The sequence below is a fragment of the Nakamurella lactea DSM 19367 genome, assembly GCF_000426645.1.
Classification (GTDB): Bacteria; Actinomycetota; Actinomycetes; order Mycobacteriales; family Nakamurellaceae; genus Nakamurella; species Nakamurella lactea.
Window position 1 is genome coordinate 169377 of record NZ_AUFT01000001.1, and the last position, 57061, is coordinate 226437.

A 57061-nucleotide genomic window follows, 5' to 3' on the forward strand; every position below is an offset into this window, starting at 1 on the left:
CGTTGGCTCAGAAGGTATTCGCAGCCAAGGGTGCTCCGATGTCGGTGCTGCCGATCATGATGGAGCAGATGAAGCATGAGTCCGGGGGTAATCCTCGGGCCATCAACCTCTACGACATCAACGCCCAGCGCGGCACGCCTTCCAAGGGTCTGTTGCAGTTCATCGATCCGACGTTCCGTGCATATGCGGATCCTGGCTACAACACGAACATTTGGGATCCGGAGTCGCAGATCCGTGCGTTCCTGAACTATGTGCCGGCGCGCTACGGATCGTTCGACTACCTGACGCGCATCGGCAACGGTGCATATGCCGAGGGTGGCCCTGTCGCCGCTCCCGGAACCGGCACGTCTGACTCCGGGTTGGCTCGGGTGTCTAACGGCGAGTTCATCGTCAATGCCCGGTCAGCGTCGAAGAACTACGGCCTGCTGCATGCGATCAACTCCGGGATGCCTGGGTTCGCGTCCGGTGGTCTGGTTGGCGCTTCGGCGTTGGCGGGTATCGGTGCCCGGAACTTCGGCGAGCGCGAGAGCGTCACTGTTCAGGCGTTGCAGGATCTCGCGGCTTCGGTGCGGGATCTCCGGGCGTCGGCGAACACGCTGGCGGCGAGTGCGCGGGAGTCGGCTACGGCTGCTCGTCGTGTCGCTGCGGATCAGGCGTCGAAGGTTCGGGAGACGGCCAAGTCAGGTGCGGGCAAGGTGTCTGCGGCCGAGAACAAGCTGGACGAAGCCCGGAAGCGTTCGGCGAAGACGGCGGGTCAGCAGGCGGCGAAGGCTACGGCAATCGCTCGGGCTGAGGCTGCGTTGGCGAAGGCGCGGACTGCTGCGGCTGATGCGAACACGAAGGCCGAGGCGTCGTCGAAGAAGGCCACTGCTAGCGCGAATGCGAAGGCGGCGGCTGATGCGAAGGCTGCTACCACGGCCAAGCAACGCGCGGATGCCGAGTCGCAGAACGTCAAGGCGACGGCGAAGTTGCAGGGCGCGTTGCGGTCTAGCGCGCTGCACTACGACCAGGTGACGGCGGCGCTGTCGAAGGCCAACGAGAAGTTGGTGGACCTGCGGGCCAAGGTGTCCGACGTCGTGTCTGACGCCCGGTCGAAGGCGCTCGGGCTGAACGGCGGCATCCTCGGGGATTCGTCGTCCACGGCGAAGATCACGGCGGACGCGATCCAGAAGGCGTTGCGGGGCGACATTGCCCAGCAGAACGCTTTCACGAAGACGCAGCAGAAGGCTCTGAAGTTGGGGCTGTCTGCGTCGCTGGTCGACTCCCTGTCGGACGTCGGTGGGCGTGGTGGCGATGTGCTGTCGGCGATCGTTGCCGGTGGCTCAGGCAAGGCCAAGTCCATCCAGGCGCTCTACTCGCAGCTGTCGGCTGCGGGTGCTCGTTCGGGCAACGTCCGGGCGAACGCACTGTTCGGCGGCCAGATCAGCCAGACGTCGGCGCAGATCCGTTCGTTGCAGATCGACAAGGCGGGGACGGAGGCGGCGTTGAGGTACGGCGCTCAGGTCACGGCCAAGGCGATCCGCGATGGGCTGCACGGCACGGAGATGACACTCCGGGCCGGAACCCATGCGTTCGATGTGGTGGTTGATATGCGGATGAAGGCAGCAGCAGCAGCCACGAAGGCGGCTGCGACAGGGAGGCGACGATGATCCTGTCAGCTGCTCAGTCCGCCACCGATTACCCGTCGGTGGATCTGTTGGTGGATGCGCTCCCCGCCGGCACAGCAACGGTCACGATCTACCGGTCTTATCAGGGCACTCGCTCTGTGATCCGGCAGGCCAATGCTGCGCCGACGATGGGCGCTTCTTCTCGTCCGTACATCGATGCGGAGCCGCCGTTGTCGCAGGCGATCACGTATAGCGCGTATGCGACTTCGGCGGCTGGTGCGCAGTTGGATGTTGCGCAGGCTGCTCCGGTGACGGTGGTGTCGGATCAGGCGTGGATCTCGGATCCGTTGGCGCCGGGTCGGGCTACTCCGGTCATTCCGATCAACGAATCGATGGAAGAGATCGAGCATGTCACGCCGGGGACGATCTCGGATGTGATCGATTCGGCGCTTCCGATCGCAAGTATGGGCACGACGCAGACCGGCAATTTCCAGTTGGTGTTGATGGCTCCGACGGCGATGATCTCGGGGAAGTACCGGCTGGTGTTGCAGTACGCGAACCCGTTCCTGTTGCGGATTCCGCCGAGTTGGAACTACGACCTTCCGTCGTTGGCGTACCTGGCACACACCGGGTACGTCACGAAGAAGGCGTCGGCGGTGCTGGGTGAGCGCGACTATCTCTCCCTGTCCGTGACCGCAGTGCAGCCTCCCCCGTCGCCGGTTGTGTTGCCTGCCAGGACGTACGGCGACGTGCGCGATGAGGCCACGACCTACGGCGGGCTGGCGTCCCTGTGGCCGTCGTACCTTGATCTCCTGAGGGGCTGACGGTGCAGACTTCGCGGCCGGACCTGCTACAGGGTTCGGGCCGGCCAGTGGTTACCGCCAACGCGTGGCGTGGTGGTCGGTGTGTGGCTCGGGGTTTGCAGATCACTGACGGCTCGTTGAAGATCACGGCAGGCCAGTCGGTCCGCTCGGCTCTATCGCTGACGATCGTTGATCCGACGGGGAATCTGCGGCCGACGGCTGATGGTCCGCTGTCTCCGTACGGCTCGGAGATCGAGCTGCGGGGCGGATCTGCCCAGGGCACGGTTCCGCTCGGCTGGTATCGGATCGGTTCGGCTGATCCGACCGAGGGTTACCGGGTGTACGAGTCGCCTATCGACGGCGCGGTCACGTACGTATCGACGGGCGTCACGGTCACACTGTCCGGTTCGGATCGCGCCGAGAAGGTGCGGCTTGATCTGCTGGTGAACGGCGAGCAGCCGTCGAAGCCAACGGTTCTCGCTGAGATTGCCCGCCTGTTGCAGGGTGTCGTTCCGTGGCAGGCGCCGTCGATCGCTGACAAGTCGCTGACGGCAACAGCTGTCACGTACGACTCGGACCGGTTGAAGGCGTGCACGGATCTCGCGGCGCTGTTGGCGTGTGACTTGATCTTCACGCCGACGGGTGCCGCGACGTTGGTTCGTAAGGTGCCGCCGCTGGTGTCGGTGTGGGATCTGCCGCGCGGGTCGTCGTCGGTGATCGGTTCGATCCAGACGTCGATGTCGTCGGACGATGTGCACAACGCAGTGTTTGCGAAGGCCACGTCAACCGACTTCGCGGGGAACGTCACGCCGCTGATCGGCAAGGCGTACGACCGGACGGCGGGCATTGCGTGGGGCGGCCCGTTCGGTCGGGTGCCTTTGGTCATCGACGCGGATCTTGCCACCACTCAGGCGGACGTCGACAAGGCCGCCGCTGACGAGTTGGCGATGGAGCAGCGGTCTCGGTGGCTGATCGTCACCGTCCAGTGTGTCTGCAACTTCGCGCTGGAGGTCGGCGATGTGGTGTCGATTCCGATGCCGAAGCGTCGCGTGCTGGGTCAGGTCACGTCGGCTGACTGGCCACTCACTCAGGGTCCGATGACGATCACCGTCGCGGTGGATCCGTTCGTCTGGGAGAACGCGCAATGAGCAACCCCCTGGCCGATCTCCTGGCCGCTGGTCGTCAGGACGAGCGGAACACCGCCGCGGGTCCGCAACAGATCGATCTCGGCGTTGTCACTCAGGCGTCGCCGCTGCTGGTCCGTTGCGCTGGCTTCGATGAGCAGGTCATCGCGTTGGACGGCAAGACGTTCGCGCTGGGCGATTCGGTTCTGCTGGCACGGTTCCGCGGCGTCGCGTACGTGCTGGGCAAGGCTGGTGTCGGTTCTGCTCCGTCCGCGCCGTCGCCCGATCCGTTGTCGGGTTCGGATCAGTTCGCGGCTGTCGAGACGTTCTCGTGGCGGTCGGGTTACCCGTTCGCGTATCAGCAGGACGTGCGGCAGGGCGAGGGCGGCGTCTCGGGCGCGTGGACTGGCGCGTGGTTCTACCAGGGCGGGCCGGGTGCATCGCTTGCTGGGGTGACTGTTTCCTCGGCGTCTGTCCGTGTTGCTCGCGGCTCGGGTGGCACGCCGGGACCACAAGCGGCGCACCTGTTCCTGTCGTCGTCTGGGATCTGGCCGACTCCTGGTCAGTCCGCTCCGACAACTGTCGGCACATCGGTTGACGTGATCCTGCTGCCGGGTGAGTTCAAGGACGCTGCAATTCCGTCGGCGTGGGCTCAGTCGATCGTCGACACAAACGCCGGACTGATGGTGTCCGGTACTTCACCGCAAGTGTTTCTCGCCGGTCGGGACTCTGATCCTGAGTCCGGCCTACTCCAAATCAACTGGGAGCGCGCATGAGTCAGACCACTGGCACCGGTAAGCGGGTGCCGACGATCTCCGATGACCCGGACGTTCCCCGCGACATGCTGGCTTTGGCAACGGACATTGACCCGGACCTGGTGCAGCAGTTCGCTACCACCACGGAGCGGGATGCAGCGTTCTCGCTGGTCGCATTCAAGCTGTGTTTCGTCGGCGACGTGCTCTACCGCCGCCGCGGATCGTCCTGGTACGAGGTCCGCGACGCCGGACAGGAAGCAACATATCTGCACCAGGCGGCCAACGGAGTGAGCATCGGCAGTGGCGGCGGGACATTGGGCTACATCACAACACTCGCGGTCCCGGCCGTGTCCTGGCGTCGGGTGGTGACGGTGACCGCGCGAGCCTACTTCTCCAGTGTGGCAACGAATGCCGATCTCGTGCTCCGGACCGAGACGACGGAGTTGTACCGGGCAAAGGCCGACACCGGCAACTCGGCCATCATCACGTACAGCGCCTATCACGAGGCAGGCGAACTCACCCGGTACAACGCGGTGATCACCAGCCCCGGCACCTGCGTCGCCACCAGTGATGGCCGGTATGCGGGCATGGACATCGTCGCTGTTCCCGCGGCGACATGAACGCCGGCGAGTGGATCGCTGCGGTTCTCCTGATCCTGGGAGCAATCGGCGGCGCAGTGAAATACCTGAGCACCCGACGCGACGCCCGCTACGACCAACTCCAAGAGGACGTCGGGATCCTGCGCTCCGAGATCAAAGACCTACGCACGGAAGTCAAAGACCTCCGCGCCGACCGAGGTGCGCTCTACAACTACGCATCCGAGTTGCGCGGTCACATCTTCGACCAGAAGCCGCCACCCCCACCCCCTTGGCCACACGGCCTCGGCTGACCCATCCAGCGCAGTAACACCCGGGCCGAACGGTCCTAACTGAAAGCTGAGTAAGTCAATGAACTTGCAGGAACTCGCAGCACGCGGACCGATCGCAGTCGGCAGCAAGATCGATCAGTACCTCGCACGGATGGATGCCGACACCCGCGCGCTCGCATCGAAGTTACTGATGGACAAGGCATACAGCGCACCGGAAGTTGCCGAAGCATTGACCGGTTCCGACTATCCCGTCGGCCGATCGGCCGTCGGGGACTGGCGCAGGGCACACAAGGTCGGCCAGTGAATCTCGAAGACCTCGCACGCCGGGGTCCGACAGTTGCAACTGGGATGCCGCGCAAGGAGTTCGCGCCAAGCTTCCAAGCCGTCGGCCCGGACTCCTACGAACTACTCACGCTGACCGAGGACGCCACGGCGGCGATCGAAGAACTGCGGCTGCTGGGCGTCACCGTGCCCGAGGGATTCGTCCCCAGGCTCGTTGAAGCTAAGCACGACCCGGCGGCGTGGCACCGTGACGAAGCGTTCACCAACGGCAAGAGGACTCCGGCCGTTACGCGCGGGATCGTTCGGCGACGGTGGCTGTTCGACTTCGCAGCGATGCCCGCACAGGACGTGAAGCGCCTTGTCGACTGGGTAATGGAACGCAAGCCTGCCGCGACAATCAAGGACCCCGACGTCGACTCTGCCGTGGCTGTCCCGTCCGACTGGCAGCTCGGCAAGGTCGACTCTCGCGGCGGCACCAAAGAAACGATCAACCGCGTCATGGACGGCATCGATCAGGCCGTCGACCTCTTCCGATCCATGAAGCCCAAGCGAATCCGCGTGTTCGATCCAGGCGACATCCTGGAGAACTTCGACAACACGCCAGGCCAGTCGTTCACCAACGATCTGTCGCTACCCGAACAGGTAGACCTGGCTGCCACGCTGACCACGCGCATGCTGAAGTCGTTCGCGGAAGTGGCGCCCACCGATTACTACGCGGTGCCCTCGAATCACTGCCAATGGCGGCGCGGTGGCAAGGCCGCGGGTAAGCCTGCGGACGACTGGGGTATCAACAACGCCCGGCAGCTCGCTCGCGTGTTTGGTGAGGCAGGACGTGATGACATCACGATCACGATCCCCGAGCCATTCCGAGAGTCGCTGGTTGTTGACATCGACGGTCTGCCAATCGGTATGGCTCACGGGCACCAGGCCAACAACCCGGACAAGCTAGTCGACTGGTGGCGCGGTCAGACGTTCGGCAATCAGCCGATGGCGGCTGCACGGCTGGCGATCTTCGGGCACTACCACTCCTGGCGATTGCAGGAGGTCGGCGACTCGAAACATCTGCTGGTTGCGAAGACCAGCGATAGTGGATCGTCGTGGTTCACCAACCTGAAGGGCGAGGATTCATCCCCCGGCATGGTGACGTTCACCGTTACCGATGGCCGATGGAACCACCTGCAAGTTGTGGGGGGCGTGTGATGAAGACCTGTTCAATCGAGGATTGCGAGCGGTCGGCATGGGCGCGCGGATGGTGCGCGAAGCACTACCAACGTTGGCGCTCGAACGGAGATCCGACCGTGGCTCAAGTGCGCACCCGGGCCATATGTGATCAGCCCGACTGTGACGATCCGACCATCGGCCGACAGATGTGCCGCAAGCACTACCTTCGGTGGTACAAGTACGGCGACCCAACCGCTCTGCATAAGGGTGGTGCATCCGGCCAGGACCACTACCTTTGGGCTGGCGCGGCTGTCGGATACCGCGCACTACATAATCGACTCGCCGTCGCCCGGGGCAAGGCGTCGAGCTATCAATGCGCCCACTGCGCCGCGCCGGCAGTCGAGTGGGCGTACGACCACCGCGATCCGAACGTATTGACTAGCGACCGCGGCCTGCCGTACAGCACTGATCTTGATCACTATCACCCATTGTGTCATGGCTGCCATGTCCGACTGGACAAGTCTGGCGCTCACCTGATCGGAGCCTCCTGATGCGTGTCTACATCTCCGGCCCGATGACCGGAATACCTGGTCTCAACTTCACGGCATTCAATGACGCAGAAGTCAGGCTCAAAGCTGCTGGCTACGGCGTATCGAACCCTGCAGCCAAGGGCGAGATCGACGGCTTCACGTGGTCAGACTATCTGCGGGTTGACCTCCGCGAACTGACCACGTGCGGCGGCATCTACCTGTTGCCCGGCTGGGAGAACTCCAAGGGTGCGTGCCTGGAATACCACGTCGCCAAGGAACTTGGACTGACGGAGGTTCGCCTGTGACCGCAAAGGAAGTGCGGGTCACATCCGAGACGGGCGGCCAGAAGGGGACCAAGCTCGCACGCTACGACCTGATCCCCAGCGAGGCATTGCGCACTGTAGCCGAGTTGTACGGCAAGGGCGCCGAGAAGTACGACGATCACAACTGGGCCAAGGGCTATGACTGGTCACTCTCCTTCGCCGCACTCCAACGCCACGCCTGGCAATTCTGGGCCGGCGAGAACAACGACGAAGAGACTGGCCTGCCACACATGGCATCCGTCGCCTTCCATGCCCTCGCACTGATCACGTTCATGACCGAGCACCCCGAGTACGACAACCGGCCCGGCACTGGCTGAACCGTACCGATTCCGGTACGGAGTCGGCGTACGGCGACATTCCACATTGCCGCCGTACGGCGCATTGCATACCTGCGACCTGACGGAATGCATACCTCCCACACAAGCGAGGCACCGATGACTCACCCAATCCCCGGCGGATTACCAGCAACTCCGATCCCTTCGACGCTGGCGAAACCTCAGCCGCCCGTACTCAATCCGCCGCCGAACCTAGCGATCATCACGCTCATGGTTGAGCTGAATCGCCTGGAGGCCAAGCACAACGAGGCCCTGCGACTCATGCACTGGCACGACAAGTTGCGCCACTACCAGTGCTCCATCATGGATCAGCTGTCCGGTGAGCGGCGAGAGATCGAGCAGGCAATCAACGCGATCAAGAGGGCGATATGAGTGAGCAACGAACCGAGATGACACGCGATCAGATCACGTTCGACTGGGCGATCTTGCGGGCCGCCACCATGTTCCGCACCGCTGAGACCGAGACGGACCGCGAGCTGATGCGCCTGTTCATGGAGCTGGGCGGCTACTTCGTTGGCCTCGCTGACACTTTGAAGGAGAGCTAGATGACCGAACCCCGCCCCGATTCCGAAGAGCCGCAGGACGGCCACGCCCAGTACCTCCCGCAGGCCGACTGGGACGCAGTCAACGCGACTGCCGACGCCCTCGACAACCCCGAGGTCGACACCGACCAGGACGACCCGGATGCGCCGGAGGTCGATGTGGAGGTGATCCCCGATGGCGGGTGATCTGGACGCCTACACCAGTTGGTCTCCGTCGCCGAACTTCTCCAGCCGCACCAGGTCTGACGATGCGGCGATCGTGCACACCGTGGAATCCGACCTGCGGGACTCGTTGGCCGTGTCGCTCGCCGGCCCGGACTGGTTCGGTTCGACCAAGGCCGGGACGTCGCCACACGCGATCGTCGGTCCGGTGTCCCGGGTCGGCACCGTGCTCCGGAAGTTCAAGTCGTGGGCTGTCGGCTCCCCCGGCAACAACATCACCTACAACATCGAGCAGACCGGGCGTGCTGCGTTCACCCGCGCACAGTGGTTGACCACCGAAGGTCTCGCGCAGATCAGCAACGTCGCGCTAGTCATCGCCGACTGGGCGAAGGCCAAGGGCGCCACCAAGCCTCCAACCCGCGGCACCCGCGACGAACTCCGCCGGTACGCGAACGGGGAGAACGTCGGTCTGCGCTACTACGGCCACGTCGACGTCACCGACACCCTCGGCGGCACCACACACACCGACCCCGGCGACCAGTACCCGTACGACGTTCTGCAAGCCCAGATCAACCTGCATTTCGGCATCGGGCCGACACCGACACCAGTCCAGGAGGACGACATGCCACTGAACGCCGCCGACAAGGCGTGGATCCAGACCGCGATCACCAACACCATCCGCAAGGAAGCTGGTCCGGCCGTGTGGAGGACGAAGCTCAAGGGCGGGTTCCTGAACGCAGGTGCCGGTGCCGCACTGGCTGACGTGTTCACCCAGGTCCGCAAGCTCCGAGGTCAGGGCAAGTGAACGGCGACACGATCCCGTCGCTGATCAGGACCTGGGTCCCGCTGGCCGTGGCTTGGCTGGTCGGATTCCTTGCGTCACTGGGGATCCAGGTCGACTCCGGTACACAGGCGGCTCTTGCGTCTGCGATCGGCGCCATCGTCGCGGGGGCCTACTACGCCGCCGTCCGTTGGGCCGAGCAGCGCTGGCCGTGGGTCGGCAGGTTCCTGGGCTCCACGAAGCAGCCGGTCTACGCAGACATGCACATTGCCCGCGTGAAGGGAGATCCGAATGGCCCTGCCAGCTGACCTACTCGCAGCGCACGTCACCGGCCGGGTGGTCGACGGAACGACTGGCGCAGTCATCCCGATCATCGTGGAGTTCGTCCCGAACTTCACCGTCCTCAACGACCTGCCCGGCGGAACCGACCCTAGCGACACTGGCTCCATCGTCGTCGGATTCCCGACGCTGATCTCCGTCGACAACTCGACCGACCACACGAACACCGGCGGCATCTGGGACTACGCAGCAGATGCCGCGGACGGAACCTTCAACGTCACGCTTCTGGGCTACTCGGACGGCGTGAACGGTAAGGGCTACACGTACACCGTCACCGTGAAGCGCAAGTCCGACGGCACACAGCTCTTGTCCCCGTGGAATTTCAAGATCCAGGCGGGCGCAACCGTTGACCTGTCCGCGATGGCACCCGTTGCAGCTTCGGGCGGCTCGTCCGTCTCCGTCGTCAACGTCGGCGGAAGTGGTGGCGGCGGCACTGGGGCATGGGCTGACATCACCGGCAAGCCCGCATTCATCGCTGCGGGATCCACCGCCGCGGCTGCACGTACCGCGATCGGTGCCACGGACCTCGTGCTAGGTACCAGTGCGACAACGGCGAAGGCTGGCAACGCGCACGACGCATGGTCGGACATCACGAGCAAGCCTGCCGTCATTGCTGCCGGTGCGGATCAGGCCGCAGCACGTGCCGCCATCGCCGCCGGGACTTCCAGCCTGGTCACTGGCACGACTGCCGGAACTGCTGCGGCGGGCAACGATTCGCGACTGTCGGATGCTCGGGTGCCGCTCTCGCACACTCACGTCCCCACCGACATCACCGGATCCGGGACCGTCGGCCGCGCCGTCCTGGCCACCAGCACCGAGGGTGCTGCCCGTACTGCCGTGGGCATGTCGGCTCTCGGTTCATCCCTCGTGACCGCCGCCGATCAGGCCGCGATGAAGTCGATCATCGGCGTGACCGACGGAGCCGATGGTGCACCGGGTGTCGGTGTCCTCGTTCTCGGTCCGTCCGACGCAGTCCCTGGCGGCACTGCTGCCAATACCGTCATCGTTCGAAAGGTCTCCTGACATGCCCCTCAATGACACCGCCCTCAACTACGGGAATGCCGCGATCCAGGTCGACAAGCTGAAGTATGCGTCGCTGCATCTGAGCCTCCCGAATAGCTCCGGCAGTGGCACCACCTCAGCCGCCCGGAAGCTCATCGTCTGGGACACCGCCGCGAGTGGCGACATGATCGCCACCACCGATCTCCTGTTCACCGGCGGCGCATCGCTCGGGACTGTGGGATGGGTTGGATTCTGGGATGCAGGTCCGACCGGCGGCAACTTCATGGGCTACCTGTCCGTGACCGGCGATGGTGCGTTCAATGCTTCGGGCGAGTACACGCTGACCGGCATCACCATCACCGGCACGGCGTCCTGATGCGGCGCCAACTCGCGGTACTGATCGCGGGGGGCGCGCTGGTTCTGACGGGGGTCGGTGTCGCTGCTGCGGCTGGAACGTCGGCCGCGCCTGAGTGTGCTGGGCCGACCGATCCGTCATCCCTGGCGCAGGTCCAGGCATGGGAAGCGTGTCGCTTCGATGCGTTGCAGGCGGCCGTGTCCAAGCCGCCTGTCACCGTCGACCACACGACCACTGAGACCACGACCGAGGTCAGCGTCGTCACCGGCGCACCCACCACGGTTGACCGCACGGTGACGCAGACGGTTCCGACCACGGTCATGCAGACCGTCACGGCCAGGACCACGGTTCGCACCACCATTCCCGGACCTACCGTCACTGTGACGGAATCGGGTGGGGTCACCGCACCCGAAACCTCCACGCCTGAACCGACTTCCGAGGCTCCGACCACCTCGACCACCACGCCGACGTCGTCTGACCCTGTCCCCGCTGGTGATTGCGTCGGCGCCGCGAACACTCCCGGCGGTGCTGATCCTTGGGGCGGGTGCTGGCCCGGCGCGCAGAACACCGGCTACCCGCACGGACTCCCCGGCGACACCCGCGCGCCCGTCACATTGAAGGCGTACACCGGACCGACCACGATCCGATCCTGCGGCGTCGTCATCGATTCCAAGATCGTCCCGCAAGACCTGCTGATCGAAGCGGGCAACGGCACCAACCTCGACAAGCCCTGTGTCACCATCAAGAACTCGCTCGTCAAGGGCGTCATCTTCGCCGAGCAATCCAACTACGGACCGGTCTTGATCAGCGACACCGAGGTTGTACCCGATGGCCTGTCATGGTGGGAGAACATCGGCCGCAGTAACTTCCGGGCAATCCGCGTCAACTCCCACGGCTCGCAGGGTGTCATCAAGTGCGACCAGAACTGTGAGGCAATCGACTCCTGGGTGCACGGCATGGAAGTCGGCAAGTCCTACCACTACAACGCGTTCGGCGGCAACGGCACGAACGGGTTCCTGATCAAGCACAACTATGGGACGTGCGGCGACTGGTCCTCGACCGAGGCCGGCCTGACCGGTGACGCCGGCTGCTCTGCGGTGATCGGCTTCTACGGCGACTTCGCGCAGAACCAGAACATCACCATCACTCGCAATCACCTCGCCTCCACATTCGCGGGCGACCAGGACCGGCAGGCGGGCTACTGCATCAACCCCGGCTACTACCCCGGCAAGCCCTACCCCGACACGAAGAACATCAGCGTCACTGACAACGTGTTCGGTCGTGGCGGTTCCGGCAAGTGTGGCGTGTTCGGGCCGAGCAACAGCCTGAACGGCGTGGGCAAGCCGAACGGAAACGTGTGGTCCGACAACCGCTACGACGACGGGACGCCGATCGCTCGCGTTGAGGAATAGCCCGCCGCCGACTAGCTGATTGGAGCACCATGCCCACCCATTCGATCTTCGGCGCATCCCCGCCACCCGGTACCCAGGTCGCCGCCGATGATGGCCAGCCGATCTGGGTAGGCAACACGTTCTACACCTACGGATCCGGCGCAGCTGGCTGGCGTTGCTACGGCGGACGGCTCTACATCGCGCCCGGCAACGTCGCATCCATGCCCGCCACCGTGACCGCCGCCGTGTGGAACAACACCACCCGCACGGCGAACAACCTGGACGCGACACCACTCGATACCAAGACCGTCACGATCCCGGCAGGCGGCGGCTGGGTTGAGTGGACGTGGACCACGCCCATCACCATCACCGCGGGCCAAGTGGTGATGATCGGCTACACCGGCGGCACCAAGTACCTGTCGTCGCCGAGCCCGACCAACTCGTTCATCCCAGCATCCGACAGCTCAACCCTGGTGATGACCGACGGCGTCAACGCTGGCCCGGGACTCGACCGCACCTACTACCGGTACGGCACCAGCGCGATCGTCTGGCTGACCGACACCAGCGCGTCGCTGTGGGGCGTCGACATCCTGGTCGACGAAGGCAGTGGCCCGGCACCTACGACGGGGTCCGCGTCAGGTTCGATCGGCTGGGTTGGTACCGCCACCGGCACCGCGATCACTTCGGCTGGCGGCGCTGCGTCCGGGTCCATCACTTGGGCTGGCACGGCCACCGGCTACAAGATGCCGCAGGGCGCCGCGTCCGGCTCAGTCTCCTGGGTGGGCCGGGCGACTGGTCCGAACTCCGGCCGCACCATCGCGCAGGAGAACGAGCTGACCGGTGCACCTTCGTCCGAGTGGGAGATCACCGGCGCCGGGGACTACGACAATGTTGGGTTCCCGCGCCAGTTCTCGTCCAATGTCGGCGAAACCGTCGAGTTCTCCTGCACCACCGACGGCGGCGGCGTGGTCCTCGACATCTACCGCATCGGCTACTACGGCGGCGACGGTTGGCACAAGGTCACAAGCCTGGTCAACACCGCGATCACGCAGCCGACACCGACGACGATCCCGAGCAGCAATGGCGGGATCAGCTGCTCGAACTGGTCGGTCACCGCATCCTGGGACATCCCCTCCGATGCGACGACCGGCCTGTATGTCGGCGTCTACCGCAACGCTGCTGGCAACGATGCGAGCTACATCCCATTTGTAGTTCGCGACGATGCACGCCAGGCCGACATCATCATCAAGACCTCGGAGACCACCTGGGCGTTGGCCTACAACTACTACGGCGGCCCGGCTGCACCACTGGCCGGCAAGAGCCTGTACGGATCCGGCGGCCCACTCGGTGACATCACCACCCGCGCGCAGGCAGTCAGCTACGACCGGCCCGTCGTCACCCGGCAAGGCGTGACGCAGACCTACTGGCTTGCGTGCGAGGCCCCGATGATTCGTTGGGCCGAACGGATGGGCTACAACGTCAAGTACGTTGCTAGCCGTGACCTTGACGATGACCCCAGCCGTATCGCTGGGGCCAAGATCCTGGTGTCGTCCGGTCATGATGAGTACTGGACGACTGGCATGCGGGACACCGTCGAAGCGTTCCGCAACTCCGGCGGCCACGTCCTGTTCCAGTCTGGCAACGAGGTGTTCTGGCGCACGCGGCTCGACTCCACCGACCCGAACGTGATGTGGTGTTTCAAAGACACCCAGGACGGCCCGGGCGGTCACGACGGCGGCACCGCGATCGACCCAGTGTTCTGGACCGGCTCATGGTCAGACACCCGCTGGGTCGGCCGCAAGCCCACCAACACCCTCAATGGCACGTACTTCCGGATGAACGGCGTCAACGACAAGACGGCGACATTCGACCACACGGCCGCCTACGCATCACACCCGATGTGGCGGAACACCGTGCTCGCATCCGGCTCGTCCTTCTCGGTCGCCGGGATCATCGGATTCGAGGCCGACGAGTATGACCCGCCCGCCGGGATCAACCCCGTCCGGCTCGGGCAGACCATCGTCACTGGCACCAACATCAGGGCCGACGACAACGGGGAGTTCTACACCCTGCCCGGCAACATCGACTGGGGCATCTGCTCCCAGCGTAGATCGTCTGGGGCCGTCGTCATCGGCTTCGGAACCTGCCAATGGTCCTGGGGACTCGACGCAACCCACGACCGCGGCAGCAACGTCGCCAACCTCAACATCCAACAGGCGGAGTACAACATCCTCAGAGACCTCGGAGCCAACCCGGCGACCCCACACTCGGGGATCGTCACCAGCTCGCCGGCCGCACTCACCGCGTACGGCACGGCACCCACCGCAGTCCCGCAGTGGTCGCTGTGGAATGGGTCCGCCGAGGTGCCACTCACCCTCGCCGGAGTGTGGGACGGCAGCACCATCGTCGAAGCCACCGCAACCGAGATCACCACCTGATGCGAAAATGGGTCCCGGCCGGGTCCCGAGCCTCTTCGTAGTGGTCATGAATCGAACAAGCCCCCCATCTGTTTCGGCAGATGGGGGGCTTGTTTTCGTACGCTCCCCCGGCTGGACTCGAACCAGCAACCGTCCGATTAACAGTCGGAAGCTCTGCCAATTGAGCTACAGGGGACCGTCGGCGCCGAAGCACCCGCGCCGCTGCGGTCGATCGGCGCGTCACCAAGGATAGCCCACCGATCAGGATGCTCTCGACCGCCCCGACCCCCTTGCCCACCCTGATCGAACGGTCGACGGCGACCGGTATCGTCCACCGATGGGGCGGTAGCTCAGTTGGTCAGAGCAGCGGACTCATAATCCGTCAGGTCGTGGGTTCGAGCCCCACTCGCCCCACTCACAGCTCGATGCTCGGCCTCATCGGGCGAGCTCCCGGGAACCAGGTCCGGGAGCGTCCGTGATGATGCTGGCGATGGCGTCCCTGGCGGTCACTGCCGCCGAACAAAACGAGCGGACACCGACCTACACCAGCCGGCAAGCTGGTGCGTAAAACTAAACTTGACGACTGAGGGTCGTCAACGCAACATTTACGTATGCAGATCCGGGGAGCCGCCCGGAAACACGGGGTGACCGATGCCGACCAGCAGTTCGGGCGGTAATCCGGGCATCCGTCGCCGACCGTGTGGCTCGCCGGGTCGCGGCTCTACTGACCGCCGACCGGCGGCTGGCCCGCGGCCTCGACGGGATCGCCACCTGCCGGGTGGACACGCTCGCGCTCTGAGTGATCGGCGCCCGGTATCCTTCGATGATCCCGGCGAACTGCCGCGGTATTGGCCGGTTCACCGGCCACGACCCACCGGAGGACCCCATGTTCCGATTGCTGCTCGGCGCCGCCATCGGGTACGTGCTCGGTTCGCGGGCGGGCCGGGAACGCTACGAGCAGATCAAACGCTGGAGCGTCCGGGCCGCCGACCATCCGGCCGTGCAGGGGGCGGCCGGCTTCGTGCAGGCCAAGATCGGCGAGATCCTGCCTGGACACAAGCAGTAGACGGGGCTGACGCACCGCTCAGTCATCGACGCCGGTGGCGTCGGTCGGTTCCTGACCGCTCAGTTCGGCGCCGACCTGTTCGGCGGCAGCGGTCAGCCCGGGGTTGTCCGGTCTCGCCCCGGGATCCAGCCGCAACTGCAACAGCACACCGTCGCGACCTGCCACCCGGCGCAGCGTCACCCACCCGCCACCACCGGGCCACGGCAGGTGTCGACTGGCCACCACCGACCGGCGAACCCTGGCGTGCACCTGGTCGGTGAGCCGGGCGGGCGCCGCCAGCGAGAAGGCATCCGGCGTTGCGTCCCGGACGATCTCACCGCCCCCAGGAAGCTCGCCGACGACCTCCAGCCCGACCACGGTCAGCGTCGCGTCCCGCAGCGTCACCTTCGCCACCCGGTACCACGGCAGTGAGCGCACGGGCTGCTGCCCGACGGGCAGCACCAGCAGCCGGCGCCGGGTGACGGCGAGTTCGGTGCCGTCGACGCTGACGGCCCTGCCCATCACCAGTTCCTCCGGATCCAAGGCGCCGCGAACGGCGTCGCTCGGCCGGTCCCGCCGGCGACGAACGGAAATCCCGAACAGCGCCATCAGGCCTCCCCCCTGGCCCGGTCGGCCAACGCCCGCCGGTAGGCCGTCATCGCGAACAGATCGGTCTGCAGCGTCGTCGACCGGTCCCGGTCGCCGTCGGCCTCGGCCCGCTGCAGCTGCGACCGCAGCCGGGTTTCGTCGATCGCCGCCACCCTTTCGGCCATCCTGGCCAGGATCGCCCCGGCATAGTGCGCATCCGGCGCACCCGACCGACGGGGCGGTTCCACCGACAGCTCGCTGACCAACGACCGCAGGACGCCGGCCGGGACGTGTTCGGAGACGCTCATCATCCAGGCCGGGCCGCGCGGCGCGTTCGCCGGTCCACCGGCGGCGACGATGGCGGTGTGGACAGCTGAATAGGCCGGCTCGGTGAACGCCACATCCCTGACCTGTCCGTAGTCGGCCGCCACGAGTTCCGGTTGCTGCAGCGCAAGTTTCAACGCCTCCCGCTCCACCGAGGACCGGGGGTCGGCCGGGTTCGGACGCCTGACGCCGTCGGATTCCGCGGGCCGTCCTGGGCCCGCCACCGAGTTGGCCCGATCACCGTTCGACGTCGGACCCGGCCGGCGGCCGGGTGGCCCGTCGCCGGCACGGCTCGGCATCGGCCGGCCGTTCACCTGGCGGCCGGAGGCCTGTCCGGGCCCGCGGTCCTCGCGTTGTGCCGATCGCGCCTCCCGGTACACCAGCGCCCTGATCTCTGTCATCTCGGCGCCCAGCCAGCCGGCCAGCTGACGGGCGTACTCCTCGCGCAGCGGCGCCTCCTTGATCCTGGCCACCATCGGCACCGCGGCGGCGGTCGCGGCCACCCGGCCCTCCGGGGTGTCAAGGTCGTAGCGGGCAATGCTGTTGCGGATGGCGAACGCGAACAGGTTCTTCCGGCCGTCGACCAGGGCGCGGACCGCCGCGTCGCCCTTGGCCTGCCGCAGCTCGCACGGATCCATCCCGTCCGGCGCGATCGCCACGTAGGTGTTGGCGGCGAATCGCTGATCGGAGTCGAACGCCTTCAACGCAGCCTTCTGGCCGGCCGCGTCGCCGTCGAAGGTGTAGATCACCTCGCCGCGGATGATGTCGGAGTCCAGCAGGTACCGGCGCAGCACACTGATGTGCTCGTCGCCGAACGCGGTGCCGCAGGACGCGACCGCAGTGGTGATACCGGCCAGGTGCATGGCCATCACGTCGGTGTAACCCTCGACCACCACCGCTCGCCGCTGCTTGGCGATGTCCCGCTTCGCCAGGTCGAGTCCGTACAGCACCTGGGACTTGCGGTAGACCGAGGTCTCGGCGGTGTTGACATACTTCGCCTCGATCCGGTCGTCGTCGAACAGCCGGCGGGCACCGAAGCCGACCACGTCACCGGAGGCATCCCTGATCGACCACAGCAGCCGGCGGTGGAACTGATCGATCGGACCACGCTGTCCCTGCTTGGCAACACCGGCCTTGATCATCTCCGGCAGCGAGAATCCCTGTGCCAACAGCGCTTTCACCAACCGGTCCCAGCCCGATGGCGCGTAGCCGCAGCCGAATGCCGCGGCCGTCTCCAGATCGAACCCGCGCTCGGTGAGGTAGTCCCTGGCGGTCGACGCCTCCGGGCTGTGCAGCTGTTCGGCGTAGAACGCCGCCGCCGCCTTGTTGACCGCGATCAGCCGAGCCCTGGTGCCCGGTTCGCTGCGACTGGAGGTGCCGCCCTCGACCCTGGTCAGGGTGATGCCGGTGCGCTCGGCCAGCCGTTCGACCGCCTCGATGAAGGTCAGGTGTTCCATCTTCTCGATGAAGGCGAAAACGTCGCCGCCCTCTTCGCAGCCGAAGCAGTGGAAGGTGCCGTGCGACGGGCGGACGTTGAACGACGGCGTCTTCTCGTCGTGGAACGGGCAGAGCCCCTTGAGGTTCCCGCCGCCGCCGGGCCGCAGCGACACGTACTCGCCGACCACCGACTCGATCCGATTGGCGTCGCGGACCCGCTCCTTGTCCGCCTCGGTGATCCGTCCCGCCACCCAGCGAGTCTATGCGGGATCGCAGCGGTGCCGATGCCGGTCCACATCGGGGGTGGATCCGTCAGCCGCCGAGCATCCCGGTGACCAGCTGCACGACGAGTTTCGGCTCGTCCTGGTAGATGTAGTGGCCGCTGGAAGGCGCGACCACCGAAGGTCAGTTGGTGCCACCGTCGGCCGCAAGGACCAGCCGGCCGTGCCAGGCGATCGCCTGCGCATCGGTCAGCAACGACACCTGATCCAGCACCACCCGCAGCCGGCCGGCATCGTCGGTCGCCGCCCGGTATCGCGGAGCAGTGGTGGCATCCAGCGCGTCGGCGCCGCGGTCGGCCAGGGCGAGCACCAGCTCGGTCAGCAGCTGTTGTTGAGCGGCCTGCAGCCGCTTGCGGACCGGGTCCAGCATCACGTAGCGCACCGCGATCGCCTTGAGCATGGCCACTTCCGCCCGCAACCGCCGCGGCACCACCAGGTCTGCGGCATACCGGGTGAGCGGGCCCGGCCCCGCGGCCTCCCGGGTGGCCGCGACGGCGCCGGCGACCAGCCGCCCGGTCAGCTCGCTGGTGGTGCGCTTGAGTGCCGCTGCCCCCTGCAGCCCCGGTTCGTAGCGCATCCCCGGGCCGACCTCGGGCATCGCCAGCAGTTCCCGCAGCACGTCGGCCAGGTCGTCGGCGGCCTCGGTCGAGTAGCCGGCACGGGCCTGCTCGGCGACCGCCAGGCGTTCGTGCCGATCGGCGAGCCGACGCATGTCGATCCGGCCGTCGAGAATGCCGTCCTCCACGTCGTGCACCGAGTAGGCGACGTCGTCGGCCCAGTCCATCACCTGCGCTTCCAGGCAGAGCCGGGAACCGCCGCCCGGCCGCACCCAGGCCAGTACGTCGGCCTGGTCGGCGTAGGCCCCGAACTTGCCGTCGGGTTCCCGGCGGGTCCACGGATACTTGATCACCGCGTCCAGCGCGGCCCTGGTCAGGTTCAGGCCGGCCGGCCGGCCATCGTCGGTCAGCACCTTCGGTTCCAACTCGGTGAGCAGGCGCAGATTCTGCGCGTTCGCCTCGAATCCCCCGGCGCTGCCGCCCACCTCGTTCAGCGCGGCCTCACCGTTGTGACCGAACGGCGGATGCCCGATGTCGTGGGCCAACCCGGCCAGATCGACCAGGTCCGGGTCGCAGCCGAGTTGAGCGCCGATGCCCCTGGCGATCTGCGCGACCTCGATCGAATGCGTCAGCCGGGTGCGCGGCACGTCACCCTCGTCCGGGGGCACCACCTGCGTCTTTCCGGCCAGCCGCCGGAACGCACCGGAGTGCAGCACCCTGGCCCGGTCCCGGGCGAACGGGCTCCGTTCGCCCGGGTGGGTGCCCGGCAGCGCCGCCGACTTCGGCGCCTCGACCACCCGTCGTTCGACGTCCTGCTCGGTGTAGCCAGTCGGCACCTCTACGCCCTGCCAGCTCTGTCGGCTCACAGCACCGTGGTCCCGGCGTGCGAGGAACCGCCCGTCAGCAGATAGAACAGCGTGCCGAGGGTCTCCCGGGTGTAGTAGCGCAGCTGGATGTCCGATGCGGTGGCCGGCCCCTGCTGTACGGACGACTCGGTGACGCTGAGGCCCAGATCCCTTGCCATCCGGGACGCCCGGTGCGCGTGCGCCGGATCGGTAACCAGAACCACTGTGTGCCAACCCTTCTGGTCGATCACGGAGGCGGCTGCGCGGAGGCTGTCCAGGGTGTCGTCCCCGGTGCCGACGGCGGTCAGCGATGCTGCCGGGATGCCCTGATCGGCCAGGTAGGCCTTGCCGGCCGCGCCCTCCGTCGTCCGGTCACCGGCCTGGTTGCCGCCGACCGTCACCACGTGCGCGGCGACGCCGGTGTCGAACAGCTCCTTCGCGTGGTCCAGCCGCGCCTGATAAACCGGCGACGGGGTGCCGTTGTACTGCGCGGCGCCGAGGACCACGATGGCGTCCACCGGTGTGCGGTCATCGCGGGCTCCGACCTGCACCGTCCGCAGCGCAATGCCGGCAACGATCAGCACGCCGAGCACCAGCAACCCGGCGAGGTAGCGCCCGCCGGCGCGAACGATCCTCCCGCCCGTCATCCAGGTCCCATCCGTCGATCATCGTGGGTGCCTTGCCCGGCACCCTGCAGCGATCATGCCAGCCACCCGCGCCAGGTGGCCCGCCTGTGGATTCATCTGAGCTGGGACCAGTGACAGCTTCCACCCCTTTTCAGCCCCGAATCTGGCCACTGGCCGGACTCAGGATGAACTTCTCCGTGCGCTCAGAGCCATCCGCGCTCAGTCGCCAACCGGACGGCCTCCGCCCTGGTCGCTGCGCCGGTCTTGCCGATGGCCGACGAGAGATGGTTGCGGACAGTGCCTTCGGACAGGAACAGCTTCCCGGCCAGCTGCGCGACGGTGCCGCCGCCGGCCGCGGCGACCAGCACATCACGCTCCCGGCCGCTCAAGGGCGACGTGCCCAGGGTCAGCGACTCGGTGGCCAGCACCGGATCCACCACCCGCAGGCCGGCATGAACCCGCCGGATCGCGTCGATCAGCTGTTCCGGCGGCGCGTCCTTCACCATGAATCCGGTGGCACCGGCCTCCATCGCGCGGCGCAGGTAACCGGGACGACCGAACGTGGTCAGGATGATCATCCGGCAGGTCGGCAGCTGCTGGTGCAGGCCCGCGGCCGCGGCCAGGCCGTCCATCCCCGGCATCTGGATGTCCAGCAGTGCGACATCGGGCCGATGCGTGATGGCCGCCGGCACCACCTGGTCGCCGGAGGCCACCTCCGCCACCACCAGCAGATCTGGCTCCAGGCCCAGCAGCGCCGAGAACGCCCCGCGGATCAGTGCCTGGTCGTCGGCCAACAGGATCCGGATCGGAGCTTCGGCGTTCGCCGTCATCGGCCCCGCCCGCCGATGGTCGTCAGCTCAGCGCGCACCGAGAACCCCGACGGCACAGTGTTTCCCGTCACCAGCGTGCCGCCAGCGGCGCTGACCCGCTCCTGCAGCCCGCAGAGGCCGCTGCCACCGGAGTCGGGCCGTTCGGCCGTCGGCCGGCCCGTACCGTCGTCGATGATCTCCACCCAGTCCGGCCCGAGCCGCACGGTGCAGTTGGCAGCGCCGGAGTGCCGAACCACGTTCGTCACCGCCTCCTTGACCACGTAACCGAACAGTTCCCGGCCGGCCGGCGCCACGTCGTCAACGGCGCCCGGCATCACCGGGGTGATACCGGCGGCCGTCAGCACCGACCTGGCCGCCGCCAGTTCACCGGCCAGCGACCGCTCGCGGATCCCGGACGCGGTGGCGCGGACATCGGCCAGCGCGCTGCGGGCCAGGTTCTCGATGTCATTGACCTCGGCGAGCACCTTCTCCGGCGCCCTGCCGGCCAACTGCCTGGCCAGCGCCGCCTTCACCGTGATCGCGGTGAGCGAGTGACCGAGGATGTCGTGCAGGTCCCTGGCGATCCGTTCCCGCTCGGCCAGCACGGCCGAACGGGCCAGCTCCTGCTGCGCGCTGCGCAGCTGTTCGTTGAGCCGAATATTCCTGGCGAAGCCGGCCATCCACAGCGACAACGCGACCTCGGTCAGCGCCAGTTCCCACTGCGGGCCGCCGGCCGCGTTCCAGCTGATCCCGATCATCGCCGCGCCGAGGGTGAGTGCCACTGCCAGCGCCTGCCGCATCGGCAGCATGATCGCGGCCGCCACGCCGGGGAAGATCAGCAGTCCGACGGCGTCCGCTCCCATCAACGGCAGCTGGGCCAGCACCACCAGCACGATGACGGCGAGACAGCCCCAGCGGTAGCCGATCGGAGCGCCGAACAGCCCACCCGGCAGCAGCACGTAGACCACTGCCAACAGCGTGAGCAGGGCCACCGAAGCGACCTTGGTTCCGGTGTCCGCGTCGCTGGTGATCACCCCGACGACGTAGATCGCGGTGTAGGCGGTGGCCACCAACGCACCCGCCGCCCAGCGGCGGGCACCCCTGTCCCACTGCCAGGGCAGGGTCCGGCCGTCCCGGTCGCTGAGTATTCGCACGTTCCGATCTTCCTCCGTCCGGCAGCAGCGGGTCCGGCGCCGGGCGCACCGGTGCCGGACCTGCAAGCCGATCAGGCCTTGCGGCCGCTCCGCCGATAGGCCGCCATGCCGACGAGCCCGAGCAGAATCGTCCAGCCGACCAGCACCAGCACCCCGGTCGCCGACACTCCGACCCCGGCGGCGGCGTCCCGGCCGTTCTCGGCCACCCAGTAGGTCGGCAACACCTTGGCGATGGTCGTCATCACCGCTGGGAAGTTCTCCAGCGGCACCCAGAGCCCACCCAGGATCGACAGCCCGATGTAGACCAGCATGGAAATGGGCTGGGTGGAGTCGGGGGTGCCCAGGAACCCGATCACCAGCCCGAGCATGGCGAACGGGATGATGCTGATCCAGATCACCAGGGCGGTCAGCAGCCAGCTGCCCACCGACAGGTGCACGTGGCCGACCACGCCGCCGACCAGGAACACCAGGGCCAGCGCCGGCAGTGCGACCAGCATCGACACCACCGCCTTGGCGATCATGTAGCCCTGCGGGCTGAGCGCGGTCAATCGCAGCTGCCGGTTCCAGCCGGTCTGCCGTTCGAGCGCGATCCGCGCACCGGCGTTCAGCGAGGCTCCGATGGCGCCGTAGCAGGCCATCGAGATCATCAGGTAGACCCCGGCGGACATCCCGGCGCTCGAGGTCTGGTCGCCGTACAGGCCGTTGAACAACAGGAACATGATGACCGGCAGGGCGGCCGTGAAGATCACGAACTTGGCATTGCGGAATGTCGACAGCGCCGACATCCAGGCGTAGTTCAGGGTCATAGTCATTGCGTTCACGCGCCTTTCGCTGCGCTGGTGGACGGTGCGTCGACGGAAGATGAGCCGGTCAGTTGCAGGAACGCCTGCTCCAGATTCGCCTGGGTGATCTCGATGTCGTGTATCTGCGGGTACCGGGCCAGCAGGAGCCGCAACACCGCGTCGGAGTCGTCGCAGTGCACGGCGTACCGACCACCGACCACCTCGACGTCGGTGACGGTGTCCATCGCCCGCAGCAGCTGCTCGCTCGCCCCGGGAATGACGGCCGACAGCGTGCGACCGCTCACCCTGGCCTTGATGGACGCGCCGGTGCCGTCGGCGATGATCCGGCCGTCGGCGATCACCACCACCCGGTCGGCATAGTCGTCGGCTTCCTGTAGGTAGTGGGTGGCGAACAGCACGGTCCGGCCGCCGGCCGCGAACTCGCGCATGGACGCCCAGAACTGGCGCCGCACTTCGACATCCATCGCAACGGTCGGCTCGTCCAGCACCACCACATCGGGATCGGGCACCAGGGCCAGCGCGAACCGGACCCGCTGGGCCTGGCCGCCGGACAGGTTCTGGGTCTTCTGGCCGGCGATGTCGTCGATGCCGGCCCGCAGCATCGCCTCGCCGACCGGCATCGGATTGCGGTGCAGCGCGGCGAAGATCCTGATCAGCTCCCGGACGGTGAGATCGGGCAGCAGCGCGCCGGACTGCAGCATGGCGCCGACCCGGCCGGCCGATACCGCGGCGTCCGGAACGCCGCCGAACAGGCGCGCGGTGCCGGAGTCGGGCTTCGTCAGCCCGAGCAGTAGATCGATAGTGGTGGACTTGCCCGCGCCGTTGGGTCCGAGGAAGGCCACCACCTCACCGGGGGCGACGGTCAGGTCGATCCCGCGGACCGCCCGGACGCTGCCGAAACTCTTGTGCAGGCCGGAGAGTCGAATGGCGGCGCCGTCTGCGGCCGGGCCTGTCCGGGGCGAAGTGCGGGTGGAATGCTCAGAAGTGGTCATGTCTTCCAGCCTGGCCGGCCGGCGGCCGCCGGACCTGCGCCGTCCGTCATCGAACGACCATGACAAACGTCAGTGGTTGCTACCGTGCAGGGATGACGCCTCAGCCCCGGGCCCGGCGGCGCCGGTTCGGTTCGTCGCTCGTTCTCGCCGCCGTGCTGCTCGGGTCGGTGGCCTGCAGTACGGCGGTCGCCGGCACCGCCGTGCCGGGCGGCACCGTCCCCGTCACCGACGGCAGCACCGCCCCATCGGCGACCTCCGATGCGGCTGCCACCCCGACCCAGGACAGCCCGTCGCCCGACGTGTCCTCGTCATCGCCGTCCTCCCCACCCCTGACCTCGCCCTCGGAGCAATCGCCGGCCGCGTCGTCCGCCACGACCACGACATCCGCCGGTGCACCGGGCGGCATCGGCGCCGCCGGAATCGGCGACCCGTACTACCCGGAGGCGGGCAACGGCGGGTACGACGTGGCCGGCTACGACCTGACGATCAACTACCTGCCGGAGTCCAACGCCCTCACCTCGGTGGCCACCATCACCGCTACGGTGACGGCCGAGGTGCCGCTGAAGCAGTTCGATTTCGACCTGCAGCCGTGGATGAAGGTCAGCAAGCTGACCATCGACGGTCGGGCCGCGACCTACCGACAGGAGCAGTCGGAGCTGGTCGTCACCCCGGCGGCGCCTCTGGCCGCCGGGGCGAAGTTCACCGCGGTGGTGACCTACGCGGGCGAACCGGAACTGATCTCAGGCGGCACCGCCGGTCTCGGCGAGGGCGGCTGGTACCGGACCCAGTCGGGCGGTGCGCTGGTCGCCGGTGAGCCGTTCTCCGCCTCGGCCTGGTTCCCGGTGAACGAGCACCCGGCCGACCCGGCGACCTTCGCCATCACCGCGACGGTCCCGGCCAAGTGGAAGGTGATCTCCAACGGGATCGAACAGGACACCGCTCTGCCGAAGCCACCGGACGGCATGCACGTGTCCCGCTGGGTGCAGAAGGAGCCGATCGCGTCGTACCTGGTGACCCTGTACATCGACACCTTCACCGTCAAGAAGGGCACCCTGCCCGACGGCAAGCCGGTGGTCTCGGCCTTCGCCCCCGGCGACACCGAGGACATCGACCTGCACCAGCACACCATCGACGCCATCGCTGTGCTGTCCAAGTATTTCGGGCCCTATCCGTACGACGCCGCCGGTGGCATCTACTCGAACGAGAACATCCCGTTCGCGCTGGAAACCGCCACCCGGCCGGTGTATGCGAACTGGGTCGATCCGGACACGGTCGTGCACGAACTGGCCCACCAGTGGTACGGCGACGACGTCGCGGTGAAGCGTTGGAGCGACGTGTGTCTCAACGAGTGCTTCGCCTCGTACGCGCCGTGGCTGTACCACGAACAGGTCGACGGCGCCGATCTGGACGCGGAATGGAAGCAGCAGATGGCGAAATACGGCCAGGATCCGGGATTCTGGAGCTCGCCGCTGGTGGACATGGGCGCCGGCAACGAGTTCACCCTGGTGTACGACCGTGGCCCGCTGGCACTGCACGTCCTGCGCAAGGAAATGGGTGAGGCGAAGTTCATGGAGTTGCTGAAGAAGTGGCCGGCCACCTACGGCGGCAAGAACGCCTCGTTCGACGATCTGGAGGCGATGGCCTCGCAGCTGGCCGGTCGGGACCTCACGCAGGTGTTCCAGGTGTGGTTCCGGGCCACCAACCCGCCCGCGAAATCCGACTACCCGGCGTCGTTGAGCTGAGCCACCGGGCCCGCCCCACCCCGGTAGCGGAAACCTGTTGAGGTAGCGCGAACCTCACGGCGTGTCCTGCAACATCCCGCTACGTCTTCCCGATGTCGGTCAGTCGGAAACCCTGGCGACGAAGGCGTTCACGTTCTCGCGCAGCTGGGCGATCCGCTGGGCGGGATCGAAGTCGTCGCGGAACGGCCGACCAAGGACGGGCGCCTTCTTGCGGCGGACGTACAGCGAGCAGTCCAGGTCGGAGCAGATGTAGGTCCCGACCGAGTTCCCCCGCCGGCCCGCCTCGCCCGCCTTCGGCGCCGACATCAGCCACACCCCGCCGCCGGAGTGCGTGGTCGAACAGAACGTGCACATCTGCGCCCGGCGCGATCCCGCGGTCTGGTGCCGCAACGCCACCCCGACCGGCCCGTCGTCCCCGGGGACGACCAGGTAGCAGCGGCCGGGGGCGGCCGGATCGCTCCACCCGAGGAAGTCCAGATCGTCCCAGGGCAGCTCGTCGAGGTCACGGGGAACCGGCAGCCTCTTGGCGGCGCCCTTCGAACAGTTGATGAAGGAGGACCTGATGTCCTGTTCGGTGATGGGGTCCATGATGCGATTTGCGCTTCCTGGGTGGCGGGACGAGCAACGGGCCGGGCAGACGCTACGGGCCGACGCCGTACCGGGCAATGTCTTTACCCGGGACGGACGACTGTCCCGGGCACGATCGGCCGCCGAGTCCGGGTCGGAAGCTGACCCTCGCGGGCGTCACCCTTCGAGGGCCTGCCAGTTGATCAGCGGGGCCGCCAACTCGTTGATGCTTGCCAGCAGACCGAGCCTGGCGGCGCGCACGGCCGGGTCATCGGCCATCACCATCAGTTCCTCGAAGAAGGTGTTGATGGGCGCGGTGAGCGGTGCCGCGGCCGCCGCGAACTCGGCAACGCTGCCACCCGACCAACCCGCCCGAACCTGTTGCAGCGCTTCGTGCAGGGCTCGTTCGGCCGGCTCGGTGAGCCGGCCGGCGTCGTAGCCGGCCGGCGCATCGTCACCGACGATCCGCCGCGCCCGCTGCAGCGCGGCGCCCAGTGCCGCGAAGTCCTGGTCGCCGGCCAGCGCCCGCAGATCGGCCAACGCGACGTCGGCGACGGCCGGCGCATCCGCCAGCGGCAGCACCGCCTGCACCTGATCGTGCGGCGCCCCACCGTCCAGCACCGCCTGCTCGTACCGGCGGACGGTGAAGTCCTGCGCTTCGGCGAGCGCCTCGTCATTGACCGACACCCCTTGCGCCGCCAGCTGTTTCGCCGCGGCGGCCAATCCTGCGGTGAGGGTGACCGCGGCCAGCTCCGGGGTGCCGCGCAGGATCGAGATGATGCCGAGGGCGGCCCGGCGCAGCCCGAACGGGTCTGACGAACCGGTGGCCCTGGCGCCCGTCGCGAACAGCCCGGCCAGCAGGTCGAACCGGTCGGCGAGCGCCAGCAGCGCACCCGGAACGGTCTCCGGCAACGCAGCACCGGCGCTCCGCGGTTGTTCCATCTCGGCCAGCGCGGTCGCCACCTGCTCGCTCTCCCCCGCCCTGATCGCGTACTCGCGGGCCATCGTGCCGGCCAGGCTGGACAGCTCGATCACCATCTGGGTGGCCAGGTCGAATTTTGCCAGTTCGCCGGCCCGCCGGACGGTGGCCCCGTCCGCGCCGGAGACTCCGACCAGCTGGGCCAGATCCGTTGCCAGCCCGGCGATCCGGTGTGAACGATCGGCCATCGAGCCGAGCCCGTCGGCGAAGGTGAGCTTGTCGAGCCCGGCCTTGTGATCGGTCGGCGACACCTTCTGGTCGGCCCGCCAGAAGAACGCGGCGTCCTCGTATCGGGCGCGGAGCACCGACTCGTACCCGGCCCGCACCAGGTCGGTGTCGCAATCGCCGTTGGCCACCGCGATGAAATGCGGGAGCAGCGCGGAGGCGCCGTCCGGTGCCGCGCCGCGGACCGGAAGATAGCGCTGGTGCTTTCGCATCACGGTGGTGAGGATCGGGCCGGGCAGTTCGAGATACTTCTCGTCGAAGGCGCCGAGCATGGCATTCGGCGCCTCCACCAGTGCCGCGATCTGGTCCAGCAGCGCCGATTCGCCGGCCACGTCGATGCGGCCGTTCACCCCGGCGGCCAGATCCGTTGCCGCGCTGACGGTCTGCTCGCGCCGCAGCGCGTTGTCCAGCACGATGCCGTGCCCGGCCAGGAACTCCGGATAGCCATCGGCGGCCGGCACCGTGACCTCCGGTTCCGGCGCGGTCCGGAACACCCTTGTGGTGGTGCCGGAGGCCAGCGACGACACGGCCAGCGGGATCGGCGTGTCACCGAGCAGCGCCAGCAGCCAGCGCACCGGGCGGGTGAACGACAGCCCGGCGTCACGCCAGCGCATGTTCTTGTCGGCCCGCAGCTCGGCGACCACGCTGCCGAGCAGCTCGCTGAGCACCTCGACCGCACCGCGGCCGGTGTCGGTGGTGACGATCCCGACGTGCTCGGCGCCGTCAACGGTCACGGTCTGCAGGTCGGTGACGTCGATGCCCTTGCCGCGGGCGAATCCCTGGGCGGCCTTGGTCGGTGCGCCGTCGGCGTCGAAGGCCGTGGCGAGCTTGGGTCCCTTGACGACCCGCTCGGCGTCCGGCTCGGCCGGTTGGACGCGGTCGACGATCACCACGATCCGACGCGGGGTGGCGAACGCAGCGACCTCGCCGTGGCCGAGCCTGGTCGCGGCGAGCTTGTCGGTGACGGCGGTGCGCACCGCTTCGCAACTGCGGGTCACCTCGGTGTACGGCAGTTCCTCAAGGCCGATCTCGAACAGCAGGGTGGCCGGCTCGTCGACCGTCGGCAGCTCGGCGGGCAGCTGGGCGGCCGGCGGCGGGATGACCACCCCGAGCGGGTGACCGAGTTCCGCGCGCCGCTCGGCCCAGAGCAGCGCGCTGCCCTTGGTCAGCGCCCGCATCCGGCCGAACGCCTTGGCCCGCTCGGTGGTGCTGATCGCGCCGCGGGCGTCCAGCACGTTGAAGGCGTGGCTGCACTTAAGCGCGAAGACGTAGGCCGGGACCGGCAGCCGCAGATCCAGCATCCGCTGCGCTTCGGCGGCATAGGCGTCGAACAGCCGGCTGTTGGTGGCGATATCGGCGTCGTCCAGGTAGTAGCGGCTCATCTCGTACTCGGACTGGCCGAACACCTCGCCATAGGAGATGTCCGGCGTGTAGGCGATGTTCTTGAAGTGGTCGACGCCCTGCAGCGCCATCACGATTCGTTCGACACCGTAGGTGATCTCGACGCTCACCGGATCCACCGGAACGCCGCCGGCCTGCTGGAAGTAGGTGAACTGGGTGATCTCCAGCCCGTCCAGCCAGACCTCCCAGCCCAGCCCCCAGGCACCGAGCGCGGGTGAGGCCCAGTTGTCCTCGACGAACCGGATGTCGTGTGCCGACACGTCGACACCCAACGCCGCCAGGCTGTCCAGGTAGATCTCCTGCGGGTTGCCGGGGTCCGGCTTGAGGATCACCTGGAACTGGGTGTGGGTCTGCAGTCGGTTCGGGTTCTCGCCGTACCGGGCATCGTCGGGCCGGACGCTGGGCTCGACGTAGGCCACCCGCCAGGGCTCGGGGCCGAGCACCCGCAGCGCGGTCGCCGGGTTGCCGGTGCCGGCGCCGACCTCGGTGTTGAACGGCTGCACCACCATCGCGCCGCGTTCGGTCCAGAACCGCTGCAGGGTGAGCAGCACGTCCTGCATGGTGAGCGCATCCGGGTTCGGCCGGGCACCGCCGGGCGCCGGCTGGTCACCTGAGGCCACCGGGGCTACCGGGGACGGGGCTGACGACGACGCGGAAAGCGGGGTGGAAGACACCCGTCAAGGTTAGTGGTCACCGCGAAGCGGAAATGCACCTGGCCGGTCGGCCGATCCGGTCGGGTCCCGGGCATCAGCGGCCGGGGGTCAGCGGCCGGGGGTCAGGGCCGGGGGTCACCGTCGGTTCGTGCTCGACGATCCGGTGCTGCCGGCTCACCGCGAGGGCCTCGTTCACCCCGGAGCCGGGTGCGGCGGTGGACAACCACGGGATCACCGTGGTGCGCACGTCGAACGGCGACAACGCCCGGCGGTAGGACGGCGCATCGGCGAACTCCGCGACCAGCACATAGTGGTCGATCTCGTCGGTCGAGCGGGCGAACACCAGCCGGTCGCAACTCGGTTGGGCCGCGAACAACTCCAGCACGCCGGCCGGCGCCGGCTGATCGAATCGTGCCACCAGAACGAACACCGGCGTCAGCCGCGGGTGAACAGCGAGATTGCGATGGCGAGGCTGACCAGGACGGCGACCAGTCGAATGATCCGCACCGGTGGGTCGATCGCCTGCCATCGCAGCAGCAACCAACCGCCGGCGAACACGGCCGGCACCCCGACCATCAGGCCACCGGCGGTGCCGCCGATCACCAAGCCACCGATGAACAGGCCCAGGACGACCGCGATCACCAGCACGGCGGCCGGTTGGATCCTGAACGGCGCGCTGGCTGACCGGCGGTTGCGGGTACTCACCGGACCATTCTGAGGCATCGCCGAACGGTGGCCGGGAGCCGCGTCAGCGGGTGCGGCTCTTGCCGCTCTTCGCGTTGCTGCCCCGGCGGTCGAAGTACTGCCAGATGAGGGTGACGATCAGCGCTCCGACGAAGGAGCCGATCAGCCCACTGGGCCGGAAGGACAGTCCGTCACCGGCCAACAGGCTGACCAGCAGACCGCCGACGAAGGAGCCGACGAGACCGGAGACCACCGCCATGGTCCAGTTCACCGAAGCCATCTTGCGTCCGAGCACCATCTGCGCCAGGCCACCCACCAGGACCCCGAACACGATGATTCCGATAATCAGCATGGCATGACCCTAATGTGTCGGCGGCTCAGCCGGAGACCAGCTCCGGCACCGGCCCGGACGGGGTCCGGCGGATGTGCAGCCGGGTGGGGATCCGCTGCCGCAGGTCGTCAACGTGCGACACCAGGCCGACCGTCCGGCCGCCGGCCCGCAACTCGTCCAGCGTGTCCATCACCAGGTCGAGAGTGTCCGCGTCCAGGGTGCCGAAACCCTCGTCGATGAAGATGGTGTCCAGCACCCGCCCGCCGGACTCCCCGGCAACCACGTCGGCCAGCCCGAGGGCCAGAGCCAGCGACGCGAGGAAGGATTCCCCACCGGACAGCGTCTTGGCCGGCCGCACGGTGCCGGAGTGCGCATCGAGGATGTCCAGCCCGAGACCGCCACTGCGGCCGCGGGATTCGCGGCCAGTGGCATGTTCGAACGAGTACCGGCCCCCCGACATCCGCTGCAACCGGTCCCCCGCCACGATCGCTACCTGACGGAGCCTGGCGGCCAGCACGTAGCTGCGCAGCGACATCGCCCGATGGTTCTGGCCGCGGCCGGCGACCGCATCCGCCAACGCGCTGAGCTCGGCGTGCTCGGCAGCCACCGGCGCGAGGGTCCGGCGCGCGGCGGTCAGCGCGACGGCGGCCGACCTGGTCGCTGCCGCCACCCTGGTAGCGGTCTCCGCCGCCGCGATCGCCTGGTCGGCCGCCCGTTCAGCCACCCCGGCTCGCTCCCGAACCGCTACCAGGGCCGACGCGTCATCGTCCTCGGAGACGGTGATCCCGACCAGCTCGGGATCGGCCAACCGGGTCGTGACCGTCAGCCGGCGGTCCTGCCATGCCCTGATCCCGGCCGCCAGGGTGTCGGTGTCCACGGCCGCCGCTGCCGCGGCCGCGGCCAGATCGTCGAAGCCCGACTGCTCGACCGCGAGCTTGAGCGCCTGGCCGGCCCGGACCGTCACCGCGGTGGCCGAATGCAGCGAATCCAGGGCGGTCGACCACGTCTCGCGGGCCGCGGCCAGCTCGAGCAGATGAGCCCGGCGTTGCTGAACGCTGCCGAACGGTCGGGCCGCCACGCGCAGCCGGTCGGCCCGGTGCCGGACCCGATCGCCGATCGCCAGCAGTTCGGTCCGCAGCTCGGCCTGTCCGGCCAGCGACCGTTCCCGCTCCAGGCGCAACGCGTCCAGCCGGTCGCGCGCGGCCGCCAACGCGGTGCGGAGCCGTTCGACCGGCTCGGCGACAATCCGCTCCGCGTCCAGTCGCTCGCGGGCCGCACGAACCAGTTCGGCCGCCCGCTCGGCGTCGATGCCGCGAGCGGATCCCAGTGCGGCAGCGTGTTTCTCGGCCGCCCGCGACGCCGCCTGTTCGGCGGCCGCCCGCGCCTTCGCCGCCGCCCGCTCGGCCGTCACCATCGCGGCGATCGCCTCGGCCGGTACCTGATCGTCCGCGGCGGCCGCCGGCCGTGGGTGATCGGGCGAGCCACACACCTGGCACGCCTCACCGTCCGTGAGTCCGGCGGCCAGTTCGGCCGCCATGCCGGCGAACCTCAGCTCGGTGAGCCGGAGCCGCTCGTCGACCAGCGCTTGATGGCCCTCGACCGCGGTCGCGGTCCGCTCCCGGGCGACGATCAGCTCCGCAGCGAGCGTCGAGACGGATTGGGCGGCCACCGAGATTTCTTGGGCGGCACCGAGTTCGGCCTGCAGATGGTCGATCCGGCCGGCGGCCGCGGTGGCCACGTCCACCGCGGCGGACAGCTCCTTGATCCGGCCCGGCAGCGCCGACAGGTCGGCCTGCCGCGCGGTCTCTGCGTCCACCAGTTGGTTCAGTTCGGCCGTCGCCGCCTGCTCCGCCTGCCGGTCGAGGTCCTGGTTGCCGGCTTCCTCGATGAGCCCGGCCAGTGAGCCCGCGGTCTCCCGGTCCTGTCCGGCCAACCGCCGGAGCTGGTCGGCATCGGCCGGCCGACCGAACTGCTCGACCGCCTGGAGCAGGTCATCAGGATCGCGGCCGGCCGCATCCTCCCCGGATCGGGCCGCGACCCGCTCTGCGTCGGCGCAGGCGCGACGCTCGGCCAGCCTGGTTGCCTGCAGCTCCTGGTCGGCGCTGTCGGCGACGGCGGCGGCCCGCATCACCGGAGTTGCGAGCTGGGCGGCCGCAAGGGTCCGCTGATCGGCGAGCTGCTGCTCCTCCGAATCGTCCAGCTGCCGCTTCGCCGACAGCAGGTCCTTGAGTTGCGATTGCTTACGGGCCAAGGTCTCTGCAACTGCCAGGGCGGCTGCCGCTGCGGACCGTTCGCCCCTGGCGCGGTCGGACCCGACCGTCGCGTCGGCGGCGGCCGCGGCCAGCTCCGCCGTCAGCCCCGCCAGCTCGGCGTCGGTCAGCGTTCCGTCGGGCTCCCGCCCGCAGGCCTCGGCCAGCCGGGCGCCGGCCGAGGCGACCCGGCCGGACAGCGCCTGGACCTGCTGCGACGAAGCCCGCCGTAGCTCGGCGAACGCCGCTTCGATGTCGGCGAATCTTTCGGTGTCGAACAGCCGCTCCAGCAGGCCCTCTCGTTCGGCGGTATCGGCGCGCAGGAACCTGGCGAACTCACCCTGCGGCAGCAGCACCACCTGGAAGAACTGGTCGGCCGTCATTCCGAGCAGGTCCAGCACCACGTCGCCGACCTCGCGGTGCCCGGCGACACCCGGCAGCTCGCCGTCGGGGGCGTCGAGCCAGCTCAGGCTGACCTTCGCCCGCTCGGTGGTGACACCGTCTCCGCGGCTTTTCGCCCGGGTGTACTCGGGGTTGCGGACGATGGCCAGCCGCCGTCCGCCGACGGTCAGCTCGAGTTCGATCTCGGTCCTGGTGTGCGGGTCAGCACTGTCGCAGCGGAGTCGTTTGGCCTCGCCACGGGCCCCCGGAACCGTGCCGTAGAGCGCGAAGGCCACCGCGTCCAGCAGCGTGGTCTTGCCGGCGCCGGTATCGCCGTGCAGCAGGAACAGCCCGCCGCTGCCGAGCGCGTCGAAGTCGACCTCCACCCGTTCGGCGTAGGGCCCGAACGCCGTCATCGTCAGCCGATGCAGTCTCATCTGCCGACCGCCGCACCGGCCCTGGCCAGCCCGATCGCCTGATCGACGAAGGCTGTTTCCCGCTCGGACGGTCCGACCCCCCGACAGTCGTCCAGGAAGTCGGCGATCAGCTCGGCGTCGGAGGCGGCAGCAGCCACAGCCGCCCCGAACGACTCGACGTCCGGGTCGCCGGCCCCGGCCGGGGGTTCCCACTGCAGGGTCAGGGCATACGGGAACTTCGCCTTGAGCCGGCGCATCGCCTCCAACGGGCGCACCGGGTCGGTGAGCCGGACCGACAGATAGTGGTCGACCAGCTCCTGGTAACCGGCCAGCACCTCGGCCAGCGTTCCGCCGATCTCGGCCATCGGCCGCGGTACCGGCAGCGGCAGCGGCGTGGCCGTGGTCGCGCCGGCGGCGTCCAGCTCGATCAGCAGCGCGCCCTTCGATTGCCCAGCCTCGTTGAACGAATAGGCCAGCGGCGATCCGCAGTAGCGGATCCGATCGGTGACGGTCTGCGGCCGGTGCAGGTGCCCGAGCGCGACGTAATCCACTCCGTCGAACACGTCGGCCGTCACCGATTCGACGCCGCCGACCGCGATCGAGCGCTCCGAGCCGCCGGTGACCGCGCCGACGACGAAGGCGTGCGCGAGAACCACCGAACGGGCGCCGGGGCGGCCGGACAGGTCGGTGCGCACCCGGTCCATCGCGGCCGTCATCACCGCCTGGTGCGACGCCCGGCCCTGGAGGCCGAAACCGCGGCGGACCACCTCGGGCTCCAGGTACGGCAGCGGATAGAAGGCCACCGGACCGTGCTCGTCATCGATCAGCACGGGCTCACCGACGCCGGCAGCGGCGGTGCGCAGGTGCAGGCCACCGGCCGCCAAGAAATCGGCGAACGCGCCCAGGCGCGGTGCCGAATCGTGGTTCCCTGCGGTGGCCACGATCTGCGCACCGGCTGCCCGGATCTCGCCGAGTGCCGCGGTGAGCACGCCGACGGCATCGACGGACGGCACGGCGCGGTCGTACAGATCGCCGGGAACGGCCACCACGTCGACCGCGTGCCGGCGCACCAGCTCCGCCAGCGCGGCCAGCACCTGTCGCTGGTCGCCCAGCAGGTCCTGGCCGTGGAACGTCCGCCCCACGTGCCAGTCCGAGGTGTGCAGGATGCGCATGACCCTGACGCTATGGCCAAGCACCGACAGTCCCACCGGTTTGACCCCGCGTGTCGGCGCACGGCCGTCCGCCGGGGTCAGCCTTCGGAGACGGTCGCGATCCGGAATCCGTCCGGGGTCCTGGCCAACACCAGCAACCGGCGGCCCTGTTCCCGGGCGGGCGTGACGCCGATCGGAGCGCCCTGCATGTCCAGCACCTGGTAGCTCGGCAACAGGTCCGTCACCTCCAACCGGATGGTGGCACCGTCGGCGAGCAACCGGACCGCGAGGATCCGGTGGGCCGCTCCGCTGACCCGCACACCACGGTCCCGAAGCCGGGAAATCGTTGCGGCATCGGCCTTCCGGGCCGATGACCCGGCGGTGTACACCCTGTTCAGCAGCGCCGGGTCCCGCCTGGTCAGCGCGTTCGCCCTGGCCCGGTCCAGGCTGGTCGCCACCTCCGACCAGGTCGGCGCCACCGCCCGATCCGACGCCGGCGTTGCTGAGTCTGACGGCGGCGCACCGGTTTTCGACGACCGGGTATTCGTCGAGGTGGTCGTCGGTGACCGAGCTGTCGACGACCGGGCCCTGGACGACGAGGCCGTCGACGAGGTAGTCGACGACGACCCGTTCTCCGGCGAGCCGTTCGCCGACAGAGTTGCCGACGGCGCCGCGCCGGCCGACCGGGCGGACGCCGTAGCCGCGCCGGCCGGCGGCGCCGAGCTCCCCGCAGAGTGCCCGGCGCCGGCCCAGATCAACCCGGCCTGCACCGCCAGCGCACCGAGCACGATCAGCCCGACCACCACGGCGACGATGCGCATCGCCGGCCACCGGTGACCGGCCGACCATCGGCCCCGAACCGCACCGGCGGCGTGCCGGTGTCCACCGGCCGGTGCCGGGTCCGGCCGCCTGGCATCCGGCCGCAACCGGGTCCTGGACGCGCGGATCCGCCGCTGCGCAACCGATTCGTCATCCCGGCCCGCCGCGGGTGCCGGACCCGGCAGCACCGGCGGCGACGGAGGGTCGGCGGCCAGATCGACCGGTTCGGGGGCGCCCGACCTGGACAGGTCGACCACCAGCGACGCCGCGCCGGGACGCTTCTGGGGCACATCCAGCAGGGCGGCCCTGATCGCGGCCACCAGCGGGGCCGGCCCGTCGTCGTCCGCCGGGTCCGGCCACTGGCCGACGGTCGCCTGCACCACCACGTCCCGGAGGTCGTCCGCGTTCCAGGCCGGGCGGCCGGACAGACAGTGCAGGGCAACGGCGCCGAGCCCGAAGACGTCCGCCGCCGGGTCCGGCTCGGCGCCGCGGGCCACCTCGGGTGCCACGTAGCCGGGCGTCGCCGCCACCGGGATGCCGCAGTCGAGCGCCACCCTGGCGGCGCCGAGGTCCGTCAGCAGCGGCCGACCGGCAGCGTCGAAGACGATGTTCGCCGGCGATAGGTCGCCGTGCACGACGCCGCGTTCGTGGGCCGTGGCCAGCGCCGACGCGATCGGGATGAGCACCGTGAGCACCTCGGCCGGCCGAAGCCGGCCGCGGTTACCCAGCAACTCGGCCAGCGAGCCGCCGGCGGCCAGCGGCAGCGCCAGCGCGACCCGGTCGCTGTCGCAGACCAGCGCGGACACCCGCAGCAGATGCGGATGATCGACCTGGGCGGCCAGCGAAGCCTCCCGTTTCGCAGCCTGCAGCACCGCCTGGTACGGGCCGTCGAACACCTTGAGCGCCACCGTCGACCCGTCGGGCGCGACCGCTCGCCAGACGTCCGCGCCGGCGCCCTGGCCGATCAGCCGCTCGGTGCGGTATCCCCCGATCTCCATACCGGCTGACGGTAGGCCGATTCCGGCACCGGCTCGGAGTTGTCCACAACGGTGCCACGACGTCGGCGCCGGGCGACTCGGCAGGGGCGCGGGGTGGGGCCGGCCGACGCGGAACCGACGGCGGTTCTAGGCTGGGTCTTGTGCTGGCATCCGGTTCTGAGCCGACGTTCATCGAAGCAGGGCGAGTCGACTACCTGACCGCCTGGGAACGACAACGAGAGCTGGCCGCGGCCCGGGTGGCCGGTACCGGGCGGGACACCGTGCTGTTGCTGGAACACGACCACGTCTACACCGCGGGCAAACGCACCCAGCCGCAAGATCGGCCGACCGATGGCTCACCGGTGATCGACGTTGATCGCGGTGGCCGCATCACCTGGCACGGACCTGGTCAGCTGGTCGGGTATCCGGTGGTGGCGCTGGCCGAACCGGTGGACGTGGTGGCCTACGTCAGAATGCTCGAGCAGGTGCTGATCGAGGTGTGTGCCCAGCTGGGACTTGCCACCGGACGGATCGGCGGCCGCAGCGGCGTCTGGCTCCCGGCCGGATCCGGGCTGCCCGAGCGGAAGATCGCCGCGATCGGCGTACGAATCGCCCGTGGCGTCGCCATGCACGGCTTCGCGCTCAACTGCAATCCGGACCTGACGGCGTTCGACCGGATCGTTCCGTGCGGCATCGCCGACGCCGGCGTCACTTCGCTGACCCGCGAGCTCGGCCGTGCGGTGACGATCCAACAGGCGCTGCCGCTGGTCCGCGCCGAGCTGGCCCGCGGCTTGATGGGCACGCTGCCGATCACCGATGGGCTGATCGGGCGGCCGGCCACGGCCGCAGGCATCGATTGGCAGCTGGACCCCGCGTTGCGATGACGGCGCCACCGATGCGCGCGGAATTCCGGCTCGGCCGGACGGCTGTCGGCCAGTCGTGGAATGCTGGAGAGAACCGCGGCGCTGCACCGTATCGAGGAGCCGAATTTTCGATCCTGGTTGCGGTGGGTACCGGGTACCGCGCGGTCGACCCCCGGCCGCCGGAGAGGACGCTGCGCACTGCAGCGGCGAGCGACCGAACGACTGACGAGGAGCGGCGATGAGCGAGCGGCAGGCGGACCGATGAGCACCCCGACGTGGACCGAGGAATTGAAGGACCGCGCAGCCACCATCGCCGACAAGGTCGGTGAGGTCGCCACCGAGGCTGCCGGCAAGGTCGCCGAGCTGGCCGGCGACGCCGCCGAGGCGGCGGCTCCGTTGGCCGAGAAGGTGTCGGAGAATCTGGGCGACACCGTGCAGAAGGTCGGTCACAGCCTCGGCGATCGTGCCGACGAACTGACCGGGAAGGCCCGCAAGTCTGCGGCGAAGGCCGCGAAGCGGGCCAAGGCCAGGGCCGCCAGGGTCGAGCAGCAGCTCGGCGCGAGTGCGGGCGAGGCGCTGCAGCAGGCCAGGGGCAAGGTCAAGGGCAAGGCGACCAAGGGTGCCGCCGTGTTGGCGGCGAAGGCAGCGACCGCTGCCGGCAAGGCCGAGAAGGCCGCCGCCAAGGCCGCGAGCGACGCCGAGAAGGCGGCCGGCAAGAAGAAGAGCCACAAGGTCCGCAAGGTCGTCTTCTTCACCGTGATCGGTGGTGCCGTGTACGCCGTCGTCCGATTCCTGAAGTCGCCGGCCGACACGCCGCCGCCGGCCACCTCCGCGGCCCCCACCTACCCGGCGGCCCCGAAACAGGACACGAACGTCCAGACCGCCTCCGCTGACGCCGAGACCGACATCAAGTCCGACACCCCCGACACGTCGGTCGACGCCACCAGCAACGGCGGCAAGGCCACGGCCCGGGCGGTCGCGGACACCAGTGGCAAGCATGCCGCCGAGGGCGCCGCTGAGGCTGCGGCCGCCGCCGGCCCGGCAGGCAGGGCTGCCGATCAGGTGAAGGACTTCGGGCCGGACAGCCGGAACGCAACCGCCGACGGCGCAGCGCCCGATGGCTTCCCGATCAAGGGCAACGCCGGCTCCATGCTCTACCACAACCCGGGATCGGCGTTCTATGCCCGAACGGTGGCCGAGGTCTGGTTCCGCAACGCGGAGGCCGCCGAGAAGGCGGGTTTCAAACTGCCGCCGAGCCAGCGCAAGGACGCGAACAAGTAGTTCATCGGCGGCCCATCCACGCGATGGGCCGCCGCGCACCCGCACCGAACGATTGGACGAGGACACCAGTGACTCTTGCTCCCGAGGGCCGCAAGCTGCTGCGACTCGAGGTCCGCAACGCTGCGGTCCCGATCGAGAAGAAACCCGAGTGGATCAAGACTCGGATGCGCACCGGACCGGAATTCGCGAACCTGCAGTCGCTGGTCAAGAGCGAAGGCCTGCACACGGTCTGCCAGGAGGCCGGCTGTCCGAACATCTACGAGTGCTGGGAAGACCGCGAGGCAACCTTCCTGATCGGCGGCGACCAGTGCACCAGGCGCTGCGACTTCTGTCTGATCGACACCGGGAAGCCCGGCCCGCTGGACCGGGACGAACCGCGCCGGGTCGCCGAGTCCATCCAGAAGATGGACCTGCGTTACGCCACCATCACCGGCGTCACCCGTGACGATCTGGACGACGAGGGCGCCTGGCTGTACGCCGAGACGATCCGCAAGGTGCACGAGTACGCACCGAACACCGGCGTGGAGATCCTCACCCCGGACTTCTCCGGCAAACCCGAACTCCTGCAACAGGTTTTCGATGCCGCACCTGAGGTCTTCGCGCACAACCTGGAAACCGTGCCACGGATCTTCAAACGGATTCGGCCCGCGTTCTCCTACGACCGCAGCTTGGACGTACTCGACCAGTCCCGTCGGGCCGGCATGGTCACCAAGTCGAACCTGATCCTGGGGATGGGCGAGACCCGCGACGAGATCAGCCAGGCGCTGCGTGACATGCACGACGCCGGCTGCGATCTGGTGACGATCACCCAGTACCTGCGGCCGACGCCGCGGCACCACCCGATCGAGCGCTGGGTCAAACCCCAGGAATTCGTCGAATTGCAGGGCGAGGCCACCGAGATCGGCTTCGCCGGCGTGATGTCCGGTCCGCTGGTCCGGTCCTCCTACCGGGCCGGAACCCTGTACCGGCAGGCCATCGAGGCCCGGACGGCGGCCGGCGCCCGTCCGGCCGGCGCGCTACCCGTCGCCGGCCGGTGACCGCGGCCGCCCTCCGGCAGGTATCCAGCCACCAGGAACTGGTGGCCGCCGTCGGCGGCGACCCGTTCGTCCGCTACGAGATCGCCGCCGACCTGCCCCGCCCCGCCTGGGCGCTGGGTCGCAGCGCCGTGATGTTCCGTGACACCCACAGCGGCCTGCGGGGCGTTGCCGCGATCGGCGAACCGGACGAGCTCGCGGTGCTGCTCGGCGACCTCGCGGACCAGCCGGAGATCGCGAACCTGCAGACGGTGACGGTTGCCCGTGCGGCCCTGGCGACGATCGCCCAGGTGCTGCCGATCGGCGACAGCGGCGGCGACTGGGACTGGATGTGGACCGACGTCGCCCCGCCGGCGCAACCGGCGGAGGACCGGCTGGTCGTTCTCGACGACGTCGCCGATGCCGACGAACTGATTGCTCTCAACAGTGCCGACAACCCGACCGCCGAGAGTGAGCCGGGTACCGGGCGCACCGAAGTCTGGCTCGGCATCCGCGACGCCAAGGATGCGATCATCGCGGCCGGCGCCCTGCACCGCAACGCTGCCGGCACGCCGCACCTGACCGGGATCGTCACCGCGGCCGATCATCGGGGCCGGGGGCTGGGGGCCGCCGTCACCGCCGGTCTCACCCGGATCGCGCTCGAGGTGTCCGGCCGGTTCGCCGGCGTCAGCAGCCTGGGGGTGTACGCCGGCAACGACGGCGCCCGACGGATCTACCGGCGGCTGGGCTACCGGACCGCGCAGAAGCTCGCCAGCCGACGGATGACCACCCCGGACCGCGGGCCGGCCCGCGCCAGCAGCACGACCCGCTGATTCGGCGGCTGCGGCTGTGCGCCGTATCCTGTGAATATGGCGAAAACTGGCAGCACCTCCGGGTCCAAGGAGGAGAAGAAGGCGCTCAAGGCCGCTCAGAAGGCCGAGAAGAAGGATCGCCGCGGCCAGATGTGGCAGGCCTTCCAGATGCAGCGGAAGGAGGACAAGCGCCTCATTCCGTACATGGCCCTGACTATCGTGGTCGCCGCCGCGATCGTGGTGGGGATCGGCCTGCTGGTCGGCATCGCCTGGTTCTTCGCGTTGCCGTTCGGCCTGATCATCGGCGCCATGCTGGCGATGATCCTGTTCGCCCGCCGGGTCCAGCGCAACGTCTACAACAAGGCCGACGGCACTCCCGGCGCGGCCGCCTGGTCATTGCAGAACAACCTGCGGGGCAAGTGGCGGATCACCCCGGCGATCGCCGGCACCACCCACCTGGACGCTGTACACCGGGTGATCGGCCGCCCCGGAGTGATTCTGGTCGGTGAAGGAGCCCCGCACCGGGTCAAGCCACTGCTCGCCCAGGAGAAGAAACGGATCGCCAGGGTGGTCGGCGACACCCCGATCTACGACGTGATCATCGGCAATGACGAGGGTGAGACGCCGCTGCGCAAGCTCAACCCGTTCCTGATGAAGCTGCCCCGCAACATCAGTCCGGCCGCCGTCGAGGAACTCGACACCCGGCTGACGGCGCTCAAGGGTCGGTCGCCGCAGGCGGGCATGCCCAAGGGGCCGATGCCGGCCGGCGCGAAGATGCGCAACGTGCAGCGCTCGGTGCGGCGCCGCTAGTCCGAGCCCGGGTCAAGCCGACCAGAGCCGGGGTCAACCCTCGTCCGTTCGGCAATGCTCCGCTCCGCGGAGCATCGTCAAAGGCGCCGGTCAGCGACTGCGGATGACGACGGTCCGGCAGATGCGGTCGTGCAGCCCGCGCCCGTCCGCGTCCTGCAGCAACGGCGGGACGATGATGAAGGTCAGCGCGGTCCGCGGAATCGCCCACAGCCCGACGAATACCTTCCCGTTGATCGGTGCCACCCGGATACCGACCGCCGCCTGGCCGGGAGTGAAGCCGAAGCAGCCGACCGCGATCACCGTCATCGCCGCCCAGACCAGCAGCGACCAGTTCTGCGGCAGCGCCGGCTGGGTGAACAGCCAGCCGACGCCGAAGGCGATGGCCAGGTCGATCAGGAAGGCCAGGATCCGCGATCCCATCGAGGCGATCGAGCCGACCCCGGTCTTCGGCAGGGCGAGGCGCTCGCCAGGGTAGGCAGCGGCGTCGGGGGTGCTCACCGACTCAGTCTACGAGGCGGTCGGAACGGCTCAGCTGCTCGCGGATGGTGTCGCGTCCGGCGTTCTTGGCCCGGTACAACGCCTTGTCGGCGATCCGCAGCAACTCGGTCACCGTCCCGGTGGCGGCCAGCGATGCGATACCGAAGCTGGCCGTGACCAGGACGCCGTCCGGGAAGTGGGCGCCGGCCAGCTGCGCCCTGACCCGACCGGCGGCCGCGACCGCGACCGGCTGATCGCCCTCGAACACCAGCAGGAACTCCTCCCCGCCCCAGCGCGCCGTGACCTTCGCCCCCGCACCCCTGAGCACCTCGGCGACGCCGATCAGCACCTGATCGCCGACGTCGTGCCCATGCCCGTCGTTGATCGCCTTGAACTCGTCCAGATCCAGCAACGCGACGGCCACCGGCGCGCCCGACGCGGCGAGCCGGTTCAGTTCGTCCAGTGCCTGCCGCCGGTTGTCCAGGCCGGTCAGCTGGTCCCGATAGGCCATGGTGCGCATCCGCTCGGCCTCGACCCTGGTCCGCAGCAAGGCATCCTTGGACCTGGCCAGCGCGAAGACGAACACCGCGGTGATGCCCAGGTACATCTCGTACCTGATGAAGTCGATGAGCAGGGTATCGCCGGGTCCGTGGTGCGGTCCGAAATAGAGCAGACCGATGACGGAGGACACGACCACCAGCAGCAACGCGTTGCGCAGGGCAGGTCCGGTGTCGAACCACAGGAACGCCATCACCACCAGGATGGTCAGGCCCATGAAGATCGACGGCGACAGTCCCCGCCAGGCGACCTGCGGGTCGGCGGTGGTCGCCAGCCTGATGCCCATGCTGGCCAGCCAGAAGGCGGCGATCACCCAGAACGTCGACCGTTCGATCGCCACCACGTTGCGGTCGGCGCCCAGCCGCAACAGCATCCAGGCGACGATCAGATACCCGAACAACACGGGATAGGTGAACCGGATCACCGGCGACTGCTCCTGCTGCAGGAACCAGACGGCGGCGATCACTACCCAGCCCAGCGGTGCGAACACCAGGTAGATCCGGCGGCGGCTGGCCGGATTCATCTGCGCGGGCAGGCTGGGCCCGCCCCGGGCGGGGCAGTCAGATCGGGCATCCCCCGATTCTAGAACGAGCCGGACACCGGCCGATCCTCCCGGCGCATCCGTGTACCGGGGCACGGTCGGGCGTAACGCGCCGGAAACAACCGCGTCGTCGGCGGGCAACACCACCCGACTACGGTCGTTGTTGTTCGGCTCCCGGCCACGGCTGCGGGGCACGGCACCGTACGGCGCTTGGGCGCACCCGACCACTGTCGACCTTTCTAGGAGCGATCCCCGCGTGTTCACCACGAACGACGAATTGCTGAAGTTCATCGCCGACACGGACGTCGAGGTCCTCGACATCCGGTTCTGCGACCTGCCCGGTGTGATGCAGCACCTGACCGTCCCGGCCACGTCGGTGACTTCCGAATCGCTGGACGCCGGCATGGCCTTCGACGGGTCGTCCGTCCGCGGCTTCCAGTCGATCCACGAGTCGGACATGGTGCTGCTGCCGGATGTCACCACGGCCAGGGTCGACCAGTTCCGCAAGCGGCGGACACTGACGCTGAATTTCTTCGTGCACGATCCGCTCACCCTGCAGCCGTACTCCCGTGACCCCCGCAACGTCGCCCGCAAGGCCGAGGAATACCTGCGGAGCACCGGCATCGCCGACACCTGCTTCTTCGGCGCCGAGGCCGAGTTCTACGTCTTCGACGACGTGCGCTTCAGTTCCGACATGAACGGCACCTCCTACCGGGTCGACTCGGAGGCCGGCTGGTGGAACACCGGCCGCGAGGAGGAGGGCGGCAACCTCGGCTACAAGGTGCGGCCCAAGGGCGGCTACTTCCCGGTGGCCCCGTACGACCATTACGGCGATCTGCGCGACGACATGGTGGCGAACCTGATCTCCGCCGAGTTCGAGGTCGAACGGGCGCACCACGAGGTGGGCACCGGCGGCCAGGCCGAGATCAACTACAAGTTCAACACGCTGCTGGCCGCCGCCGACGACCTGATGATGTTCAAGTACATCATCAAGAACACCGGACACGCCGCCGGCAAGTCGGTCACCTTCATGCCCAAGCCGCTGTTCGGCGACAACGGGTCCGGCATGCACAGCCACCAATCGCTGTGGAAGGACGGCTCGCCGCTGTTCTACGACGAATCCGGCTACGGCGGACTGTCGGACACCGCCCGGCACTACATCGGCGGAATCCTGCACCACGCGCCGAGCCTGCTCGCCTTCACCAACCCGACCGTGAACTCCTACCACCGGCTGGTGCCCGGCTACGAGGCCCCGGTGAACTTGGTCTACTCGTCCCGGAACCGCAGCGCCTGCATCCGGATCCCGATCACCGGCTCGAACCCGAAGGCCAAGCGGATCGAATTCCGTTGCCCCGACCCATCTTCCAACCCGTACCTGGCGTTCGCGGCAATGATGATGGCCGGTCTGGACGGCGTCAAGAACCGGATCGAGCCGCCGGCCCCGGTGGACAAGGACCTCTACGAGCTACCGCCGGACGAAGCCGCCGGCATCCCGCAGGTGCCCGCCTCACTGCCCGAGGTGATCGACAATCTGGAGGCCGATCACGACTACCTGTTGGAGGGCGGCGTTTTCACCCCGGATCTGGTCGAGACCTGGATCCGGATCAAGCGCGAGCAGGAGATCGACCCGATCCGGCTGCGCCCGCACCCCTACGAATTCGCGCTCTACTACGACCTGTAAGTCACCTGCGGGACAACCCCGCTACGCCTTCGGGCGTAGCGGGGTTGTCCCGTCACAAAGCCCGACGTAGCGGGGTTGTCCCGGTGCCGTTCTTGACCGTCAGCCGACCGCCGTCGTCGCGCGGACGAACTGGATCTTCCAGGTCTGCGGCCCGCGCTCCAGATAGTCGATCTGGAAGGCACCAGGCGAACGCTGTTGGAGTTGTCCGAGCAACGGCACCGGGTCGTGGTTGGCTGCGATGATCAGGCCACCGCCCTCTCGCACCGCGTCGAGAGCGCCGAAGATCGTCGCGTGTCGGATGGCGTGCGGGATGGTCTGGACGTCCAACTCGGGGAAACCCGGCTCGTCGGCCGCGCCACAGGCGCAGCTCCCGCCGTGCCCGGCGGCGCCGTCGCCCGCGACCGCGGCAGAATCCGTTGTGCCGTCGGCCGATCCGTCCCGAGCGTTCATGGCGTCGTGCATGCCGTCGAGGATGTCGCCGATCGAGACACCGGGAGTACCGACCAGCAGCGGGATCACCAGTTCGTTCTCTTTGGCCAGGTGCACGTCGAAGAGGACTTTCAGCGCGCGTCCGGCGGCGGCCGCCCGCACGGCCTCGGTCGACCGCTCGATCTCGCGAACGAGGTCGACGATCGCCTGATGCTCGGCCAGCATCCCCTGGATCAGCAGCCTGCCCTCGACGGTCGCCTGCGCGGCCGGATACATTGCCGCCTCCTCGGCGAGGGCGTGCGGCACCAGATCCGCTGCGCACCAGAGGGCGAGATCATCGCGAGCGTCCTGAGCCGGCCCGGCATCGACGCGGCCGGCCGCGGCCAGCAGCGCCTCCACCTTGGCCGCCAATGCACCAGCCATCTCGGCGTGGTGGTCGACGACGGCCGACGCGGCCCGCGCGTCGCGTTCGTTCGATGCGATCAAGACATCCATGCCTTCTCCTCGGCTCCGGCCCGCGCATCCTGCGCGACCAACTCCTGCCACCCGTCCGGGCGGCGTCGCCGCTATTTTAGTACACTTGGTTCCGTGGAAAATAATCAGGGCCTCACCGGGATCGCCGACCGAATGGCGCGACCCGGCTTCGGACCCGACGGGGCGGCCCAGCACCGCGACCCCCGCCTGTCCCGGTCCCGGGCCGCAGTCCTGGGAACCCTCAGGGGCCAGCCAGAACCGACATCGCTGGCCGCGCTCTCGTCGGCGACCGGGCTGCACGTCAACACGGTGCGGGAGCATCTTGAGGCGCTGCTCGAACTCGACCTGATCGATCGCCGACAGGCACCGGTGTCCGGCCGCGGGCGCCCGGCCTGGCTGTACTTCGCGGTGGACGACACCGACCCGTCGGAGTACGCCGGGCTGGCCGCGGCCCTGGCTTCGGTGATCAAGCAGACCAGCCGAACGCCGACCGAGGACGCCATGCGGGCCGGCCTCACCTGGGGCACCGAACTGGCCGGCGATCGGCCAGAACCACCGGCCACCACCGGCATCCAGGCACGGCGCGCCGTGGTGACCCTGCTCGACGACCTCGGTTTCGAGCCACGGGCAGATGCGCGGGTGGACCGGGTACGGCTGACCCGATGCCCGCTGCTGGAGGCGGCCCGCAAGTATCCGGACGTCGTCTGTGCCGTTCACCTCGGCATCGTCAAGGGTGCGCTGCAGACTTACGGCACAGACCCGGATCGAACGAGTCTGACGCCGTTCGCCGAGCCCGGTGCGTGCTCACTGCGTTTGCTCGCCAAGGCCCCGGAGACGGACCTCCCGTGACGGCGACCTCGGTTCGCGGTCGATCTTCGGCCACCCCCGTCGATGGACCTCGCCCGCTCCATCGACTCGTCTTCCTGATTTCGGGCGGAATTGCCCTGCTGGCCGGGCTGGACGCCGCCCTGCTGATGATCGGGCTGTGGGCGCCGGTTGACCTCGCGCGGCTGCCGGAGGTTCACGGCATGCTGCTGGTCCTGGGTTTTGTCGGCACCGTGATCAGCCTGGAACGGGCGGTCGCGCTGCGCCGCCGGATCGGTTTCGCCGCGCCTGCTCTGCTCGGCATCGCGGCGCTCGCGCTGGTATCGCCGCTCCCCCTGCGCATCGGCCAGGCGCTGCTGGTGCTGGGGTCGGCCGCACTCGTGCTGCTCTACCTTCCGCTGTGGCGCCGTCAGCGCGACGATGCCGTGCTGGTCCAGAGTTTGGGCGCAGTGCTGGCCACCGGCGCGGCTGTCCTGTGGCTCGGCGGAGTATCGATCCCGGCCGCGCTTGCCTGGCTCGTCGGTTTCGTGGTCTTGACCATCGGCGGCGAGCGGCTGGAACTGGCCCGCTTCGCGATGGACCGGCGCCCACGCGAACTCATCGTCCTGCTGTCCGGAATCGTCGTCGCAGCGGTGCCGGCGGCGCTGTTGTGGCCGGCTGTCGGCTATCGAATCCTCGGTGCCGCCCTGCTCGGGTTGACGATGGTGCTGCTGATCCACGACGTCGCACGAAAGACCGTGCACGGCACCGGGTTGGCGCGATTCGCCGCGGCCTGTATGTTGGCCGGATATGGCTGGCTGCTGGTCGCGGGTGCGACCTGGTTCGTGCTGGGAGCGGCACCGTCTGGCAGCGCTTACGACGCGATCGTGCACTCGGTCTTCCTCGGCTACACGATCTCGATGATCATGGCGCACGCCCCCGTCATCCTCCCGGCGGTATTGCGTCGCCCGCTGCCCTACCACCCGGTGTACTACGTTCCCGCTGCGCTGCTACAGGTTTCGCTGATCATCCGGATCCTGTTCGGTGACGCCTGGGGTCTGCAGCCGGCCTGGCGTATCGGCGGTCTGCTCAACATCATCGCGCTGCTGGCCTTCGTCGTGCTGGTCGCGTCGAGCCTGGCCACGGCACCGGTGAACGGTGCGCGTCGATGAACTTGTCGATCAACCCGCGTCCGGGCCCGGTCGCGAGCGGGCCGCAACGCCGCGGGTTCTTCCCGGTCCGCGACCTACCGACCGTCCTGTGGCTGCTCGCCGCCGTCCTGACCGCGTTCTTCCATCAATGGTTGACGGCCCCGCGTTGGTTGATGATCCACCTGCTGCTGTTGGGTGCGGTGAGCCACGCCATCCTGGTCTGGAGCACCTACTTCGCCGACGCGCTGTTGCACACGCCGACGACGGAAGTGGGCCTGCGCAACCAGAACCGTCGATTGCTGCTGCTGAACCTCGGGGTGATCGTGGTGATCGCCGGCGTGCTGTCCGCCGATTGGTGGATCGTGGTGGCGGGCGCCGCCGCCGTCGCGGCGGCGGTCGGCTGGCATGCCTTGTCGTTGTGGCAAAGGTCGCGGCGAGCACTCGGCACCCGGTTCGGCGCAACGATCGGCTATTACGTCACGGCGGCAGCGTTGCTGCCGGTCGGTGTCACCTTCGGGGTGCTGCTGGCCCGCGAGCCCGCGGATCCGTGGCACGACAGGCTGGTCGTGGCCCACGCCGCGGTGAACGTGTTGGGCTGGATCGGGCTGACGGTCGTCGGCACCCTGATGACGCTGTGGCCGACGATGCTCCGGACCCGGATCGTCCCTGGCGCCGAACGTGCTGCGGCGCGGGCACTTCCGGTGCTGATCGGTGCCCTGGCGGTGATCGTCGCCGGAGCCCTGCTCGCCTCGCCGCAGGTTGTCGCCGTCGGTGTCGTCGGCTATCTGGTCGGCCTGGGCATCACCACTCCCGCTTTTGTGCTGGCGGCCCGGGCCAGGCCGCCAACGTCATTCCCGACCTGGTCGGTGCTGGCCGGGATCGGCTGGCTGCTGGGTTCGCTGATCACCGTCGCCGTCGGGTTCGCCACCTCGGCCGGCTGGTCGGCAGCGGGCTCGGTGTTCGCCGACGTCACGCCGTTGCTCGCCGCCGCGTTCGCCGGGCAGGTACTGCTCGGCGCGCTGTCGTACCTGGTTCCGGTCGCCCTCGGCGGGGGTCCGTCGGCGGTCCGGGTCGCCACCGGCGTCCTGGACCGGGGCGCCGCGCTGCGGATCGTGCTGGTCAATGTCGGAATTCTGCTCTCCACGCTGCCGGCGCCCACCGTGGTCAGGGTGATCGCCTCCGCCGTGGCCCTGGTCGGGCTGGCGTCGTTCATCCCGCTGCTGCTGATGGCCCTGCGGGCGTCCCGTCGGGTCAAGGCCGTGGCCGCGGCGGCCGGTTCGCCGCCACCGCCGCGCCGGCAGCTGGTCGAGGAGGACCCGCCCCGGGTGGGCCGCCGAAACGGTCAGCTGGGGGTCGGGTTGGCGGTGATCGTGTTGGCGGTCGCCGCCGGGGTGGCGATGGATCCCGCCGGCCTGGCCGTCAACGGCGCCCGACCGTCGGCGACGGCCGGCATTGCCGCCACCGGGCAGACCACCACCGTCGCGGTGGCGGCGAAGGACATGCGGTTCACCCCCGACACCATCAGCGTGCCGGCCGGGAACCGCCTGGTGATCGTCGTGACGAACACCGACGACCAGGACGTACACGACCTGGTGCTCGACTCCGGAGCCGACAGTGGGCGCCTGCGTCCCGGCCAATCGGCGACCGTCGACGCCGGCGTCATCGGGCGCAACGTCGACGGCTGGTGTTCGGTGCTCGGCCATCGGCAGATGGGCATGGTGCTCACCATCGAGGTCACCGGCCGGTCGGCCGCCGAGGCGGCCGGCACCGGATCCGGGGCCGGCTCGACCGACCAGCACGGCCAGCATTCGCAGCACCAGGGCACGCCGACCGATCCCAGCGGCATCGACTTCATGGCCGAGCCGCCCAAGGACTTCGTCGCCCATGACGCGACCCTGCCGTCACTGTCCGCGGACAAGGTGCACCGGGTGACGTTCGACGTCGAAGAACTCGACAAGCAGGTCGCCCCCGGTGTCACCGCGCATCTGTGGACCTACAACGGTTCTGCGCCGGGTCCGTTGTTGCACGGTCGGGTCGGGGACACCTTCGAGGTGACGCTGGTCAACAACGGAACGATCGGTCATTCCATCGACTTCCATGCCGGCGCGCTGGCGCCCGACCGGCCGATGCGGACGATCGCACCGGGAGAGTCCTTGCTCTACACGTTCACCGCGACCAAGGCCGGGATCTGGATGTACCACTGCTCCTCGATGCCGATGTCTGCCCACATCGCGAACGGGTTGTTCGGCGCGGTCGTCATCGAGCCCGACGGGCTGCCTCCGGTCGACCGCAGCTACGTGCTGGTCCAGTCGGAGCTGTACCTCGGGGCGAACGGCGAACCGGTCGACGTGGCCAAGCTCGCGGCCGAGAAGCCGGATGCCGTGGTGTTCAACGGTTACGTCAACCAGTACGACCATCGGCCGCTGACCGCCCGGGTCGGTGAGCGGGTCCGCATCTGGGTGCTCGATGCCGGGCCGAACCGGCCGACGTCGTTCCATGTGGTCGGCGGGCAGTTCGACACGGTGTGGGCCGAGGGCCACTATCTGCTGCGCAAGGGCGAGGGTGACGGCGGATCCCAGGCGCTCGGCCTGATGCCGGCCCAGGGAGGCTTCGTCGAGTTGACGTTCCCCGAGGCCGGGCACTACCCGTTCGTGTCCCACCTGATGGTCGATGCCGAACGCGGCGCGCACGGGGTGGTGGAGGTTACCGGGTAGCGCCGGTCGGTCCGGGGGTCAGCTGGTCGGGTCGGTGACCTGGCCGAGGAACAGCGGGCAGTTGGTGGTGGTGTCGTGGATCAGGTACAGAAACGGCCGGTCGACGGTGAACTCGATCGGCGGATCGGCCGGACCCGGTGCGGCACCCGCCTCCATCCCGACGACGGTTGCCGCCGCGGCCTCGGTGCCGTGCTCGTCGACCGAGATCCTGGCCTGGTGGATCACCACTGTGATCTCCAACGGCTCGGGGCCATCGGACACGCCTGGCAACGGCACGTCGAAGGCCGGTCCCATCCCGAGTGCCTTCAACGGGTCGGTCAGATCGACCCCGAAGTCGGTCTTGAAGCCGGGCATCGTCAGCGCCACCGGCGTGTTGCCGCCGCTGCAGGCAGCGGCGAGGGTGGGCCCGTCCAGCGCCTTCGCGACGGCGTCGAAGGCACCGGCCGCCGGCAGCAGGATGGTCATCGCGAGGTCTCCCCCGACGTACGGCAGGCTCACCGCCTGCCAGTTGTCGCCGGTGGCATAGTCGAGGTGCCGGGTACCGCCCCTGAGCTGCTCCACCTGTACCGTGCTGCCGGCCGCGGTGGTGAAGGGCGTCTTCTCGGTTGCCTTGTTCAGTTCGTCAGCCCATTGCGCCTTGAAGTAGAGCGCATTCACCAGGGCCAGCCGCCACCGGTCGGTGACCCTGCCGGCGCCGAGCAGTTCCGGGATCAGCTCGTGGGTCTTGCCGGACACCCAGGCGTTGATCTGCTTCCGGGCGGCCTCCGGGTCGGCCTTGTAGTCGGTGCTGTACAGCGCGCTGTCGTAGCCGGCGGCCACCGCGTCCAGGAACTCCGTGCGCAGCGGTGTTCCCTTCTGCACGAACAGCGAGTTCGCCGGGCTGACGATCGCCGGGTCGCTCTGGCGTCCGGACGACTGCTTGGCCGATGCCGCCACGGCGGCGGCGACGGCGGCATCGATCGCCGTGACCTGGGCGGCGATCGCGGCGCCGTCACCCCCGAGCACCTTGCTCATCGCGGCCAGCGCCGCGCCGTCGGCGCCCAATTCGGCCATGCCGAGGGCGGCCATCACCGAGTACGGGCTGATCACTGCGTTCTGCTGATCCTTCACCGAGGTGGTGAACAGCTCGGCGGCGAACCGGCAGAAGTTCTCCGTGGTGGCGTCCGCCGGCGCCGCCGTCATCCGGGCCGCGGTACCGCGAATCTCCTGACCATCCGGAACCTGCTGGCCGCTCGCACCGCCGCTGCTGACCGGGATGGCACTGCCCGGTTCGGTGCCGCAGCCGGCCAGCAGCGCGGCGCCGATGGCCGCCCCGAGGGCGAGGAAGCTGCGACGAGGTAGCAGGGTGGGGTTGCTCATTCGGTGGTCTCCTGACGGTGGTGATGCTCGACCGCGACTGGTCCCGGCGGTGCCAGTGGGACGCACCGCACCCACCGATCGGTTGCATGCCAGGATGGTGACATGCCGATCTACGCCGTGCAGTACGACTACCAGCCCGACCGGGACGCCGATCGGGATACCTATCGCCCCGAACACCGCGCCTACCTGCAATCGCTGCAGGACGCCGGCACCGTTCTACTGCGCGGCCCGTACACCGACGCGGCCGGTGGCCCGGGGGCCCTATTGGTCGTCAGGGCGGAATCGCCGGACGCGGTTGGCGCCGCCCTCGACCCCGACCCGTTCAACCGCGAGGGGCTGATCCGGAACCGCACCGTTCGCGAGTGGACTCCGGTCGGCGACCATCCTCTCGGCTGAGTCGCTGCGACCCAACGGTTCTCAGATGATCAACACCGATGAGCTCCGCGACCGGGCACGCGCGACGCTCGATCCGGCCGCCTGGCAGTATCTGGCCGGAACTGCCGGGGCCTCGGAAACCGCCGACCGGGATGCTTTGGCCTGGCACGCTTTCGACCTTGTCCCCCGGTTCCTGCGCGGCCTCGCCTCGGTGGACACCGCGGCGAGGATCGGTGCCGACGAACTGTCGACGCCGGTGATGGTGGCTGCCACTGCGGCGCACCGGCTCGCCCATCCGGACGCGGAGATCGCCACTGCGGCCGGCGCCTCCGCCGCCGGCGCGTTGATGGTCTACTCCAGTTCCGCGACCCTGGAAGTCGGCGAGTTCGCCCGGTCGGTGACAGGTCCGTGGTGGGCGCAGGTGTACCTGATGCGCGACCGGGAGCGCACCAGGGACTACCTGCGCAGGGTGGTCGCCGCCGGCGCCTCCGCGCTGGTGCTGACGGTCGACTACGTCGGCGTCACCGGGACCGCGCGGTTCGGCTCGGCCACTTCGACACCGTTGCCGGTGCGGCCGGGCAACTATCCCGGCCTGAGCTGGCCGGAGATGACAGCGGGTATCGAACCCGATCTGACGATCGACGACATCGATTGGGTAGCAACGCAAACCGGCCTTCCGGTGTGGGTCAAGGGGGTGCTGCACCCGGCGGATGCGGCATTGCTGGCGGCCCGCGGGGTGGCCGGGATCATCGTCTCCAACCACGGTCGGCGGCAACTCGACGGGGTGCTACCGACCGCACACGCGCTCGGTCCGGTGGTGTCGGCGGTGGCCGGCCGGGTTCCGGTGCTGGTGGACGGCGGGATCCGCAGTGGCGCCGACGTCGCCCGTGCCCTTGCGCTCGGCGCCGCCGGGGTCGGCATCGGCCGGCCGGTGCTGTGGGCCCTGGCGGCCGGCGGCGCCGCCGGCGTCGAACTGCTACTGCGGGGGCTGACGACAGACCTGCGCCAGGTGATGGCCTCGCTGGGCGCGGCCTCGGTGGCCGGGCTGACGCCGGATCTGCTCCGCCGTCGTTCCGACTGATCGATTCAGACCGACCGTCGTTCAGGCCGAGGCCGTCGGATCGGTGACGGCACCGAGGAACAGCGGGGCGCCGGTGACGGTCTCGCTGATCCAGAACAGGAACGGCCGGTCGACGGTGAGCTCGAGGTCCACCATCGGAAGCGAGGTCACGCCGACACCCATTCCGGTTGCGGCGGCGGCCTCGGTGCCCTTCTCATCGACCTTGACCACGGCCTGGTGCACGAACGACTGGGCGTACAGGTCGCCGGGGACGCCGGCGATCCCGGACAGATCCGCCGCCGAGGTCGAGAAGATGTCGGCGATCCCGAGCTGTTCGGCGATCCCCTTGGCATCCGACGTCGAGGCGATCGAGAACAGCGGCATGGTCAGGCTCACCGACTTCGTCACCGATGCCGCGGTGCCGACCATGGCGGCATCGAGCGCCTTGAGGGTCGAGGAGAACCCACCCTTGTCCGGCACCAGCAGGGTCATCGCTGCGCCACCGCCCAGATACGGAATCGTCACCGCCGTCCAGCCCTTGCCGGCAACGCCCCGGACCGGGTCCGGGCTCGTCATCATCGGCACCTGCACCTCGCCGTCGCCGGTGAAGAAGGCCGCCGGCTGCCCCTTCCGGAACGGCTCGGACCAGGCCGCCTTCAGATACAGCGCGTTGACCAGCACCAGCACGGTCGCGACATCGATCGACCCCTCCGGGAACAGCTCGGGAATCAGGTCGTTGGTGCGGTCGGCGACCCAGTCATTGATAGCAGCGCGCATCTTCTCCGGGTCGGCGGCGAAGTCGGCCGCCATCGCCTCGACGCCGTACTGGACGGCCAGCGCGTCCAGATACTCCTGGCGCACCGGAAACCCGTCCTGCACCCACGCCTGGTTCGCCGGCTGGATCACCATCGGATCAGCGCCGTCGGTCGCTGCCGTCTTCGCGGCCGCAAGCGCCGCCGTCACCCCCGCATCGACCGCGCTGATCACCGCACCCTGGGTATCAACGCCCGCCGCGCGCAGGGCCGCATCGATCTGCGCGGCGGTCTCGGCCTTGGCGCCGGCCCTGGCCATCGCCAGCACCGTGAACAGCGAATACGGGCTGATCGCGGTGTTCGGGATGTCCGGGTCGAGGGCCCTGGCCTGCCGCAGGAAGTCGGCACCGAAATCGGCCAGCGCCGCCCGGGCGCCTGCCGGATCGCCCGGCTTGCGGCGCGCACCGGTACCGCGCAACGCCTGCGGCGTTCCCGCCGGACCGGAGGAACCGCCCGGGCCGCTGCTGCCGGTGCCGCTGGTCGGCGTCGTGCCCGGATCCGCACCGGAAGTGCGGCTGGACGCCGGAATGGAGTCGGCCGGAGTGCTCGGACCGCCGGCCTTCGATCCGGTGCCGCAGCCGGCCAGTGTCACCGCCGCACCGGAGGCAGCCGCGGCGGCCACCAACAGGAATCGGCGGCGGGTGAAGGCAGCGGCAGGATCGGCGGTGACGAGAGTGTTCATATCCGCAGGACGGTATCGGATCCCGGCGCGTTGCACCCGCCGATCACCCGGCCGGCCTGCCGATCCGCGGGCCGCCGGTCAGGTCGACGCCGTCGGGTCGGTGACGGCACCCAGGAAAAGCGGTGCGCCGGTGCGAGTCTCACTGATCCAGAACAGGAACGGCCGGTCAACGGTGAGCTGGAGATCGACCATCGGGAGCGACATTCGGGCGATGGCCATTCCGGTCGCGGCGGCCGCCTCGGTGCCCTGCTCGTCGACATTCACCACCGTCTGGTGCACGAACGTCTGGGCATACAGGTGGCCGGGCCGGCCGGCGATCCCGGACAGATCCGCCACCCCGGGTGCGAAGATATCCGTCATCCCCAGCTGTTCGGCGATCCCCTTGGCATCCGATGTCGTGCGGATCGAGAACAACGGCATGGTCAGATTCACTGACGTCGTCGCTGCTGCCGCGCGGTGGATCACTGCGGCGTCGAGAGACTTGACGGTCGCGGCGAATCCGCCCTTGTCCGGGACCAGCAGGGTCATCGCGGCGCCGCCGCCCAGATACGGGATCGTCGCCGACGTCCAGCCATTGCCGATTGCACCGCGCACCGGTTTCGGGCCGGTCATCATCGGCGCCTGCACCTCACCCGTGCCGGTGAAGAACGCCGCCGGCCGTCCCGTCCGGAACCGGCTGGCCCACGGCGCCTTCAGGTACAGCGCGTTGACCAGTACCAACACGGTGCTCGGGTCGATCGACCCGTCCGGGAACAGTTCGGGAATCAGATGGTTCGTCCGCCCGGCGACCCAGCTGTTGATCGCCAGCCGCATCTTCTCCGGATCGGCGGCGAAACCCGCGGCCATCGCGTCGATCCCGTACTGCACGGCCAATGCGTCCAGGTACTCCGGACGGACCGGCAGCCCGTCCTGCACCCATGCCTGGTTCGCCGCCTGGATGACGGTCGGTTCGGCATTCTTCCCGCCGCTCTTCCCGGCCGCGTCGAGCGCAGCCGTGACACCGTCATCGACCGCACTGATCACCGCGCCCTGGGCATCAATGCCCGTCGCCCGCAACGCCGCGTCGATCTGCGCGGCGGTCTCGGCCTTGGCGCCGGCCCTGGCCATCGCCAGCACGGCGAACAGCGAGTACGGACTGATCGCGGCATTGGCCGCCGACGGGTCGAGCGCCCTGGCCCGCCGGAGGAAGTCGGCACCGAAATCGCTCAGCGCGGTGCGTGCGGCTGCTGCATCACCCGGAGCGCGTCGGGCACCGGTGCCGCGCAACGCTTGCGGCGGCCCCACCGGAGCTCCGAGAGTGTTCATACCCGCAGCACGTTATCGGATCCGAGCGTGTTGCACCCGCCGGCGACCTGATCCGCGGGCCGATCCGCTGACCGACCGTCAGGCCGACGCCGTCGGGTCCGTGACGGCGCCAAGGAACAGCGGTGCGCCAGTGCGGGTCTCGCTGATCCAGAAGATGAAAGGCCGGTTGACGATCAACTCCTCGGTCGTCGGCTTGAGCGACATCGTCGCTATGGTCATGCCGGTAGCGGCGGCGGCCTCGGTCCCCTTTTCGTCAACTGTGACCACGGCCTGGTGCACGAATGCCGCCGCGTACAGGTCGCCGGGCCGGCCGGCAATCCCGGACAGGTCGGCCAGACCGTACTCGAAGATGTCCCGGATGCCGAGCCGTTGCGCAACCTTCAGCGCATCCTGGGTCGCGGTGACCGAGAACAGCGGCATCGTCACCTGCAGCAGATCCCTGTCCGCCCTGGCCCGGTCGAACAGGCCCGCGTCGAGCGCGCCCAGCACGGCCGCGAACCGTCCCAGCGCCGGCACCAACACGGTCATCGCGACACCGCGGCCGAGATAGGGAATCGTGGCCGCGCTCCAGTCCTTCCCGACGACGCCCCGAACCGGCTCGTTGGTGATCATCGTCGGCGCCAGAATGTCGCTGTCGCCGGTGTGGAACGTGGCCGGCTGACCTTTGCTGAACGGCTCGTCCCAGGCCGCCTTCAGATACAGCGCGTTGACCAGCACCAGCACCGTCAACGGGTCGATCGATTTCTCCGGGAACAGTTCGGGAATCAGGTCGTTCGTCCGCTCGGCGACCCAGTTGTTGATCGCCAGCCGCATCTTCTCCGGATCGGCGGCGAAATCCGCGGCCATCGCCTCGATCCCGTACTGCACTGCCAACGCGTCCAGGTACTCATGGCGCACCTGGAATCCGTCCTGTATCCAGGTCTGGTTCACCGGCTGGATCGTCATCGATTCGGCGGCGCCGCGTCGATCCTTCTTCGCCGCTGCGATCGCCGCCGTCACCCCGGCGTCCACCGCGCTGATCACCGCACCCTGGGCGCCGACACCCTT

The 57061-nt window shown here is 68.8% G+C and carries 55 protein-coding genes and 2 tRNA genes (2 of these 57 only partly in view); 33 read left to right on the forward strand and 24 right to left on the reverse strand.

The window, feature by feature from the left end; all coding sequences use genetic code 11:
* The 19 genes from K340_RS33680 to K340_RS33690 form a co-directional block, all read left to right on the forward strand.
* Window positions 1-1649, forward strand: partial view of a phage tail tape measure protein gene (locus K340_RS33680; protein ID WP_154673996.1) — the end only. 4063 nt of this gene lie to the left of the window's left edge; 1649 of the gene's 5712 nt are visible here — the last part of the coding sequence; the start codon falls outside the window, past its left edge; the stop codon is at window positions 1647-1649.
* A gap of 38 nt (window positions 1650-1687) precedes the next feature.
* A complete protein-coding gene (locus K340_RS0100950) occupies window positions 1688-2431 on the forward strand; it encodes a hypothetical protein (RefSeq protein WP_154673997.1) in 744 nt (247 codons plus the stop codon).
* Between the two features lie 116 nt (window positions 2432-2547).
* Window positions 2548-3558, forward strand: a complete 1011-nt coding sequence (locus tag K340_RS0100955; protein WP_154673998.1) for a hypothetical protein — start codon at window positions 2548-2550, stop codon at window positions 3556-3558.
* A complete protein-coding gene (locus tag K340_RS0100960) occupies window positions 3555-4310 on the forward strand; it encodes a hypothetical protein (RefSeq protein ID WP_029135332.1) in 756 nt (251 codons plus the stop codon). Before K340_RS0100955 ends, K340_RS0100960 begins: the two co-directional genes overlap by 4 nt.
* A complete protein-coding gene (locus K340_RS0100965) occupies window positions 4307-4909 on the forward strand; it encodes a hypothetical protein (protein ID WP_029135333.1) in 603 nt (200 codons plus the stop codon). The genes K340_RS0100960 and K340_RS0100965 overlap by 4 nt, the downstream gene beginning before the upstream one ends.
* Window positions 4906-5178: a hypothetical protein gene (locus K340_RS26545; RefSeq protein ID WP_037362153.1), complete on the forward strand. Its 273-nt coding sequence runs from the start codon at window positions 4906-4908 to the stop codon at window positions 5176-5178. Before K340_RS0100965 ends, K340_RS26545 begins: the two co-directional genes overlap by 4 nt.
* 130 nt (window positions 5179-5308) lie before the next feature.
* Entirely contained in the window at window positions 5309-5461 is a 153-nt protein-coding gene (locus tag K340_RS0100975; RefSeq protein WP_154673999.1) for a hypothetical protein, read from the forward strand.
* Window positions 5458-6639: a hypothetical protein gene (locus K340_RS0100980; RefSeq protein ID WP_154674000.1), complete on the forward strand. Its 1182-nt coding sequence runs from the start codon at window positions 5458-5460 to the stop codon at window positions 6637-6639. Before K340_RS0100975 ends, K340_RS0100980 begins: the two co-directional genes overlap by 4 nt.
* Window positions 6640-7150: 511 nt before the next feature.
* Window positions 7151-7435: a DUF4406 domain-containing protein gene (locus K340_RS0100990; RefSeq protein ID WP_084613906.1), complete on the forward strand. Its 285-nt coding sequence runs from the start codon at window positions 7151-7153 to the stop codon at window positions 7433-7435.
* Window positions 7432-7770: a dATP/dGTP diphosphohydrolase domain-containing protein gene (locus tag K340_RS26555; RefSeq protein ID WP_051264719.1), complete on the forward strand. Its 339-nt coding sequence runs from the start codon at window positions 7432-7434 to the stop codon at window positions 7768-7770. Before K340_RS0100990 ends, K340_RS26555 begins: the two co-directional genes overlap by 4 nt.
* A gap of 117 nt (window positions 7771-7887) precedes the next feature.
* On the forward strand, window positions 7888-8160 hold the full coding sequence (locus tag K340_RS35595; protein ID WP_154674001.1) for a hypothetical protein: 273 nt from the start codon (window positions 7888-7890) through the stop codon (window positions 8158-8160).
* Between the two features lie 17 nt (window positions 8161-8177).
* Window positions 8178-8333: a hypothetical protein gene (locus K340_RS35600; protein WP_211229198.1), complete on the forward strand. Its 156-nt coding sequence runs from the start codon at window positions 8178-8180 to the stop codon at window positions 8331-8333.
* Window positions 8334-8516: a hypothetical protein gene (locus tag K340_RS0101010; RefSeq protein WP_029135337.1), complete on the forward strand. Its 183-nt coding sequence runs from the start codon at window positions 8334-8336 to the stop codon at window positions 8514-8516.
* Entirely contained in the window at window positions 8506-9297 is a 792-nt protein-coding gene (locus tag K340_RS0101015; protein WP_029135338.1) for a hypothetical protein, read from the forward strand. Before K340_RS0101010 ends, K340_RS0101015 begins: the two co-directional genes overlap by 11 nt.
* Window positions 9294-9581: a hypothetical protein gene (locus K340_RS0101020; RefSeq protein WP_029135339.1), complete on the forward strand. Its 288-nt coding sequence runs from the start codon at window positions 9294-9296 to the stop codon at window positions 9579-9581. Before K340_RS0101015 ends, K340_RS0101020 begins: the two co-directional genes overlap by 4 nt.
* The gene (locus K340_RS36365; RefSeq protein ID WP_051264721.1) at window positions 9565-10635 is read left to right on the forward strand and encodes a hypothetical protein; all 1071 of its coding nucleotides are present in this window, start codon (window positions 9565-9567) and stop codon (window positions 10633-10635) included. The genes K340_RS0101020 and K340_RS36365 overlap by 17 nt, the downstream gene beginning before the upstream one ends.
* Window position 10636: 1 nt before the next feature.
* The gene (locus K340_RS0101035; protein WP_029135340.1) at window positions 10637-10990 is read left to right on the forward strand and encodes a hypothetical protein; all 354 of its coding nucleotides are present in this window, start codon (window positions 10637-10639) and stop codon (window positions 10988-10990) included.
* Window positions 10990-12381, forward strand: coding sequence for a hypothetical protein (locus tag K340_RS0101040; RefSeq protein WP_029135341.1), 1392 nt, complete (start codon window positions 10990-10992; stop codon window positions 12379-12381). Before K340_RS0101035 ends, K340_RS0101040 begins: the two co-directional genes overlap by 1 nt.
* 29 nt (window positions 12382-12410) lie before the next feature.
* Entirely contained in the window at window positions 12411-14798 is a 2388-nt protein-coding gene (locus K340_RS33690; RefSeq protein WP_029135342.1) for a N,N-dimethylformamidase beta subunit family domain-containing protein, read from the forward strand.
* A 102-nt stretch (window positions 14799-14900) separates the two neighbouring features.
* Here the strand turns inward: K340_RS33690 and K340_RS0101050 are convergent.
* Window positions 14901-14973: transfer RNA gene (locus K340_RS0101050), tRNA-Asn, on the reverse strand.
* A gap of 143 nt (window positions 14974-15116) precedes the next feature.
* On the opposite strand from K340_RS0101050, the gene K340_RS0101055 reads away from it, so the two are divergent.
* Window positions 15117-15191: transfer RNA gene (locus K340_RS0101055), tRNA-Ile, on the forward strand.
* Between the two features lie 472 nt (window positions 15192-15663).
* On the forward strand, window positions 15664-15843 hold the full coding sequence (locus K340_RS26575) for a hypothetical protein (protein WP_037362360.1): 180 nt from the start codon (window positions 15664-15666) through the stop codon (window positions 15841-15843).
* A gap of 18 nt (window positions 15844-15861) precedes the next feature.
* On the opposite strand, the gene K340_RS33695 is transcribed toward K340_RS26575, so the two are convergent.
* The 8 genes from K340_RS33695 to K340_RS0101115 form a co-directional block, all read right to left on the reverse strand.
* Window positions 15862-16431: a hypothetical protein gene (locus K340_RS33695; protein ID WP_051264723.1), complete on the reverse strand. Its 570-nt coding sequence runs from the start codon at window positions 16429-16431 to the stop codon at window positions 15862-15864.
* Window positions 16431-18422 carry a DNA primase gene (gene dnaG, locus K340_RS0101080; RefSeq protein WP_029135343.1) on the reverse strand — a complete coding sequence of 664 codons (1992 nt, stop codon included), beginning with the start codon at window positions 18420-18422 and terminating at the stop codon, window positions 16431-16433. The genes K340_RS33695 and dnaG overlap by 1 nt, the downstream gene beginning before the upstream one ends.
* A gap of 154 nt (window positions 18423-18576) precedes the next feature.
* Window positions 18577-19875, reverse strand: a complete 1299-nt coding sequence (locus K340_RS0101090; protein ID WP_245599389.1) for a deoxyguanosinetriphosphate triphosphohydrolase — start codon at window positions 19873-19875, stop codon at window positions 18577-18579.
* Window positions 19872-20501: a YdcF family protein gene (locus K340_RS0101095; RefSeq protein ID WP_029135345.1), complete on the reverse strand. Its 630-nt coding sequence runs from the start codon at window positions 20499-20501 to the stop codon at window positions 19872-19874. Before K340_RS0101095 ends, K340_RS0101090 begins: the two co-directional genes overlap by 4 nt.
* Before the next feature lie 182 nt (window positions 20502-20683).
* A complete protein-coding gene (locus K340_RS0101100) occupies window positions 20684-21310 on the reverse strand; it encodes a response regulator transcription factor (RefSeq protein ID WP_029135346.1) in 627 nt (208 codons plus the stop codon).
* Window positions 21307-22443, reverse strand: a complete 1137-nt coding sequence (locus K340_RS26585) for a sensor histidine kinase (protein WP_051264725.1) — start codon at window positions 22441-22443, stop codon at window positions 21307-21309. The genes K340_RS0101100 and K340_RS26585 overlap by 4 nt, the downstream gene beginning before the upstream one ends.
* Before the next feature lie 71 nt (window positions 22444-22514).
* Window positions 22515-23255 carry an ABC transporter permease gene (locus K340_RS0101110; protein ID WP_084613907.1) on the reverse strand — a complete coding sequence of 247 codons (741 nt, stop codon included), beginning with the start codon at window positions 23253-23255 and terminating at the stop codon, window positions 22515-22517.
* Window positions 23256-23260: 5 nt separating this feature from the next.
* A complete protein-coding gene (locus tag K340_RS0101115) occupies window positions 23261-24238 on the reverse strand; it encodes an ABC transporter ATP-binding protein (protein WP_051264728.1) in 978 nt (325 codons plus the stop codon).
* Between the two features lie 92 nt (window positions 24239-24330).
* Here K340_RS0101115 and K340_RS0101120 point away from each other — a divergent pair, with 92 nt between their 5' ends.
* Complete coding sequence (locus K340_RS0101120) at window positions 24331-25980, forward strand: M1 family metallopeptidase (protein ID WP_051264731.1); 1650 nt, start codon at window positions 24331-24333, stop codon at window positions 25978-25980.
* A 99-nt stretch (window positions 25981-26079) separates the two neighbouring features.
* Here the strand turns inward: K340_RS0101120 and K340_RS0101125 are convergent, their stop codons facing one another.
* The 8 genes from K340_RS0101125 to K340_RS26595 form a co-directional block, all read right to left on the reverse strand.
* Window positions 26080-26568 (reverse strand): FBP domain-containing protein, encoded by a 489-nt coding sequence (locus K340_RS0101125; protein WP_029135350.1) that lies wholly within the window; start codon window positions 26566-26568, stop codon window positions 26080-26082.
* 156 nt (window positions 26569-26724) lie between these two features.
* Entirely contained in the window at window positions 26725-29712 is a 2988-nt protein-coding gene (locus K340_RS0101130; RefSeq protein ID WP_029135351.1) for a glycine--tRNA ligase, read from the reverse strand.
* Between the two features lie 187 nt (window positions 29713-29899).
* Complete coding sequence (locus K340_RS33700; RefSeq protein WP_154674004.1) at window positions 29900-30223, reverse strand: antibiotic biosynthesis monooxygenase; 324 nt, start codon at window positions 30221-30223, stop codon at window positions 29900-29902.
* A gap of 17 nt (window positions 30224-30240) precedes the next feature.
* A complete protein-coding gene (locus K340_RS0101140) occupies window positions 30241-30510 on the reverse strand; it encodes a hypothetical protein (RefSeq protein ID WP_029135352.1) in 270 nt (89 codons plus the stop codon).
* A 43-nt stretch (window positions 30511-30553) separates the two neighbouring features.
* Window positions 30554-30841 carry a GlsB/YeaQ/YmgE family stress response membrane protein gene (locus tag K340_RS0101145; RefSeq protein WP_029135353.1) on the reverse strand — a complete coding sequence of 96 codons (288 nt, stop codon included), beginning with the start codon at window positions 30839-30841 and terminating at the stop codon, window positions 30554-30556.
* Window positions 30842-30866: 25 nt separating this feature from the next.
* Window positions 30867-33887: an AAA family ATPase gene (locus K340_RS0101150; RefSeq protein WP_029135354.1), complete on the reverse strand. Its 3021-nt coding sequence runs from the start codon at window positions 33885-33887 to the stop codon at window positions 30867-30869.
* Window positions 33884-35038, reverse strand: a complete 1155-nt coding sequence (locus tag K340_RS0101155; RefSeq protein ID WP_029135355.1) for an exonuclease SbcCD subunit D — start codon at window positions 35036-35038, stop codon at window positions 33884-33886. The genes K340_RS0101150 and K340_RS0101155 overlap by 4 nt, the downstream gene beginning before the upstream one ends.
* Window positions 35039-35115: 77 nt before the next feature.
* Window positions 35116-36834, reverse strand: coding sequence for a serine/threonine protein kinase (locus K340_RS26595; protein ID WP_037362158.1), 1719 nt, complete (start codon window positions 36832-36834; stop codon window positions 35116-35118).
* 140 nt (window positions 36835-36974) lie between these two features.
* On the opposite strand from K340_RS26595, the gene lipB reads away from it, so the two are divergent.
* The 5 genes from lipB (at window position 36975) to K340_RS0101185 (ending at window position 41592) form a co-directional block, all read left to right on the forward strand.
* Window positions 36975-37697, forward strand: a complete 723-nt coding sequence (gene lipB / locus K340_RS0101165) for a lipoyl(octanoyl) transferase LipB (RefSeq protein ID WP_029135356.1) — start codon at window positions 36975-36977, stop codon at window positions 37695-37697.
* A gap of 240 nt (window positions 37698-37937) precedes the next feature.
* Window positions 37938-38957: a sunset domain-containing protein gene (locus tag K340_RS33705; RefSeq protein WP_051264735.1), complete on the forward strand. Its 1020-nt coding sequence runs from the start codon at window positions 37938-37940 to the stop codon at window positions 38955-38957.
* A 68-nt stretch (window positions 38958-39025) separates the two neighbouring features.
* Complete coding sequence (gene lipA / locus K340_RS26605; protein WP_037362164.1) at window positions 39026-39994, forward strand: lipoyl synthase; 969 nt, start codon at window positions 39026-39028, stop codon at window positions 39992-39994.
* Window positions 39991-40803 (forward strand): GNAT family N-acetyltransferase, encoded by an 813-nt coding sequence (locus tag K340_RS33710; protein ID WP_051264737.1) that lies wholly within the window; start codon window positions 39991-39993, stop codon window positions 40801-40803. Before lipA ends, K340_RS33710 begins: the two co-directional genes overlap by 4 nt.
* A gap of 36 nt (window positions 40804-40839) precedes the next feature.
* On the forward strand, window positions 40840-41592 hold the full coding sequence (locus K340_RS0101185; RefSeq protein WP_029135357.1) for a DUF4191 domain-containing protein: 753 nt from the start codon (window positions 40840-40842) through the stop codon (window positions 41590-41592).
* Between the two features lie 90 nt (window positions 41593-41682).
* Here K340_RS0101185 and K340_RS26615 read toward each other — a convergent pair whose 3' ends face one another.
* Both K340_RS26615 and K340_RS33715 read right to left on the reverse strand, forming a co-directional pair.
* Complete coding sequence (locus K340_RS26615; protein WP_037362168.1) at window positions 41683-42090, reverse strand: RDD family protein; 408 nt, start codon at window positions 42088-42090, stop codon at window positions 41683-41685.
* Between the two features lie 4 nt (window positions 42091-42094).
* Complete coding sequence (locus K340_RS33715; protein ID WP_051264740.1) at window positions 42095-43150, reverse strand: GGDEF domain-containing protein; 1056 nt, start codon at window positions 43148-43150, stop codon at window positions 42095-42097.
* A 274-nt stretch (window positions 43151-43424) separates the two neighbouring features.
* Between K340_RS33715 and glnA the strand changes: the two genes are divergently transcribed.
* On the forward strand, window positions 43425-44849 hold the full coding sequence (gene glnA, locus K340_RS0101200; protein WP_029135358.1) for a type I glutamate--ammonia ligase: 1425 nt from the start codon (window positions 43425-43427) through the stop codon (window positions 44847-44849).
* 99 nt (window positions 44850-44948) lie between these two features.
* On the opposite strand, the gene K340_RS0101205 is transcribed toward glnA, so the two are convergent.
* On the reverse strand, window positions 44949-45773 hold the full coding sequence (locus tag K340_RS0101205; RefSeq protein WP_029135359.1) for a DUF2249 domain-containing protein: 825 nt from the start codon (window positions 45771-45773) through the stop codon (window positions 44949-44951).
* A 93-nt stretch (window positions 45774-45866) separates the two neighbouring features.
* On the opposite strand from K340_RS0101205, the gene K340_RS0101210 reads away from it, so the two are divergent.
* Genes K340_RS0101210 through K340_RS0101220 form a run of 3 tightly spaced genes read left to right on the forward strand, consistent with a single transcriptional unit; the run spans window position 45867 to window position 50421 of the window.
* Complete coding sequence (locus K340_RS0101210) at window positions 45867-46601, forward strand: helix-turn-helix transcriptional regulator (protein WP_029135360.1); 735 nt, start codon at window positions 45867-45869, stop codon at window positions 46599-46601.
* Window positions 46598-47728 carry a hypothetical protein gene (locus tag K340_RS0101215; RefSeq protein WP_211229200.1) on the forward strand — a complete coding sequence of 377 codons (1131 nt, stop codon included), beginning with the start codon at window positions 46598-46600 and terminating at the stop codon, window positions 47726-47728. The genes K340_RS0101210 and K340_RS0101215 overlap by 4 nt, the downstream gene beginning before the upstream one ends.
* Window positions 47725-50421: a multicopper oxidase domain-containing protein gene (locus tag K340_RS0101220; protein ID WP_029135362.1), complete on the forward strand. Its 2697-nt coding sequence runs from the start codon at window positions 47725-47727 to the stop codon at window positions 50419-50421. Before K340_RS0101215 ends, K340_RS0101220 begins: the two co-directional genes overlap by 4 nt.
* 18 nt (window positions 50422-50439) lie before the next feature.
* Here the strand turns inward: K340_RS0101220 and K340_RS26625 are convergent, their stop codons facing one another.
* The gene (locus K340_RS26625; RefSeq protein WP_051264744.1) at window positions 50440-51780 is read right to left on the reverse strand and encodes a serpin family protein; all 1341 of its coding nucleotides are present in this window, start codon (window positions 51778-51780) and stop codon (window positions 50440-50442) included.
* Between the two features lie 102 nt (window positions 51781-51882).
* Here K340_RS26625 and K340_RS0101230 point away from each other — a divergent pair, with 102 nt between their 5' ends.
* Together K340_RS0101230 and K340_RS0101235 are read left to right on the forward strand one after the other, a co-directional pair.
* The gene (locus tag K340_RS0101230; protein ID WP_029135363.1) at window positions 51883-52176 is read left to right on the forward strand and encodes a YciI family protein; all 294 of its coding nucleotides are present in this window, start codon (window positions 51883-51885) and stop codon (window positions 52174-52176) included.
* A 25-nt stretch (window positions 52177-52201) separates the two neighbouring features.
* A complete protein-coding gene (locus K340_RS0101235) occupies window positions 52202-53236 on the forward strand; it encodes an alpha-hydroxy acid oxidase (RefSeq protein WP_029135364.1) in 1035 nt (344 codons plus the stop codon).
* 21 nt (window positions 53237-53257) lie between these two features.
* On the opposite strand, the gene K340_RS26630 is transcribed toward K340_RS0101235, so the two are convergent.
* From K340_RS26630 to K340_RS0101250, 3 genes are all read right to left on the reverse strand, one after another.
* The gene (locus K340_RS26630; protein WP_051264746.1) at window positions 53258-54709 is read right to left on the reverse strand and encodes a serpin family protein; all 1452 of its coding nucleotides are present in this window, start codon (window positions 54707-54709) and stop codon (window positions 53258-53260) included.
* Between the two features lie 78 nt (window positions 54710-54787).
* On the reverse strand, window positions 54788-56014 hold the full coding sequence (locus K340_RS33720) for a serpin family protein (protein ID WP_051264748.1): 1227 nt from the start codon (window positions 56012-56014) through the stop codon (window positions 54788-54790).
* A gap of 78 nt (window positions 56015-56092) precedes the next feature.
* Window positions 56093-57061, reverse strand: the 3' portion of a protein-coding gene (locus K340_RS0101250) for a serpin family protein (RefSeq protein WP_029135365.1). Its footprint extends 534 nt past the window's final position; the window shows 969 of its 1503 coding nt (coding positions 535-1503); its start codon lies off the right edge, out of view; it ends in the stop codon at window positions 56093-56095.

What these genes read in the sequence shown, in the direction of transcription:
- K340_RS0100960 (WP_029135332.1), top strand. Translation starts at nt 3,555, where the DNA reads ATGAGCAACCCCCTGGCCGATCTCCTGGCCGCTGGTCGTCAGGACGAG.
- K340_RS0100965 (WP_029135333.1), top strand. Translation starts at nt 4,307, where the DNA reads ATGAGTCAGACCACTGGCACCGGTAAGCGGGTGCCGACGATCTCCGAT.
- K340_RS26545 (WP_037362153.1), top strand. Translation starts at nt 4,906, where the DNA reads ATGAACGCCGGCGAGTGGATCGCTGCGGTTCTCCTGATCCTGGGAGCA.
- K340_RS0100975 (WP_154673999.1), top strand. Translation starts at nt 5,309, where the DNA reads ATGGATGCCGACACCCGCGCGCTCGCATCGAAGTTACTGATGGACAAG.
- K340_RS0100990 (WP_084613906.1), top strand. Translation starts at nt 7,151, where the DNA reads ATGCGTGTCTACATCTCCGGCCCGATGACCGGAATACCTGGTCTCAAC.
- K340_RS35595 (WP_154674001.1), top strand. Translation starts at nt 7,888, where the DNA reads ATGACTCACCCAATCCCCGGCGGATTACCAGCAACTCCGATCCCTTCG.
- K340_RS35600 (WP_211229198.1), top strand. Translation starts at nt 8,178, where the DNA reads ATGACACGCGATCAGATCACGTTCGACTGGGCGATCTTGCGGGCCGCC.
- K340_RS0101010 (WP_029135337.1), top strand. Translation starts at nt 8,334, where the DNA reads ATGACCGAACCCCGCCCCGATTCCGAAGAGCCGCAGGACGGCCACGCC.
- K340_RS0101015 (WP_029135338.1), top strand. Translation starts at nt 8,506, where the DNA reads ATGGCGGGTGATCTGGACGCCTACACCAGTTGGTCTCCGTCGCCGAAC.
- K340_RS36365 (WP_051264721.1), top strand. Translation starts at nt 9,565, where the DNA reads ATGGCCCTGCCAGCTGACCTACTCGCAGCGCACGTCACCGGCCGGGTG.
- K340_RS0101035 (WP_029135340.1), top strand. Translation starts at nt 10,637, where the DNA reads ATGCCCCTCAATGACACCGCCCTCAACTACGGGAATGCCGCGATCCAG.
- K340_RS0101040 (WP_029135341.1), top strand. Translation starts at nt 10,990, where the DNA reads ATGCGGCGCCAACTCGCGGTACTGATCGCGGGGGGCGCGCTGGTTCTG.
- K340_RS33690 (WP_029135342.1), top strand. Translation starts at nt 12,411, where the DNA reads ATGCCCACCCATTCGATCTTCGGCGCATCCCCGCCACCCGGTACCCAG.
- K340_RS26575 (WP_037362360.1), top strand. Translation starts at nt 15,664, where the DNA reads ATGTTCCGATTGCTGCTCGGCGCCGCCATCGGGTACGTGCTCGGTTCG.
- K340_RS33695 (WP_051264723.1), bottom strand. Translation starts at nt 16,431, where the DNA reads ATGGCGCTGTTCGGGATTTCCGTTCGTCGCCGGCGGGACCGGCCGAGC.
- K340_RS0101095 (WP_029135345.1), bottom strand. Translation starts at nt 20,501, where the DNA reads ATGACGGGCGGGAGGATCGTTCGCGCCGGCGGGCGCTACCTCGCCGGG.
- K340_RS0101100 (WP_029135346.1), bottom strand. Translation starts at nt 21,310, where the DNA reads ATGACGGCGAACGCCGAAGCTCCGATCCGGATCCTGTTGGCCGACGAC.
- K340_RS0101110 (WP_084613907.1), bottom strand. Translation starts at nt 23,255, where the DNA reads ATGACTATGACCCTGAACTACGCCTGGATGTCGGCGCTGTCGACATTC.
- K340_RS0101115 (WP_051264728.1), bottom strand. Translation starts at nt 24,238, where the DNA reads ATGACCACTTCTGAGCATTCCACCCGCACTTCGCCCCGGACAGGCCCG.
- K340_RS0101120 (WP_051264731.1), top strand. Translation starts at nt 24,331, where the DNA reads ATGACGCCTCAGCCCCGGGCCCGGCGGCGCCGGTTCGGTTCGTCGCTC.
- K340_RS0101125 (WP_029135350.1), bottom strand. Translation starts at nt 26,568, where the DNA reads ATGGACCCCATCACCGAACAGGACATCAGGTCCTCCTTCATCAACTGT.
- K340_RS0101130 (WP_029135351.1), bottom strand. Translation starts at nt 29,712, where the DNA reads ATGCAGGACGTGCTGCTCACCCTGCAGCGGTTCTGGACCGAACGCGGC.
- K340_RS0101145 (WP_029135353.1), bottom strand. Translation starts at nt 30,841, where the DNA reads ATGCTGATTATCGGAATCATCGTGTTCGGGGTCCTGGTGGGTGGCCTG.
- K340_RS0101150 (WP_029135354.1), bottom strand. Translation starts at nt 33,887, where the DNA reads ATGAGACTGCATCGGCTGACGATGACGGCGTTCGGGCCCTACGCCGAA.
- K340_RS0101155 (WP_029135355.1), bottom strand. Translation starts at nt 35,038, where the DNA reads ATGCGCATCCTGCACACCTCGGACTGGCACGTGGGGCGGACGTTCCAC.
- K340_RS26595 (WP_037362158.1), bottom strand. Translation starts at nt 36,834, where the DNA reads ATGGAGATCGGGGGATACCGCACCGAGCGGCTGATCGGCCAGGGCGCC.
- K340_RS33705 (WP_051264735.1), top strand. Translation starts at nt 37,938, where the DNA reads ATGAGCACCCCGACGTGGACCGAGGAATTGAAGGACCGCGCAGCCACC.
- K340_RS0101185 (WP_029135357.1), top strand. Translation starts at nt 40,840, where the DNA reads ATGGCGAAAACTGGCAGCACCTCCGGGTCCAAGGAGGAGAAGAAGGCG.
- K340_RS33715 (WP_051264740.1), bottom strand. Translation starts at nt 43,150, where the DNA reads ATGAATCCGGCCAGCCGCCGCCGGATCTACCTGGTGTTCGCACCGCTG.
- K340_RS0101205 (WP_029135359.1), bottom strand. Translation starts at nt 45,773, where the DNA reads ATGGATGTCTTGATCGCATCGAACGAACGCGACGCGCGGGCCGCGTCG.
- K340_RS0101220 (WP_029135362.1), top strand. Translation starts at nt 47,725, where the DNA reads ATGAACTTGTCGATCAACCCGCGTCCGGGCCCGGTCGCGAGCGGGCCG.
- K340_RS26625 (WP_051264744.1), bottom strand. Translation starts at nt 51,780, where the DNA reads ATGAGCAACCCCACCCTGCTACCTCGTCGCAGCTTCCTCGCCCTCGGG.
- K340_RS0101230 (WP_029135363.1), top strand. Translation starts at nt 51,883, where the DNA reads ATGCCGATCTACGCCGTGCAGTACGACTACCAGCCCGACCGGGACGCC.
- K340_RS0101235 (WP_029135364.1), top strand. Translation starts at nt 52,202, where the DNA reads ATGATCAACACCGATGAGCTCCGCGACCGGGCACGCGCGACGCTCGAT.
- K340_RS26630 (WP_051264746.1), bottom strand. Translation starts at nt 54,709, where the DNA reads ATGAACACTCTCGTCACCGCCGATCCTGCCGCTGCCTTCACCCGCCGC.
- K340_RS33720 (WP_051264748.1), bottom strand. Translation starts at nt 56,014, where the DNA reads ATGAACACTCTCGGAGCTCCGGTGGGGCCGCCGCAAGCGTTGCGCGGC.